We start from the raw sequence: 56,823 nt of genomic DNA, 5'->3' as shown, positions 1-56,823 counted from the left end.
TTCGCTCAACACCGCCGCCTACCAGGCCGAGATCCTGCGCGGCGCCATCGAAAGCGTTCCGCGGGGCCAGTGGGAAGGCGCGGCGTCGCTTGGCCTGCACAAGCTGCAGACGCTGCGCAAGGTGATCATGCCGCAGGCGATCATCGTGGCGCTGCGGCCTTACGGCAACGAGCTCATCCTGATGATCAAGGCTTCCGCGATCGTCGCCATCATCACCGTCTACGACCTGATGGGCAACGCGAAGCTCGCCTACGCAAAATCCTTCGACATCCAGGCCTATATCTGGGTGGCGATCGTCTACCTGGTGCTGGTCGAGATCCTGCGTCACGGCGTCGAATGGATCGAACGCCGGATCACCATTCACCTCAAACGATAGAGCGTCGTCAGCGGACGGGCCTGCACCACTCGATGCGGCTTTGCGCGCCTTGACGAAAATTTCGCATAGCCTAGACCTTCCGCCACTGAAACCTCTGTTTTGTTGGAAGGCAGGCTTATGGCATCGGTTGCATTTCTCGGTCTTGGCGTCATGGGCTATCCGATGGCCGGGCACCTCAGGAACAAGGGCGGCCACGACATCACCGTCTATAACCGCACGACCGCCAAGGCCGAACAATGGGTCGCCCAGCATGGCGGCAGACTGGCGCTGACACCGGCCGAGGCGGCCGAAGGCAAGGATTTCGTCTTCTCCTGCGTCGGCAATGACGACGACCTGCGCTCGGTGACGACAGGCGCGAGCGGCGCCTTCGCCGCCATGAAGACGGGCTCGGTCTTCATCGACAACACGACAGCCTCGGCCGAAGTCGCGCGCGAATTGGCCGAAGCCGCCGACAAGGCCGGCTTTTCCTTCCTCGATGCGCCGGTGTCGGGCGGCCAGGCGGGCGCCGAGAATGGCGTGCTGACCGTCATGGTCGGCGGCGAGCAGGCCGCCTTCGACAAGGCCAGGCCGGTCATCGATGCCTATGCCCGCATGGTCGGGCTGATGGGACCCGCGGGCGCCGGGCAGCTCACCAAGATGATCAACCAGATTGCCATTGCCGGCCTCGTCCAAGGGCTGGCCGAAGGCATCCATTTCGGCAAGAAGGCCGGGCTCGACATTGAGAAGGTCATCGAGGTGATCTCCAAGGGCGCTGCCGGCTCCTGGCAGATGGAGAACCGCCACAAGACGATGAACGCCGGAAAATATGACTTCGGCTTCGCCGTCGACTGGATGCGCAAGGATCTCGGCATCTGCCTCGCCGAAGCCAACCGCAACGGCGCCAAGCTGCCGGTGACCGCGCTGGTCGACCAGTTCTACAAGGACGTGCAGGACATGGGCGGCAGGCGCTGGGACACGTCCTCGCTGCTCGCCCGCCTGGAAAAATAGACGGCGATGGTCCTGCCCGATCCGAGCTGGAGCGCCGACGAGATCGTCGCCCATCTGCGTTCGATCGGCAGCGAGAAAAACCGCGCCGGCATGGCGCGATTCGGCATCAACACGAGAACCGCGCTCGGCGTCGGCAATTCCGATCTGCGGCCGCTGGCGCGCAAGCTGAAGAAGAACCATGAACGGTCGCTGCTCTTGTGGGACACCGACATTCGCGAAGCGCGATTGATGGCCGCTTTCACCGGCGAGCCGAAGAAGCTCGACATCGGTCAATGCCGGCGCTGGGCCGCCGATTTCGACAGTTGGGAGATTGTCGATACCGTTGCCGACCTGTTCGCCCAAACACCGTTCTGGCGTGAGCTGGTCGAGGAATTCGCCAAGGACGAGCGCGAGTTTGTCCGCCGCACCGCCTTTGCCATGCTGGCCTGGGCGGCGGTGCATCTGAAGAAGGAGCCGGACGCGAGCTTCCTCGCTGCTCTGCCGCTGATCGAGACGCATGCGGGCGATCCGCGCAACTTCGTCCGCAAGGCGGTGAACTGGGCGCTGCGGCAGATCGGCAAGCGGTCGGTGGCGCTGCACGCCCCTGCCCTTGCGCTGGCCGAGAAACTGGCGGCGTCGTCCGACAAGACGGCACGCTGGATCGGCAAGGACGCGGTGAAGGAACTTTCCGATGTCGATGTCAAACAGCTCGAACGGCTCGCGACCACACGACTGTGATCTCAGCGAAGTAAGCTCACGACGCTTTTACTCGCTTCGGAAATGGGACGGGCGGAGGATGACGACCATGAGCAGGCGTTTCAGATCAAGCGCGACGCTGGCGATCGTGCTTATGCTCGCCACCGCGAGAGCCGACGCCGCGGCCGACGTCGCGCATATCTTCTGGAAAGACTTGCGCCCGGCGACGCAGGCGGTCGCCGAGGACGCCAACCTGCCGATGATCGCGGCAAAACTGCCCGATCACGGTGAGACACTGTCGCTCAATCTGCAGGACAAGACCGTTCAATTGTCCGGCTACGCCTTGCCGGTCGATCGCGAGGGCGACCTCGTCTACCAGTTCCTGCTGGTGCCTTGGACCGGCGCCTGCAGCCACATGCCGACGCCGCCGCCGAACCAGATCGTGCTGGTAACGCCGGCGCATCCTTACAGGATGGCGGAGGCATACCAGCCGGTCTCCGTCACCGGCGTGCTGAAGCCCGGCATGGAGAAGAGCCAACTCTTCATCCTGGACGGCGTCTTGATCGTGCAGTCCGGCTATACCGTGCGCAAGGCCGAGGTGGCTGATGTCGACAGCGTGCCGGACGCCGTCACGCTCCCGGTCAACTCGCCGTGGAATTTCCTCAACAAAAAGAAGAACTAGGTCTCGCAACTTCGCGCATAGCGGGAAGCGCGAGCGCCGTGCTCAGGCCGCGTTGGCCCCCGACTCCTTGTCCAGGATCATGTAGTCGAGCGGGATCTCGGTCGTGTACTTGATCTGCTCCATGGCAAAGGAGGACGACACGTCGCGGATCTCGATCTTGGCGATCAGCCGCTTGTAGAAGGCGTCGTAGGCGGCAATGTCGGGCACCACGACGCGCAAGAGGTAGTCGACGTCGCCGCTCATGCGGTAGAACTCGACCACCTCCGGAAATTCCTGGATGACCTCGGAGAAGCGCCGCAGCCATTCATGGCTGTGCGAATTGGTGCGGATCGAAACGAAGACGGTGACGCGCACATTGACCTTCTCATGGTCGAGAATGGCCACGCGCCGCTTGATGACGCCCTCTTCCTCGAGCTTCTGGATGCGCCGCCAGCACGGCGTGGTCGACAGGCCGACTTTCTTGGCGACATCGGCGACCGCAAGCGTCGCGTCCTCCTGCAGGAGGCGAAGAATTTTTCTGTCTAGGCGGTCCATGGGAAGGCTCCAGCGGAATAGTTTGGCTATAATCCTTTTTATCAGGCCCTTTCACAAGAAAGAAATTCTGCCGACACCGGCAAAAGCGAGTGATTTCTTGCAAGATGCCTAATTGAGGCGATAGCGGATTTCCGAGCGCAGGAATGGCAGCAAATCCATTTCAAACCACGGATTCTTCTTCAGCCAGCCGGTGTTTCGCCATGACGGATGCGGCAGCGGCAGCACTTTCGGCCCGGCTGCAGCATCCCAGACAGCGCGCCAGTTTCTGACCGTTTCCGTCAGCGACGGCCCACGCGCCGTGCCCATGTGCCAGGACTGCGCATAACCGCCGATCGTCAGCACCAGATCGATCTGCGGCATCAGCGCCATCAGATCGGCGCGCCAGGCGGTGGCGCATTCGCGCCGCGGCGGCAGGTCGGCGCCCTTGGTGTCCTGGCCCGGAAAGCAGAAACCCATCGGCACGATGGCGAATTTTTCCGCGTCGTAGAACTCGTCGGGGGTGACGCCGAGCCAGTTCCTCAAGCGATCCCCGGAAGCGTCGGTGAACGGCATGCCCGAGATGTGGACTTTCGTGCCCGGCGCCTGGCCGGCAAGCAGGATGCGGGCCTTCGACGAAGGCACAAGCACCGGGCGCGGCTGATGCGGCAGGGGCCGGCCGCGCGGCTGCTCGACACAGATGCGGCAAGCCCGCACCTTGGCGGCAAGGCTCTCCAGCGCTTCGCTCATGTCCGGCGGGTTCTCCAAAAACAAGCCTCAAGCAGCAGCGCTTGGCCGGCTGGAGAGCGCTGCGTGCCAGCGCAGCACGTTCCCGCATTCCTCAGGCACCTTGATGCGTGCCGGCTTCATGAAATCGATGGCGATCAGCCCGGTGATGTCGGCGACCGAATAGGTGTCGCCGGCGGCAAATTCCCTATCCGCCAACTCCCGGTCGAGGAGATGCAGGAACTCGATGGCCTTCGGCTTGTTGGCCTCGCCCCATTCCGGGATCTGCGGCACCTCCCATTCCTTCATTGCCGGATGGATGTGCCGGAACGCGGCGGCCACGCAGCTCATCAGGTTTAGCTCCAGACGCCTTTGCCACATCTCCACCATGGCCTTGCCGAGCGCGCCTGTTCCGAACAGGGCGGGCTCGGGATGCAACTCCTCGAAATAACGGCAGATGGCGATGGATTCGGTGATGATGGTCCCGTCGTCGAGTTCGAGCACGGGCAGCCGCCGCAGCGCATTGCGCGACGCCACCGGCTCCTTGCGATGCTCCAGCGCGCCCATGTCCACGGGCACCAAAGGGACGGCTAGCCCCTTTTCAGCCAGGAAAACCCGAACCCGCCTGGGGTTGGGCGCCCGGCCGCCATCGAACAGCTTCATTCCAGTCTCCGATGTTCATGCCAATCTTAGGGCGCGCTGCAATGCATGTCGCCCAAAACTGCATAGCGGTTTGGCAAGACCACATGTTGGCAAACAGAGCATCCCCCGAAGCGGGCATCACCAGAAACGAACAAGCTCACGCAACGCATCGCCGAGCGAAGCCAGTGCGCCGTGCTTCCTTTCGACGGGTTGATTGTGATGGCTGTCGCGCCAGTCCTGCGGCTGATCGAAGGAGCCAGCCCAGATGCCCACCTTGGCAGCCCGGGCGACGGCCTCCTCGGTTTCGAAGTCGCCGAAGGCGACGGCCCATCCGGACTGTACCTGCGCGCGGTTGAGGTGCGTGTCGCCCGCCTTGCAGTCGCCGAGCAACCGGCCGTAGCGGTCGCGCTGCCAGCCGGTGCAGGAGACCGGCCTGTCGGCGATCAGCCGCACCAGCGACTGCCGCGCGAGCTTGCCGCAGGCATAGTCGGCTCCGTCCTTGCGGCACGTCTGTGTGTATTCCGGCGCGTCGATGCCGCGCATGCGGATGCGCTCGGCGCCAAGCGTGATCGAATCACCGTCCTTGACGATGGCCGTGCCTTGCTCCTGTCGCATCTCGAACCGGTCGAGCCGCGCCGCCACCAGGATGGACAGGCCAAGCAGGACCACGGCCAGCCCGTAATCCAGAAGCCTGCGCAAAAGGCTTCGCGGAGGCCGCGGAACATAGCGCCGGCGCGGTCTTCGCGACCAGGAACGGCTCATATGGCAAACAGTCTCTTAATCATTCGAACGTAGCTTAACGAACTGAAAATCGCTGCGCGCAGAAATTGAACTTGCATGCCTTTGCTACGCTCGGACACAGCGGACAAATTCATTGTGGACCGCAGGAAACCGCATCGCAACAGCGATGTGGCGCGCGCGGTGCGCAGGACGCGTGACCGTCTTTCGCAGCAGGCCGGCAGCCTCGATTTCGACCGCGAGCTGCTCAAGCTGCATGCACGCGCCATGGTGGTCAGTGCGGCGGCGATTCCTCTGCTTGTGCTTGTAGTAGCGGCCGTCGGCCGCTTCGCGGGCCTGGGCAACCAGGTCGCCGTCTGGGCTCTCTTCACGCTGCTTTGCTACGCCATCGTCACCTTCATGGCGCGACGCGTCGAGCGCACGGAGGCGGCCGAGCTCGACCCGGTGCAGACGCGCCGCGATTTCCTGATCGGCCATTCGCTTTGCGGCCTCGGCTGGGCCTGGTTCGCCTGGCTGGACTGCGCCATATGCCAGGTCGACCAGTTCCATGTTGTCAAGGCCATGGCGCTCCTGGTCGCCATGGCGACGACTGCGGTGATGGCATCGTCCCTGGGCGGCGCGCTGCTGGCGACCTTCGCAGTTCCCGTCGCGGTCTATGTCTATGCCGTCCTGCGCCTGTGGATGCCGATCGAAGGGATCATGGCGGCGCTTCTGGTCGCTGCCCTGCCCTTCTTCGGCTACGTCGCGCGCCATCTCAACCAGTCATCCTGGATGCTGCTCTCCTTCCGCTCCGAGAAGGACGCGCTGATCGCCGAGGTGGAGACTGCCAAATCCATGTCCGACGAGGCCAGGCGGCGCGCCGAGGACGCCAATCTGGCGAAGTCGCGCTTCCTCGCCTCGATGAGCCATGAGCTCCGGACGCCGCTCAACGCCATCCTCGGTTTCTCCGAAGTGATGGCCAATGAAGTGCTCGGGCCGATGAACAACCCGACCTATCGTGATTACGCGCGTGATGTGCACGAATCCGGCCAGCATCTGCTCGATCTGATCAATGAGATCCTCGACCTGTCGCGCATCGAGGCCGGCCGCTACCAGCTCAACGAGGAGCCGGTGGCGCTGGTGACGATCGTCGAAGATTGCTGCCATATGATGGAACTGAGAGCCCGCAACAAGGACATCCGCGTCATCCAGGAGTTCGAGACCGCGCTGCCGCGCCTGTTCGGCGACGAGCGTGCCATCCGGCAGATCGCGCTCAATCTGCTGTCCAATGCCATCAAGTTCACGCCGTCGGGTGGCGAAGTGCGTGTGCGCGTCGGCTGGACGGCGGGCGGCGGTCAGTACATCTCGGTCAAGGACAACGGTCCCGGCATTCCGGAAGAGGAAATCCCAGTGGTGCTTTCCGCCTTCGGCCAGGGCTCGATCGCCATCAAGAGCGCCGAACAGGGAACGGGCCTCGGACTGCCGATCGTGCAGGGTCTGCTCGACATGCATGGCGGCGAGTTCGATCTGCACTCCAAGCTGCGCGAAGGCACCGAGGCTATCGCCATCTTCCCGCTGAGCCGAGTGATGGAGGAATTGCCCGCGCTGCCGACCAAGGCTGTCGCCGCCCGCCGGCGTTAGCTCCGGGGCGCCGGTTGGACCCGAACCGCCGCCGCCATACCGGAGCTCGTGAGCGCCGCGGCCTTGACGAGACCGGCGGCAAGTCCAGCCCCAACTCCTTCGCCGTGACTGACAGCAAGATCGAGCAGTGGCTCGAGCCCAAGCCGTTCGGCGACTTTGGCTTGGCCCGGCTCCGGCGACAGGCTGGCGAGCAGGCAGTGGTCGATCGCGGAAGGATCGGCTTTGTGCAGAACCGCGGCGGCAGCCGTCGCGACGAACCCGTCGAGCAGCACAGGAATCTTCTGCATGCGGGCTGCGAGAATGGCGCCGCAGATTGCCGCGAACTCGCGCCCGCCGACGCGGCGCAAGGCTTCGAGCGGATCGCCGAGGCCGGCGCCGTGGAAAGCAAGCGCCCGGTCGACCGCTTCGGCCTTGCGCGCCATCATCGCCGTGTCCGCCCCCGATCCAGGTCCAACCCAGTCGGACCCCTTGCCGCCGAAGAGGGCAGCGCTGAGCGCGGCCGCGATGGTTGAATTGCCGACGCCCAGATCGCCAAGACAAAGAAGATCGGCGCCGCCCGCGACCGCTTCCATGCCGAAGGCCATGGTGGCGGCGCAGCCGCGCTCATCGAGGGCCGCTTCTTCCGTGATGTCCCCGGTCGGAATATCCAGCGCCAGGTCGAAGACCTTCAGGCCGAGATCGTTGGCGATGCAGATCTGATTGATCGCTGCACCTCCGGCGGCGCAGAGTTCGACGGCATTGCCGGTCGCCGAAACCGGCCGCGGCGAAATGCCATGCCGAACGGCACCGTGGTTGCCGGCAAAGATCGCCACAAGCGGACGATTGACGGCCGGCGGCGCACGCCCGCTCCAAGCGGCGAGCCATGCCGCGACATCTTCAATCCGGCCAAGCGAAGCTTTCGGCTTGTCGGCCTTGGCAAACAGGGTGCGAACGCGGGTTTCGGCGGCGGCGTCCGCCGGCGCCAGCGTTGCCAGCAGAGTGCGGAAATCGTCGAAAGGCTTTGCGGTCATATCGAATGCGGTCTCTTTGCAGGAACAGCCAGCGGCATAGCCGCCTTCACCGCCTGGCACAACCGCCCGGCAATGCCGCGAAAGCGCCGGTCGACGGCGCATCGCGAAGGGCTTGCATTGGCGTTGCGGTTGCACCATGTGGAGTGAAGGCAAGAGAACAGCATGACCGCCATCGAGTCTCCCTGCATACTCGTCTGTTCCATCGATATGAAAACCGGCTTCTGTTTCGGTTGCGGCCGCACGCGCGATGAGATCGCCGGGTGGATCGCGATGACGCCGGAAGTCCGGCGTGCAGTCATGGCCGAGTTGCCGGCGCGGCTGGAGACGGTCGAACGCCGGCCCCGCCGCGAGACGCGGCGCGCCCGCATGGCGCGCGAGCGCGGCGTGTTGTGAAAGAGCTGGCTGCAAGAAAGGGCTGGCCATGAATCGCCTGTTCTGGGTCGTCATGCTGGTGATCGGCGCCGGCTTGATCCTGCTGATGATGAATGATTCCGCCGGCCGCACCTTTGGCATCGAGAACAACGATTTCAGCAGGTTGATCTGGGTTGGAGTCCTGGTGGCGGTAATCGGCGCCAGCCTCATTCGCTCTGGCCGGCCGCTCGGTGACATGGCGCGCAACTTCGGCGTCTGGGCGGCAATCGTGCTGGCGCTGATCGCCGGCTACCAGTACCGCTACGAGCTGCAGGATGTTGTCAGCCGCGTCACCGCCGGCCTTGTTCCGGGAAGCCCCTTGGCGTTGGGCGTCGACAATGGCCGCGCCACCGTGACGCTCGACAAGGCCGGCAATGGCCATTTCGAGGCGCGAATCCTCGTCAACGGCAGGCCGGTGCGCACGGTGGTCGACACCGGCGCGACCAGCACGGTGCTTACGGCGGAGGACGCCCAGGCGGCCGGCTTCAACCCAGCGGCGCTCAGCTACACCGTGGACGTCTCGACCGCCAACGGCATGGCGCGTGCGGCAACGGTCAGGACCGACGAGATGGCGATCGGCGGCATCGTGCGCAAGGATATGCCGGTGATGGTCGCGGCGCCCGGCATGCTCGAGCAAAGCCTGCTCGGCATGAACTTCATCGGCTCGCTGTCGGGCTTCGAGGTGCGCGGTGACCGGATGATCCTGCGCGACTAGATTTCCCGATTGCGTCCAAAACAAACAGATGGAGCGGTTCGCCGGTGAAACGCTCTAGCCGCCCGATCCGCCTCAAGCGGCTTTGGTTTCCGCCGCCACGAAATCTATTGCCGCGAACGCCGTCTTCAGCACCTCTGGCCCGGCGCCGGGTCTGTTGGCGTCGGTGGACAAAATCTGCCGGTAGCGGCGCGCGCCCGGGAGACCGTGGAACAGCCCGACCATATGGCGCGTGACATGGCCGAGCCGTCCGCCCTTCTCGATGTGGCGCGCGGCGTAAGCGGCCATGGCGTCCATCAGCGCCGCGTAGTCGAAAGCGACCGGCGCCTCGCCGTAAAATGTGGCATCGATGCCGGTGAGGATGCCGGGCGTATGATAGGCCGCGCGGCCGAGCATGGCGCCGTCGACATAAGCGAGGTGCGCCTCTGCCTCGTCAAGGGATTGAATGCCGCCGTTGATGCCGATGAATTGGTTCGCCATCCTGGCCTTGAGCCGATAGACGCGCGGATAGTCGAGCGGCGGGATCTCGCGGTTTTCCTTGGGACTAAGCCCCTCCAGCCACGCCTTGCGGGCGTGCACCCAGAGCGCATCGGCGCCGGCCGTCAGCACGCCGTCTGCGAGCGTGTCGAGAGCGGGTTCGGGGTCCTGGTCATCGACGCCGATGCGGCATTTGACCGTAACGGGGATTCTCACCGCCGCCTTCATCGCCGCGATGCATTCGGCGACCAGCACCGGCGTCTTCATCAGGCAGGCGCCGAAAGTGCCCGACTGGACGCGGTCGGACGGACAGCCGACATTAAGATTGATTTCGTCGTAACCGAACGCCTCGCCGATCACCGCCGCTTCGGCAAGCTTTCGCGGATCCGAACCGCCAAGCTGAAGCGCAACCGGATGCTCGGCACCGTCGAAGCCGAGCAGGCGCTCGCGTGCGCCATGGATGACTGCGTCCGCCACCACCATTTCCGTGTAGAGCAACGTGCGACGCGTCAGCTGACGGTGAAAGAACCGGCAATGCCGGTCCGTCCAGTCCATCATTGGTGCTATGGCTATTCTGAAATCTTGATACTTCGACATTTTTTGTTGTTTCAAAAATGTTGGGCCACGTCGTGTGTGGTCTTTTCCCCACGGGACGGGCCGTTTTTCCGGTTTCCGATGCGTCCGTGCACACGGGGCGCAGACGAATTGGACACCTTCCCTAAACTAAAATCCGGCTCTTGGAGAGCCCAGGTTCGTCACGGGGCATCTCAAGAAAGGTTTTGCGCCGCAGGAACGCCGAGATCGGCGCACGATGCAGCGCCGATCTTTCGCGATCTGGTGGCGCTCCATCCGCCTGAAAAAGATGGGCATCAAAATCCTCGATCCAAGGACTTCTGTCGGTACCGGGTTAGATTTCAACCGAACGTTGCGCGCCTTTTTTGGCGAGGAACAGCGCCATTTCTTCCGCAATTAGCGCCTGCTTATGGAACTTTCTGGCCGGTGTTCCATTGCAATCCCATGCAAGAATCTGTCCAGCGGATCCGGACGCGGGCACCGTCCCTACGCTACTCATTGGTGCTGCCGATATACAATGAGGAGGAGGTGTTGCCCCGGCTGGTCGAGCGGATCAGCGCACTGACCGCAAAACTGGACGGAGACACCGAAGTCATCTTCGTCGACGACGGAAGCAGCGATCGAAGCGTGAGCTATTTGCGCGGCATGGTCGCCGCCGAACCGAGCTTCCGCCTGATCGAGCTCTCCCGCAACTTCGGCCACCAGATCGCCATCAGCGCCGGCATGGAAGCGGCCTCCGGCGAGGCCGTCATCGTCATGGACGCTGACCTGCAGGATCCCCCCGAGGTCGTTCTCGACCTGGTGGCGAAGTGGAAGGACGGCTTCGAGATCGTCTACGCAAGGCGCGTCAGCCGCAAGGGCGAAACCTGGTTCAAGCGCGTCACCGCCAGCCTGTTCTATCGGCTGCTGGAGAGGATGACACCGGTCGAGATCCCGCGCGATGTCGGCGACTTCCGCCTCGTCGGCCGGAAGGCGCTGGACACGTTCAAGCGCATGCCGGAGCACGACCGCTTCGTCAGGGGCATGTTCGGCTGGATGGGTTTCAAGCAGGCGGCGGTGCCGTTCGAGCGCCCGGCGCGGACGCTTGGTGAAACCAAATACCCGTTCTGGAAGATGATGCGGCTTGCCATCCATGGCATCATCGGCTTTTCGGAGCGGCCTCTGCAACTGGTGCTGTTGACCGGGTTGGCCATCTCCGCTCTCGCCCTGGCGTTCGGCGCATACGCCATCGCGGCCTGGATCCTCGAAACCGGCGTGATTGCCGGCTGGACATCGACGGTGGTGATCGTGTCGCTGCTAATCGGCATCAATCTTTTCATGACCGGCGTGATGGGCCTTTACGTCGGCAGCATCCATGCCGAGGTCAAACGGCGCCCGCTCTACGTTATCGAAAGGCTGAGTGGCTTCGACCGGCCGATGCGCGTCGCCTCCCGCGACAAGCGCGCTTCGTTTCGCAAGTCCAGGAACGGGGTCACGGCGGATGTCCGAACTCTTCGACAGCTATAGGTCCAGCTACAGTGAGGCAGTCGAGGGCTCGATCCGGTTCTCCGGGCTGCGCCATGATTTCTTCCTGCGTGCCAAGGCCGAGCTTCTGCGACGACTGGTCCTCGAGCAGGACCTCCGGCGGGGCGGCGCAGGCGTGCGCGCGCTCGATGTCGGTTGCGGCGTGGGCTCGCTTCATCCGCATCTCGCCGATGTCTTCGATCGACTCGACGGCTGCGACGTGTCGAAGGAATCACTCGCGCGTGCCAGCGCTGAGAACCCGCACGTCGCGTACAGCGTGTGCAACACCTCACGCCTGCCTTACGCGGATGGCATGTTCGACCTGGCCTTCGCCAGTTGCGTCGTCCACCACGTGCCGCCTGCGTCGTGGCTGGATTTCTTCCGCGAGATGCGGCGCGTCGTTCGGCGAGGCGGACTTGGCTGCATCATCGAGCACAATCCCTACAACCCGCTGACCCGTATGGCGGTGTTGAGATGTCCGTTCGACAAGGACGCCGTCCTGCTTCGCGCTGGCAAGGCGGCATCGCTGCTTGAGCAGGCGGGCTTCCGCGACGTGCACTGCGAGCATTTTCTGCTCCTGCCGTCGGCCAAGCCGCTTGCCCGGAAGCTGGAAGGCGCGCTCGCTTGGCTGCCGCTCGGAGCGCAGTATGCCTGTGTCGCCCGCGCCTGAGAATCGTCGCGTCGCCGGCACGAAGCTCCTAGGGCGCTTCGCTTCGGTCGGCCTTGTCGCCACAATCCTCTATGCCGTCCTGACTACAATCTTTGCCCGATCGAACTGGCTCGGGCTCGCGCCCGTCGAAGCCTCGCTCGCCGCTTACGCGGCCGCCGCCCTGTTTTCCTATCTGGCGCACAAATCCTTCACCTTCATGTCGGCCGGCTCGCACCGGTCGCAGGCGCCGCGTTTCGTGTTGCTGACCATTGCTGGCCTCGCTATGGCTTACGCGGCACCGTACCTGCTGACGGTGACATTCGGCCTGCCGCTTGCCGTTCCCGTTCTCCTCACTTCCTTGGCCATCCCAGCGCTTAACCTTCTTGTGCTCGATCGCTGGGTCTTTGCAGAGCGCCGCCTGCGCGATGACGGGCCGTCCTGAGGATCAAAGCGTGTCCAACCGAAAAGATCTCAGCTTGATGGCGCGGTTGTAGATGTTGCTCGCATCGGCGCTTTGCGGAATGCCGTCGGGATACTCGATGGCCATGTCCAGTGTCGCCTTGCCAGCCAGCACGGCGTGCGGAATGACGAAGGACACAGTTGTCGCCACATCGCCCGACAGCGTCCCCCGATACACCTCGGTCCCATTGGCCGACACGACGATCCTCTGCCAGGTCTGCGGCGGGCGAATAACGGCGGCCATTTCCAGCGTTGCCCGAAGCCCGTCGCGGAGCGGCGGCAGGGTAAGGCGCAGGCGAGAGCTCTCGCCCAGCGAATGGGTGCCGTCCGCTACTGGCCCCGACCAGCCGCAGACCATCATGGTGGTTGCTTCCCGGGCGCCGTCGGAGCGGAACGATACGGTCCGGCCTGGCGTGTAGCGCCCCACGGCGTCCCGGTTGAGGCATGTGGTGGTCTTGTCGATGTAATAGGCGCGGTAATCGTCGCTGACATTCGGGCTGAGGGCAAGCGCCAGGATGGCGATCTCGGCTGCCGCAAGTGCGCCCGCCAGCGCGTAGCCGGCACCCAGGATTACCGGCCTGGTCGATTCCGTCAGCTCAGACCAGCGCAAGATAGCCTCCAAGCCAGGCCACGGTCATGAAGTAGCAGGTGAAGAGGAAGACAATCAGCGCAGCGACCAATGTCGCCTTCGAGCCCGACAACAGCACCGCCGTCAGCATCGTCAGCGGCGCGAGGCCGACGACATAGCGGACCATCGAAGCCAGATTCGAGGTCAAAGGCAGGATGATGGCCATGGCGCAGAACAGGGCCGCGCCAATTTGCCTGCGCGCCGCGAGCACCGCCGCCAGCGCCAGTCCCACGATTGCCGTCGACGCGCTCCATTGCGGCGCACTGGGCCACCAACCGGCCCCGGGGTGATAGGACAGCCCCGCCCAGAGGAACAGCAGCGGGTTGCCGGCCACGCGCCCGAACGCGCGCTGGACATGCACGAAGGCAAAGCCGTCCCCGACCGTGACGTAAAGGTAGAGCATGTAGGCGAACAGGCCGGCGGGCGAGATGAGTATGGCGATGATGAGATCCGGCCGGCCGAGCAGCCAGCGTGGGAGGCCGATGGCCGACCCGCCCTTGGCGCGATGCTCCTCAAACATGCGAATGACGATCGCGAACACGGCCAGCACGCCGACGACCCGCGTTGCCGAGAGCAGCGCGCAAGACAACCCCGCGGCGAGATGGTTCGAGCGTTTGAGCGCCAGGAAGAGGCAGGACGTCAAAAGCACGAAGAGCGGCTCGGTGAGGAAGGTGGCAAAATAGAACGAGAACGGGCCGCTCAGCAGGAAGGCGCAATAAAGCACATAGGCCCGCATGTTCCTGTCCATGAGCGGCCATGCCACCAGGCACGAGACATAGCCGCACGCCAGCGATGCCGCCGTCGCAATCGCGATCGTGGAGAAGGGCAGAATCGTGCGGACCGCCGCCACCAGCATCGGATAAAGCGGAAAGAACCCCCAGCGCCCGACATTGCTGCGGCCAGGAATGGGAAAACGCTCATAGCCCTGTTCGGAAATGCCGACATACCAGGAGCAATCCCATTTGCAGAAGGCGCGGGCATAGGCCGCTAGGCTCGGATCCGGCGACACCGATGCGAATGCGGCGTAGCGGATGACAAGACCGCTCAACAAAAACAGCAGCGGCACTGCCGCCACCGCGATCACCGTGAGGCGAATGCCGCTCTTCGCACGCGCCACATCAACTGCCAAATCCGCCTCCAACCGCCCGGATGGCATCCGCGTCGTGCCGGCATCCCTCGCCAACACGCCTCTCGGTCCAACGCTGCATACCTAAAGGGGCGGTGGGATTTTTAGTTCCGCTGCACGATATCCCGGCCGTCATGCATCCGGTGGACAATCTGCCGGTAGCGGCGCGCCGGCGATAGGCCATGGAAACAGTCCGAACATGTATATGGCGTGTGGCACAACCAGCGCCCACCATTCACGATCCGAACGCGCTGCGTAGCGGCCATCGCGTCCAGCACTGCCGCGTACTTAGCCGACGCCGAGGTTTGACTTCCGTCGCAACCGAACGCGTTGTGATCACCGTCGCTTCGACAAGCTTTCGCGGCTCCGAGTTTTATTGCTGCGCAACGGGATGCTCGGAATCCTCGAATCCAAGCAGGCCCGCCTCGCCCTGGATGACGCCGTCGCGACCACACTCGGTGTAGAGCGGCGCGCGGCGCGTCAGCTGACGGTGAAAGGACCGCGCGACCGCCCCCGTCGCAAGCATTGGTTGCAAAGCCTTTTTCAGGTGTTTCCGCTCTACCTTCATCCAGATTCGGTAGATGCTGGCGACAACATTCTTCAAATAGTTGAAAAGAGCAGGGACAAAGGTCCCACACTCGGTTGGACCATTTTTGCTTCACAATTTTTCCAAAAAAGCAACAGTGCGAGTTTAAGTTTCCACAAATAAGAGTAAACTTTTCGTGCTCATGTTCTGAGCGGGAGGCGTTACAGGCAGTCAATAGCCTGTTGAAGAGGGGCGGGTTGAGTATGCCCTTATCATCGATCCTTGGTGCCCGCTGTTGGTGGGTTACCGATGCGCATAGGACGCATCCGCCCAGAATTGCCTGACGGGGCAAGGAGCGGGGAAGCGGCGGTCCCCTCAACACCCTCTACCCCGGGTTAAGCCGATAACTCCAGTTTCGTTCAACGATGACGCGCGGCACCGGCTCCGCTGGTGGATGCGCGCCCATGCGGCCGGCTGCCAGCGTTGGGGCTGATTTCGCGCCTGTCGCATTGAAGCCAGGGAGAGTTTCAATGGCACTCGACATCACTGCTCAAGACATCATCATCGACGAGACCACGGGTCTTCAGGGTGACGACATCAATCCCATCGGCAACAATGACCCCACTTTGGCCTATCTCCTAAGTCGCGACAGTTCGGGCGGACTGACCTCACCGGAGGTCGCCTTCCAATCCAATTTCGTGGTAGCCACGGCGAACGCAGGGGAAACCATCACCTCGGTCGTTCTTACCCAGAATTCCTCAGGAACGCCGTTTTCCACCACCGTTGGCGTCAACAGCGGCATTAGAACGGTGGATGGCAACTATGTTTGGCTGTTCCAGGACCCGACGCATTCAAACGTCGTGATCGGCGTCATCGGCACTTCCAGTGCGGCCACTATGCCCGCCGCGACCGGGGATCTCGCCTTCTCGTTTGGACTGGTCAGCACCAGCGCAACAAACGCAGATTTGTACCTAGTCCAGTATGTGCCGTTGCTCCATCCGGACGCGAACGACCCGAACGACCAGATCGATCTGCTCAACAAGGTGTACGCATCGGTCACCGGCACCACCGTGCTCAATTTCAGCCAGCTCGGCGACGCCCCTCCCGGACACAACAATTGGTATATCCTCGACGCCGACACGGCGAGCACACAGAAAATTCTGGTCACGGCTCACGACGGCACTACGCAGGCTGAAGTCAATGTCAGCACGCAAGGTCTGGGTGTCTCTTCTCAGGACGTGCGCTTCGGCCGTGAACTTCAGATCGACCTGATCAGTGGCGGCACCCAAAGTGCAGGCAAGAACTTTACCAACTCGCCGCTGGCGCCCAACTACACAGGCCACATCGAGAACGTCTCCGGCGCCGGTTTCTCGATTTCGCAGTCCACGCCTACTAACACAGTAGCTGACATCGAGGTCCACGCCTACAACAACGACGACAACGCAAAAGGCGCCGCGTTGCCGGGTGACGACAACGATACCGAGATCAATATCACCGGAGTAACGTTCAAGTTGAATGGCGTCGCCACGACGGCCTCTGCCCTTGGCATCACAGTTGATCTCAACGGCACCGGAATGATCCTCCACAACGTCGGCGAAGGCGTTACGGTTGATTTTACTACGGCGGGCGGCTCGGGCGGAACTTTTGACCGATTCACCATCAAGAATATTGACGGTGAGAAAGATTATTTCGACGTCAAAGAGGTGCATTTCGCTGGGAACGTTGCTAATGCCCACAACGAACAAGTCGGCTCCTTCATCAACTTCAACGACGACGGTCCAAGTATTTCAACGACAGGCACCGAACCGACACTGACTGTCGACGAGACGGTTCTTGGCACCAACGACACCAAGAGCTTCGCGGCGAACTTCAGCTCGGCCTTCGGTGCTGACGGGGCCGGCACGGTGACCTACGCACTCGGCTTTACTGCCGGTTCGACCGGACTTGTCGACACCGCGACCGGGCAAGCGGTCGTCCTCTCGCTGAATGGCGGCGTCATCCAAGGTCGAACCGCCACGAGCAACGACCTCGTGTTCACGGTCTCTGTCGATGCCTCGGGCAACGTCACCCTCGATCAGATCCGCGCGGTGGTCCATCCTACCAGCGACCCGGACGAGAGCACGACTCTGGCCGCCGACAATTTGATCAAACTGACCGCGACGGTTACCGACAAGGACGGCGACCACGCACCGGCCACCCTCGACATCGGCCAGAACCTCAACTTCAAGGACGACGGCCCGAGCATCTCGACGACCGGCACCGAGCCTACGCTCACTGTCGACGACACGGTTCTTACGACTAACGACACGAAGAGCTTTGCGGCGAACTTCAGCACGGCCTTCGGTGCCGACGGCGCAGGCACGGTCACCTACGCACTCGGCTTTACTGCTGGTTCGACCGGCCTTACCGACACCTTAACCGGTCAGGCCGTCGTCCTCTCGCTCAATGGCACTGTGATCGAAGGTCGCACCGCCACGAGCAATGACCTTGTCTTCACGGTCTCTGTTAGCGGCACCGGCAGCGTCACCCTGGATCAACTCCGGGCAGTGGTCCATCCGACCAGCGACCCGGACGAAAGCAAGACACTGGACGCGGATAACCTAGTTACGCTCACCGCGACCATCACCGACAAGGACGGTGATCATACATCGACCACACTCAACATCGGCCAAAACCTCACCTTCAAGGACGACGGCCCGACGATCACGGTGCCGTTCGACGGTGACGCATCCGGGGGTGGAAGCAATGGTACTCACGAGACCTTGGGCAACGCAGTCGGTCAAACGGCATCTGGTGCTTTTGGCTACGACATCGGTTCGGACGGCCGCCCGGCTTCCTACTACGACGCCACGCACTCGGACTTCGTCGACCAGGATGGCGTGCTTCCCGGCATCCAGCTCAGCCTTGATGGCAATCTCACCGGTCTTGTCCCTGGCACGCCGACCCCATTCATCAGCTCGTTCGCGACGCTACAGTCGGAAAGCGCCACCGAAGCTTCGTTCAATTGGCAAATCTCCTACGATAGCGACCCGAACACGGCCGGCAATCAGATGGCCACGGCGGGCGGTACCCTTGTCTTCAACAAGGACAGTGACACCTACACCATCACCTTGAACGACGCGGTGGAGGGCTTCACCAGGGACATCCTGCACACCAGTGAGCTTCTCTCCAAGCAGCCCACGAGCAATACCGGTCACCCGTTGATCGTGGTGGAGAAGCTCTTCGAGGCGGACAGCACACCCGAAACGACCGATCGGGACTTCTTCGTGCAGTTCACGGCGAACTCGGCAACTTCGAGCATCCCCTTAGGTCTCGGCGATGACGACGGCGCGCCGGTTGCTGGTGACAAGGTGTGGAACCCCGGCCAGTTCGTCACCAACAACAACGAAGACTGGGTTTCTGCAACCCAGACCACGAACGGGGTCGCTGGCGACACTATCCAGAAGGGCGAGGCACTGACGCTTCGGTTCTTCGACACCTCACCGGGTATCTCGACCGACAACGGTGCCAATCACGTCCCGACCCAGACGGCTAACGACATGGCCATCAAGTTTGACGGTATCGGCAACGAGGACCTGATGGTCATCGTTAATCTCGTGTCTACTGCCAACCCGGCGCTTACGACGACAAAGGCGATCTACATCTCGAACGCCGACATCTACAAGACGGGTCAGGTACCTTCCGCATACGCCGCCGACTTCCAGCTTGATAACAACGACGGCCTAGTGATCATAGAGCGAAACGACTACAACGGTGCCGGTGAGAACTGGGTGCTCCAAGGCGTCCAGATCATGCAGTCCGGCAACGGTCTGGTCGGGGCCGGTAGTGCGCCGGCCGGTACCAACGCCGCTCTCGGCGGTGCTACCGCGATCGACCTGAATAGCGCGGTCGGCGCGAATGGTGGCAGCCTTTCCGCCCCGTTGGTGATTTGGGACAACGACGTGGCCAAGGTGAACGGTGTGGATACAGCCGTCGCCGACAACGACGTCATCAAAATCGTGGACATCGGCTTCACCACGACGCAGACCACGACGCCGGACGCGCACCTCGACTTCGGCGTCCAAATCGCGGACGCGGACGGCGATATGACCACCGTCCAGCACATACTCGTCGACATCGCCTGACACAGAAGCAGCGGGGGCGGCCAAGTGCTGCCCCCGTTGGAACTCGGCAGTAAGGCATCGAAACGGGGGGTTCCGTGATGCAGCCAAGGCCGCAATTCCAGGAAGTGATGCGTCTGGCGCGCCGCCAGGCGCCGGCCCTTTTCCTCTTCAGCTTGCTAACCAATCTTCTTCTGCTTGCCAGCACCATCTACATGCTGCAGATCTATGACAGGGTGCTGTCGAGCGGCTCGATCGACACGCTGCTGTGGCTCACCCTTGCCGTCATCGGCGCCATTGCCGTCTATGGCCTCTTGGAACATGCCCGCCGGATGATGCTGGGGCATATCAGCCAATGGCTGGACGACCAGCTCAGCGTCCCGGTGATCGAACGCGCCATGGCGGCGCGCCTGGCCGGCAGCAACGTCGAAGCCGGCCTGAAGGACGTTAGCGATCTTCGCAGCTTCATTGCCGGCGACGGCATTCTGACCTTTCTCGACGCGCCATGGACGCCGGTATTCATGGCGTTCATGTGGTTTCTGCATCCGGCATTGGGGGTGCTCGGCCTTGCCGGCGCGGTGCTTCTGTTCTGCTGCGCTCTAGCCAACGATTTCCTCACTCGCCGCAAAAACCAGGAAGCAGCCGCAGGGTTGCGCCGCAGCCAGGCCGCCGTCGGTCAATTTGTCGATGGCGCCGAAACATTGCGCTCGCTCGGCATGTCCGAGCCGGCGCTGTTGCGCTGGGAGCAAAACCAGCAAGCTCTCACAGCTCTGCAGTCCCGCATTTTCCAGCGCACCACCGTCATCGGCAGCCTGTCGCGCTCCCTGCGCCTCGCCCTCCAGGTGGCCGTGCTGGGGCTCGGCGCCTATTTCGTCCTGCACCGCGAACTCACGGGCGGGTCGATGATTGCGGCTTCCATCCTGCTCAGCCGCGCGCTGGCGCCGATCGAACGCTCCATCGGCGCCTGGCGCAGCCTGGTCAACGCTCGGGCCGCGCGCCAGAACCTGATCAAGCTCTTTGCCGCCACCGGGTCGTCGCAGAACGTCGGCGTCACCTTGCCGCGCCCGCAAGGCCGGCTGAAGTTAGAGAACCTGCACTATTACGCGCCGGGAACCCCGCAGGCCCTGCTGAACGCGATAAGCTTCGGTGTCGAGCCCGGCCAGAACTGCGGCGTGATCGGCTCGTCCGGCTCCGGCAAGACCACGCTCTGCCGTCTCATCGTCGGCACGATGCGACCCTCGCTGGGCCATGTCAGGCTGGATGGTGCGGAGGTCTGGAATTGGCCGTCGAACGAGCTCGGCCAGCATATCGGCTACCTGCCGCAACAGGTCCAATTGTTCCCGGGAACAATCGCCGAGAACATCGCGCGCCTGCGCGACGTCGACAGCGAAGCCGTCATCGCCGCGGCCCAGCTCGCCGGCATTCACGAGATGATCTTGCGGCTGCCGAACGGCTATCGGACCGAGGTCGGACCGCACGGCGTCCGGATCTCGCGCGGTCAGCGGCAGCGCATCGCGCTGGCTCGGGCACTGTTCGGCGACCCGCCGCTGATCGTACTCGACGAGCCGAACACCGGCCTCGACGGCGAAGGAGAGGCGGCGCTGTTCAACGTGCTTCAGCAGTTGAAGGAGCGCGGCCGCACGGTCGTTATCGTCAGCCATCAGACCAGTCTTCTGCGCACGGCTGACAACATCGTCCTCCTCCGCGACGGATCGGTCATGATGCTCGGCACGCGCGACGAGGTGCTCGGCGCGCTGGCAGGCCAGCCCAGGCGCATTCCGATGCCGGGGGCCATGCGGGACAAGATTGCCGCCTTCGCGCCGGCAAACCTGAAAGCGGTGGAGTGAGCCATGGACTTCTCGACGCTTCTGAACGGGCTGGCGGACAGCCTGCGTGAGCTGACCGGCACGCTGAGCATCTTGGCCGAGGATCTGACCGCCGCGGCCTCGATTTGGTATGACGGATTGGGTTGGCCGACGCGTATCGCTCTGACTGTGGCCGCCGGCGCGCTCGTCCTGCTCCTGATTTCCCGATTCTTCCGGCGGCGGTCACATGCATTCCAGGCAATCAGTGGCGACCTCAATCAACGGACCCGGCCGGCGCGTATGCTGGGCTATGTTTCATCGATCGTCTTCGTCGGCGGCGTCGCCGTGTGGTCCAGCGTCGCGCTTCTGGCAAGTGCCGTCGTCGCCGATGGCGTCGTCAGCCCCGAAGGCTATCGCAAGACGGTCCAGCACCTTGAAGGCGGCATTATCGGCGCGATTCATGTCAAGGAGGGCGATAAGGTCGGCGTCGGAGAGGTCCTCATCAGCTTGAAGACTACGGAGGCGCAGGGCCGCTACGACGAGTTGCAGGGGCGCTATATCCGCCTGCTGGCAACCGAGGCGCGCCTTGTCGCGGAGCTTGCCGGCCAGAATCGGGTCGCCTTCCCCAAGGAGCTGACCTCGATCGACAGCGAGCTGGGGCGAAACGTGGTCGCCGAAGAGCAGGCGCTGCTCGACAGCCGCCTCGCGACCCGCGACGGGCGCACGCAGATCCTCAACAAGCGCATCGCGCAGATTGAGGAGCAAAGTGCGGGATCAAGAGACGTGATCGCCGCAGAGACCGAGCAACTCAGGCTGATCGACCAGGAGATCGCTTCCGCCCAAGAGCTTTACAAAAAGGGGCTGGAGCGCTTGCCGCGGATATTGGCGCTGCTGCGCTCCCAGGCCGATATCCGCGCCAACCAAGCGTCAAACCGGGCTCAAGTGGCCCGCAACGATCAGCAGATCGGCGAAACCCAGTTCCAACTCCTCAACCTGCGCCAGCAGGACAGTGAGAGCGCCAACGAGGATCTCGCCAAGGTGCGCACCGACCTGGCCGAATTGCGCAGCCAATTGCCCTCGCGCCAGGATGTGCTGGCCAGGACCGACATCGTCGCGCCGATTGCGGGAACGGTGATGAATTTTCGCGTAACGACCGAATCCGGCGTGATCGCCAGCGGCCAGCCGCTTCTCGATATCGTGCCCAACGAGCCCAATCTGGTCATCGATTCACGCATCAAGACCACGGATATCGATGTGGTGCATCCAGACATGCCCGCCCGCGTGGTGTTGACGGCCTATCCGAGCAGGCATCTGCCGCAGATCCACGGTCTGCTCACCTCGGTGTCGGCCGATCGGCTGACGGATGAGAAGACCGGCGAGCCCTATTTCCTCGCCAAGGTCAAGGTCGACGCGGCCGATCTCGAAGAACTGCACGACGTCCGTCTATCGCCCGGCATGCCGGCGGAAGTGATGATTCTGACCGGGGAGCACACTTTGCTCGACTACATGCTGGCCCCGGTGGAAGCCTCCCTCACGCGCTCTTTCAGGGAGAATTGAAACGACGCAACTCGTGCCAGTAAGGACACAACACCACCGGGACGTCGACCTCAGGCCGACGTCTGATGCTGCCGAAGGATTCGAACGTGCTAGCGCCTTAGAGCGTAGACATTGTCCATCGACACGCCGCCCAAAGGCAGCGCCATCTCGTCGTCGAGAATCCGAGTGATGCGGGCAAAGCCGACAAAAGCTTTTCTCGCCTCCTCAGCCGACATCTTGCCAGCCATAGCTGCCGAACAGCAATTCACGGCGCATTGATAAACGGGGCCGCGTCTCCCCGTTGGCCACTTCCGCAGGAACACCATCGCTTCAGAGACGCTGTCGACTTCCTCCAAGGGGTATCCCTGCCCACGCGCGATCCGCACTGGGGTAAAGAAATGCAAGCGATCCATCACTATCCTCCCGGTCGACCGCAAAGCGGCCGAACCCGCATAAACGCATGTCCAGGGGTTTGGTTCCACACAATTTTGGTTGCTGGTCGAAAAAGTTCGGAACCGGACAGGGCGCGATTGGCAAGCCGACTCAAGTAAAGGCGATTCCTGATTTGGCGCGACGAGAAGCGCGATTCTCATTGAATGACTTTAAGGCCAAAGCCGGCAAATGGATTGCTTGTAGGTTCCCCAGCGTCAGGCTTACCCTCACCAGTTAACGCGGGGACGCCGCGTTTTGCAAAAGGGGACAGTTGCAATGACTATACAAGGCGCTTCGCCGGACCTCTACAACGAGGATCTGGCTCCGGCAACAGTCAGGAACTGGGGGCCGTTTTCAATCTTCAACGTCTGGACTTCCGACGTCCACAGCCTCTGGGGCTATTATCTCGCCGCGAGCCTTTTTCTGTTCTGCGGCGGCTTCGTGAACTTCATCATCGCCATCGGCATCGGCTCGCTGATCATCTACTTCCTGATGAACCTTGTCGGCTATGCCGGCGTGAAGACTGGCGTTCCCTACCCCGTGCTTGCGCGCGCCTCCTTCGGCATCTGGGGTGCCAACATTCCGGCGCTGGTGCGCGCCGTCGTCGCCTGCTTCTGGTATGGCGCCCAGACGGCCGCCGCGTCGGGCGCAATCGTCGCGCTGCTGACGCGGCTGCAGTGGTTCGACGAATTCAACCGGACCTCGCATCTGCTCGGCCATTCCACCCTGGAGGTGATCTGCTTCGTCGTCATATGGGCGCTGCAGCTTTTGATCATCCAGAAGGGTATGGAAACGGTGCGGCGCTTCCAGGACTGGGCCGGACCCGCCGTTTGGGTGATGATGCTGATCCTGGCGATCTATCTCTGCGTCAAGTCGGGCACCTTCGCCTTCACCAGCGATATTCCGATGGACGTGCTGCTCGACAAGACCAAGGGTGCCGGCGTGCCAGGCGAGCCGGGTTCGTGGACCGCGCTGTTCGCGGTGGCGGCAATCTGGGTAACCTACTTTTCGGCGCTCTACCTCAACTTCTGCGACTTCGCCCGCTACGCGCCCAACAACGCGGCGCTGCGCAAGGGCAACATCTGGGGCCTGCCGGTCAACCTGATCCTGTTCTCGCTGGTCGCCGGCGTCACCACGATCGCCGCCTACGACGTCTATCACGAGGTGCTGCTCCACCCCGACCAGATCTCGGCCAAATTCGACAGCTGGTTCCTGGCGGCGCTTGCCGCGCTGACCTTCGCGGTGGCGACCCTGGGCATCAACGTCGTGGCGAACTTCGTCTCGCCGGCCTTCGACTTCTCCAACGTCTTCCCGCGTCAGATCGACTTCAAGAAGGGCGGCTATATCGCGGCGCTGATCGCGCTGGTGCTCTATCCGTTTGCGCCGTGGGAAGGCAGCGCTGCCTCCTTCGTCAACATCATCGGCGCGACGATGGGGCCGATCTTCGGCGTGATGATGGTCGACTATTATCTGATCCGTAAGGGCGAGGTCGACGTCAACGCGCTCTACCGCGAAGATGGCGAGTTTCGCTTCCAGGGCGGCTGGCACGTCAACGCCTTCATCGCCGCCGGCATCGGCGCGATCTTCTCCTCGATCCTGCCCAACTTCACCAACTGGCTGCCGTCCTGGTGGGGCGTCTATGGCTGGTTCTTCGGGGTCGCGATCGCGGGCGCCGTCTACTATGTGCTGCGCACAATGGCGCTCGGCGCCGGCGCACGCATGGCCAAGGCTTGACACAGTCGGGGCGGCGAAAGCCGCCCCATTTGCTTCGTCTCACTTGCCCACCATCTCGGGCCAGCCAATGCGGGGTCCTTGCGCTCGAAAAAGTTGCAGGGCAGTTCGAGCTCGGGCTCAATGATGTAGATGGTAGGATCCATTTCTTCAGGAGACACGACGACCACGTCCTGGCCTGTTGCGTCTATATAGCCGTCCGTAACAGCAAAGCCCGCCATAAGCTGGTCGTCCGTGAGAGGATACCAGGAACCGAATTCGTGAGAGTAAGACGCGATAGCCATCCTTGCCAAAATCGCGCTGTTATATAGATCGACCTCGTAGTCCCCAGTGCGGGCCAAACAGTCCATCAACATCGGAAGAGTAAAATCCTTTGTCCTCGAGCACGCATTGAAGGAGCGCGACCCTGCGATCAGGAACCTGGCTTTTGGTCAATTGAAACACCGGATCCTGCGATTCGCCGGCTGCCCGCCGAACACCGGCAAAGGCGACGAGAAACGGCAGGGTTGAGCTTGCGAGCACGTGCCTTCGTGTCACCGGAAAGGTGGAAGTCTCCGATACTTTCGCAAGAATTCCCGCTTGTCGCTTCTGACCAAGATTTTCGAAGTCGAACATCGCCATTCTCCAAGCCGCCGAGCACCATTTGCTGGCACTAACGCCGTGCTTAGCTAGGCGAGTTCTGCCAAAGCGCTCCACGCCCAGCGATACACCTTGGCTCCAGACCTCATCTTATCGTATCTTTGCCTCGGAACGTAGCTTATGCGGAGGGGCGCAAGTTGGAGAGGCGAGTTCCCGTCCGGGTTGAGAATGTTCGTTTAGACGAACTTGCGCTCGCCAACCAACGCCGGCGCTGTGCGCTTCCCCGCCAAGAGCTCCAAAACGCCCTGCGCCCGACTTTTCGATCCTTAATTGCTCACCATGATGTTCGTCCGACCTTTTTCTAAATGTGGAGAATGGCAATGGAAGAGAATGGGGTTCGTCTGATCGTCCGCTGCATCGGTTCCGTCGCCCTGTTTGCTTTTTCCTCCCAAAACGCATTCGCAACCGATAGCGCACGATGCGTTGCGAACATCGAAAAAGTGATTGCCGATGGGTCGGTTCCGGCGAAGGCAACGCCGCTGCCCTCGGAGCTCAGCGCGAAGCTTGACGCTGCGGTTCGATCCGCGCTGCCCAAGACGGCGGCACCAGGTGTCATCGTCGGCGTGGTGACACCTTCCGGAACATGGAAGGCGGCGTATGGCAAGGCCGACCCTTCCGCCGGCACACCCATGGCTGTGGGGATGCACACGCGCATAGGTTCAGTTACCAAGACATTCACCGGCACGGCGATCATGCAGCTGGCCGAAGCTGGGAAGCTGTCGCTTGACGACGAGATCCAGAAATACGTGCCCGGCATCCCCAATGGCGATCGGATCACGCTCCGCCAGCTCGCCGATATGACCAGCGGCATTGCGAGCTATACCCAAAGTGCAAAATTCCAAGATGTCTTGTTCTACAAGCCTCAAACGATCTTCACGCCCAAGGAGCTGGTTGCCATCGGCGTGGCAGAATCGCCCCTCTTCGAGCCCGGAGCCTCGTTCAACTATTCGAACACCAACACTATCCTGCTCGGCATGGTCATGGAGCAGGTTACTGGAAAGACCGTCGGCGAGGTTTTCAAGGAGCAGATCTTTGATCCGCTGAAGCTCAAGAATACGTCCTGGCCGGGCGACTCGGTGGATTTGCCGGTGCCCTATGCTCAGGGCTTTACCCTGCAGGGGGATTTTGCCAAGCCGGATGCACCAAGCAACGCGACGAACTGGAACCCATCCTGGGGATGGACTGCAGGGGAACTGATTTCCAATATCGACGATTTGCTGGTTTATGCTCGGGCACTGGGCACCGGGAACGGCTTGCTGGGGGCAGCTGCGCAGAAGGAGCGGCTGACCTTCCCGGGCGCGGCCGGCTACGGGATCGGCGTCGGTTGCATCGGCGGCTGGGTGGGCCATACGGGCGAACTGCCAGGCTACAACACGACCTTGTTTTACAAGGCAGGTGCGGACATCGCCGCCGTGGTCCAGACCAACAGCGACATTGCTTCCGGCGATTGCAAGGCGGAGCCGACGCTGACCGACGATCCACGCGACACGGTCTGCTCTTCGCCTGCAACGCGTGTATTTGTTGCGGTTTCAGAGGCTCTTGGCCAGCCGTATACGCCGCCCAACCCCCACTGAATGCCCGATGAGAGCCGAGACGGCTCGACAATTTTGCAGCGGCTCACCCGTTGTGAGCCGCTCCGTCTCCTCGTTTGAAGCACGGCGGAACTCTGTGTCGGGCTTTCCCGGCATCGCTCTAATATGAACCGATGAGTTGGAACAGGAATCGCGTGCCGGTATCGGCCAGCTCTTGGCTGTGTTGGAACGGTATTGCGACTATCGCCCTTGCATTGAGGTGTTGTCCGAAAGAAGCTGCCATCCCTACCCCGGCCGAGCCCAGTTCTTCTTCGGTGTAGTCCACGCCCGTGTCGTGCTAGGCGCTTGTAAGCCTGGCTGAGATTTACTTACAAACTCACGATGCCCCCTGACATGTAGACTTGAGCAAACCTTATCAAATCTCCCGTTTTGCCAGGTTCTCGAAACGAAAATCATCTCCAGATTGCGTGCAGGTGTTTCTCAGCGGCCTTTCATCGGAACGGTCGCCTGCCTCAGATTTCGGTGAACGATCGAGGAATCGGATTCGCCCTGCTCCGGCGCGGAGGGTTGAGACTTGAGTAGTCGGGGCGGCGAAAGCCACCCTTATTTCAACCTATTTGGCGACCATCTCGGACAGTCTGCGCACCGTGTTCCAGTTGCGCGATGTGCCGATCCCCATGCGCTTGTGGTTTGCTGCGGCGAGCAGCCGCGAGCTTGGCCGCTCGCGCGAAAAGACGACCCAAATATCGCCGTCGACCGACAGCACCTTCTCGTCCGCGGCGGCATAGGCTGTAAGAGCCGCTGCGGCTTCTTCAGGCGCCGGCCGGCGCATCACCCGCACCGCGACCTGATCGCCGGCTTTTGCCGATTCGTCCGGGAACGGATTGGCGGCAGCAAGCTTCAGCCAGTCTTCTGCGCCGCGCACGATGATATCGACATGGCGGCCGAAAGTCTCTTCGAAGGCCTTTTCCAGCCGCCGTTCGAGACCGGAAACGCTGGCCGTCCGCGCCTCGAAGACCAGATTACCCGTGGCGACCAGCGTGCGGACGTTTTTCAGCCCGATGGCTTCGGCCATCGCCTTGAGCTCGGACATGACAACGCGCCGCCCCTCGCCCAGGATGATGCTGTAGAGCAGCGCGACGAAAGTTCGCATGGTCGCCGGCCGATCGTTCAGACCAGCCGCGACTGCTCCACCGCCGCTTCGATGAAGCTTGCGAACAGCGGGTGCGGCTCGAGCGGGCGGCTCTTCAGTTCAGGGTGGTACTGCACGCCGATGAACCAGGGATGGTCGGGATATTCCACCGTCTCCGGCAGCACCCCGTCTGGCGACATGCCGGCAAAGACCAGGCCACAATCCTCAAGCCGCTGCTTGTAGTCGATGTTCACCTCGTAGCGGTGCCGGTGGCGCTCGGAGATCTGCGTGTCGCCGTAGATCTCGGCGATCTTCGACCCCTTGGCGAGGTCGGCTTGATAAGCGCCGAGGCGCATGGTGCCGCCGAGATCGCCGGTAGCCCTGCGCTTCTCCAGCATGTTGCCCTTCAGCCATTCCGTCATCAGGCCGACGACCGGCTCCTCGGTCGGGCCGAATTCGGTGGAAGAGGCATGCTCGACGCCGGCGAGCGACCGCGCAGCCTCGATGCAGGCCATCTGCATGCCGAAGCAGATGCCGAAGTAAGGCACCTTGCGCTCGCGCGCGAACTTCGCGGCCAGGATCTTGCCCTCGGAGCCGCGCTCGCCGAAACCGCCGGGAACGAGAATGCCGTGCACCTTCTCCAACCACGGCGTCGGGTCTTCCTTCTCGAAGATCTCGCTCTCGATCCAGTCGAGCTTGACCTTGACGCGGTTGGCAAGCCCGCCATGCGACAGCGCCTCGATCAGCGATTTGTAGGCGTCCTTGAGGCCGGTGTATTTGCCGACGACGGCAATCGTCACCTCGCCTTCCGGATTGTGGATGCGGCTGGAGAGCGCCTGCCACGGCTCCATCCGCGGCTTCGGCGCCGGATCGATGCCGAAGGCTGCAAGCACCTCGGAATCCAGCCCTTCCTTGTGATACGCCATCGGCACGTCGTAGATGTGCGGCACGTCGAGCGCCTGGATGACGGCGCTCTCGCGCACATTGCAGAACAGCGAAAGCTTGCGGCGCTCTTCCTTGGGGATCGGCCGGTCGGCGCGCACCAGAAGGATGTCGGGCGCGATGCCGATGCCGCGCAATTCCTTGACAGAATGCTGCGTCGGCTTGGTCTTCAATTCGCCGGCGGTAGGGATGTACGGCATCAGGGTGAGATGCACATAGACCGCGTTGTTGCGCGGCAGGTCGTTGCCGAGCTGGCGAATCGCCTCTAGGAACGGCATCGCCTCGATGTCGCCGACAGTGCCGCCGATCTCGCACAGCACAAAGTCGTAATCGTCATTGCCTTCAAGGACGAAATGCTTGATCTCGTCGGTGACGTGCGGGATCACCTGCACGGTCGCGCCGAGATAGTCGCCACGCCGCTCGCGCTCGATGATGTTCTTGTAGATGCGGCCGGTGGTGATGTTGTCCTGCTGGTTGGCCGAGCGGCCGGTAAAACGCTCATAATGGCCGAGATCGAGATCGGTCTCGGCGCCGTCGTCGGTCACGAACACTTCGCCATGCTGATACGGCGACATCGTTCCGGGGTCGACATTGAGGTAGGGATCGAGCTTCTTGATCCGCGCGCGATAGCCACGCGCCTGCAGAAGAGCCCCAAGAGCTGCTGCAGCGATGCCTTTTCCGAGTGAGGAAACCACGCCGCCTGTGATGAATACATATCGCGCCATGGGAGTCATCGCTTAACGCGGCCTGATTGATTCCGCCAGAGAAAAAACCGCCGCGAAGGCTTTTTCCCAGATGGCGCTGTGTCCGGACGGGCATTTCTCTGAAGCATGCCGCCCAAAACTGTGCAGTGGTTTTGGGAGAACGGCAGGCATCAGAACAGAAACTCGAAAGCGCGGCACCAGCGTCTTTCAACGCGACGCGCTTTGATCAAAGAAAAAGGGCCGGTGGTGCCGGCCCTTTCGGCAGTTTGCTTCAACGCGTTAGATAATAACGACCTTGGTGCCGATCTTGACGCGGCTGTAGAGATCCATGACGTGCTCGTTGATCATGCGGAAGCAGCCGTTGGAAGCGCTGGTTCCTATCGACTGCGGTGCAATGGTGCCGTGGATGCGCAGATGCGTGTCCTTCTTGCCGTCATAGAGGTAGATGGCGCGCGCGCCGAGCGGGTTTTCTCCGCCACCGGGCATGCCGTCCTTGTACTGGCCATAGTGCTTCGGCTCGCGCTTCTGCATGTCGAGCGTCGGGATCCAGCGCGGCCATTCCTGCTTGTCGCCGACGGCCACCGTCCCCTTGAACTGAAGTCCTTCACGGCCGACTGCGATGGCGTAGCGGCGCGCGGTGGAAAACGATTCGACGAGGTAGAGACGGCGAGCAGTCGTGTCGATGACGATCGTCCCGGGCTCATAGCCGGTGAAGGCGACGTCCTGCGGCACGAACTCCGGCTTCACCTTGAACGGCCTCTTGGCATCCTTCTTGGCGAGCGCCGAATCAAGCGCGCGGGTCTCCGGCAGATAGTTGATCGAGGTCACCGAGGAACCGCCGAACAGGCCGGCGAACAGGCCGCCGCTGCTCGCCCGCTTCTGGCCGGGTTGTTCGCTTCGCAACTCACCGTTGTTGCCGGTGGCCGTGATGTTCATCGCCTCGGCCGGGATCGGCTCCTCGGCCTGGAGCGAGGCGATCGGCGCCACGGGCGTGAGCGGTTCGATGATCTTGACGGTCTTCTTCCCGGGCTTCGCATCAGCCACTTCGGCCGGCGCGGCCGAACCCTTCTTGGAGAGCCATTCCTGACGCGCCGCATCCGCCTTGGCCTTGGCCGCCTCACGCATCGCCAGCTTGCGGGCTTCGAGCGCCTTTTGCTTGGCCGCTTCCTTGTCGGCAGCGATCTTGGCCTCGAGCTTTTCTATCTGCGCGAGGTCGTCCGGAGTCGGGTTTTTCTTCTTCTTGAGAAGCCTCAGCTGCGATGCGTCGCTCTTGGCGGCGACGGGAATTGCGTCGGTCTTCTCTACCGACGGCGAAGCGGCCAGATTTGCCGGTGAGGCAAAGGCCGCGGAGCCCATGCCGAATACGGCACAGAATCCCAAAAGGATGAAGCTGCGAAGCTGCATGGCGAAGATCCGATTTTCTATGCTAGTTGCCCAACGGCGTCGCCCGGCGCCCCCCAAGGACGCCGAAAAGTGCCGCGCGCAATCTATAATCGATTAGCCAGCGCGCCCTCAAGCTGAGCGACGCGCTACATTTGGTTGAATCTTCGTGATCGAGCGGCATTTGCCGCGACTGTGTTCAAAGAACAACAGATCGCGGCAGCAATGCTTGTCCGGCTACTGGTTCGGAACCTGCGGGGTGACAGGCAAGGTAACGCCGTTCGCGGCCGGCGGCGTGGTCGGATTCGCGGGCGCCGGTGTTGCGGGAGCAGTGGCCGGGGCCGTGGTGGTGCCGCCATTCGACAGCGGCGTCGTGGTTGTCGTTCCGCCCGACGGGGCGGCCGGCGCGGTGCCGCCAGCCGGCGCCGCCGGCTGCGAGCTGCCCACCGGACCGGTGGCGCCCGGCAATTGGTTGAGCACACCCTTGCCGGCATTGCCCGAGGTCGAAGCCGGTGCCCTGTCGAGGATGTCGATCGGCTTCTCGCCGTAGCGGGCAAGGATGGAGAGCGCGAGCGAGGTCACGAAGAAAGCCGCGGCCAGGATCGCAGTCGCGCGGGTAAGCGCGTTGGCTGCGCCCCGCGCCGTCATGAAACCGGAACCGCCACCAATGCCGAGACCGCCGCCTTCGGAGCGCTGCAGCAGCACCACGCCGACAAGGGCGAGCACGACCATAAGATGAACGACGATCAGTACCGTTTCCATAATTTATCCTGGCGAGGCCTTGCGCGGCCGCGCATACGACCGGTGATTTGGAGGCGGCTCCTTACAATGCTTTGGCGGCATTTCCAAGCCCGTGGCCGGGAATATGGGGAGCAATGCGGCCATTGCAACGATTTGGGCCGCGCCCCTGCCGCCGTCTGCGGCTATGACATGTGCATATAGGCTTCGGCAATGGCGAGGAAGTCGGCCGCCTTCAGGCTTGCGCCGCCGACCAGGGCGCCATCGACATTCTCGACGCCAAGCAGCTCCACCGCATTGGACGGCTTGACCGAACCGCCATAGAGGATGCGCATCCTGGCCGCGGCATCGCCGAGCAGCGCCGTCAGCTTGCCACGGATATGGGCATGCGCCTCGGCGACGTCGGCGGCCGTCGGCGTCAGGCCGGTGCCGATGGCCCAGACCGGCTCGTATGCGATGATGGTGTTGGCGGCGGTGGCGCTCGCCGGCACCGAACCGTCGAGCTGGCGCGACAGGACATCGAGCGTCGCGCCGGATTCACGCTCGGCGCGCGTCTCGCCGATGCAGATGAGGGCCACCAGCCCTGCCCGCCAGGCGGCCGAAGCCTTGGCGTTGACGATCGCATCATCGTCGCCGCATTGCTCGCGCCGCTCGGAGTGGCCGACGATGACATGGCTTGCGCCGGCATCCTTCAGCATCTCGGCCGAAATCTCACCCGTATAGGCGCCGCTCTCCTTGGGATGGCAATCCTCGCCGCCGGCGCGAACCGGTGTCCGCGAAAGGATCTCTGCGGCCTGGTGAAGCAAGGTGGCCGGAACGCAGACCAGGGCTTCCGTCTCCGCATCAAGGCCGCTCATGAAGCCGTTGCCGATCATCCTCAACTCGTTGAGCGAGGCCCTGGTGCCGTTCATTTTCCAGTTGCCGGCAACGAGCGGACGGATTCCAGGGGTCATGGCGTCGAGTTCTCCAGGCAACATAAGGCAGCGCCCTCACTACCAAAATCGGGCCACAAAGCAATCGACAGTGGGCCGGAAGGACGCTATTGCGCTTGTTTCAGAGTCGGCGCATGCGAAAATGCGCAAAGATCGGAAGTGGGCATGCTTGGTATTTTGAGAAGCGCGGCGGGCACCTGGGTCGCGAAAGCTTTGCTGTCCTTGCTGGTGGTGAGCTTTGCCGTCTGGGGTATTTCCGGGCGCCTGTCGGGAAGCTTGGCTGGCCATCATTCGGTGATTACCGCCGGCGGCACCACGGTTTCGATCAACGAATACCGCCTCGCCTACGATCGCCAGATCAACCTGCTGTCGCAGCAATATGGCCAGCGCATCACGCATGAACAGGCTAAGCTGCTCGGCCTCGACAACCAGGTCCTGGCGCAGCTCGTCTCCGGCGCCGTTCTCGACGAGCAGGCTCGCAAGCTCGGGCTTGGCCTTTCCAAGGACCGGCTGGCCGAGCTGACGCGCGAGGATCCGGCCTTCAAGGGTCCAGGCGGCCAGTTCGACCGCAGGACCTTCGAATATCTGCTGAGCCAGATCGGCATGCGACCCGAGGACTATTTGAAGAACCGCTCGCAGGTGGCGGTCCGCCAACAGATCGTCGAGGCGATTTCCGACGGCCTCAAGGCGCCGCAGACCTTCCTGAAGGCGGTCGCGCTCTATCGCGGAGAGGACCGCACGATCGACTATCTCGTCCTGCCGAAGACACTCGTCCAGCTGATCGAGGCGCCGTCCGACAGCGCGCTGAAAACCTATTTCGAAGCCAACAAGAAGAACTACGCCGCGCCGGAATACCGCAAATTCTCCTATATCCGGCTTGAGCCGCAGGACATCATGGACCCGACGGCGGTCACCGATCAGCAGGTCGCTGACGACTACAACAAGAACAAGGCGCGCTATACGACGCCCGAAATGCGCACCATCGAACAGCTGGTGTTCAAGACGCCGGACGCGGCCAAGGCGGCATTTGACTCCCTGAAGGCCGGCGCCACCTTCGACAAGATCGTCACCGCAGAGGGCAAGACGCAGGCCGACACCGTGCTCGGCACGCTGGCAAAGGACAAGATCGCCGACAAGGCGGTGGCCGACGCAGCCTTCTCGCTCAACGTCAACGAGGTCAGCCCGGTGGTTCAGGGCGCCTTCGGCCCGGTGCTCTTGCGCGTCACCGAGATCAAGCCGCAGGTGGTGAAGCCGCTTTCGGAAGTGTCCGACCAGATCCGCAAGGATCTTGCGCTCGGCGAGGCAAGCCGCGTCCTGCTCGACGTCCACGACAGCTACGAGGACACCCGCGCTTCCGGTGCCTCGCTTGCCCAGGCGGCCGACAAGCTAAAGCTCAAGGTCGTCACCATCGACGCCATCGACCGCACCGGCCAGCGGCCGGACGGCACGATCGTCAACGACCTGCCGCAATCGGCGGACCTCATCAAGGCCGTCTTCGAGGCCGAGCCGAACACCGAGAATGAAGGCCTGACCACTGCCGCCAACGGCTTCGTTTTCTATGAAGTCCAGTCGATCACGCCGGCGCGCGACCGCACGCTGGACGAGGTTCGCCAGAAGGTGGTGGCCGACTGGACCGCGGCCGAGACCGACAAGCGGCTCACCGCCAAGGCCGGGGAGTTGGAAAAGCGCCTCAAGGCCGGTGCGACGCTCGACGTGATCGCGGGCGAGCTTAAGCTCGAGAAGCAGACCAAGCGCGGCCTGAAGCGCGAAGCCGACGATGCCGATTTCGGCAAGGAGGGCGCGGCGGCCATGTTCGGCGTCGGCGAAGGCAGCACGGGCCTGATCCCCTCGCCCACCGGCGACGGTCAGATCCTGTTCAAGGTTGCCGAAGTCTTCGAACCTGCCGGTGCCGATGGCAGCTCTGTCCCGGAAGACGCGCAGAAATCTTTCAGCGCCGGCATATCCGACGACCTGCTCGATCAGCTGGTGGCGCAGCTGCAGTCGCAATATGACGTTCGTATCGATCCGGCCGCCGTTTCCCAAGCACAGACACGATGAGCGCGCTTAAGACATATATCGCCAAGGTCGCGACCGGCACCGCGCTCTCCTTCGAGGAAGCGCGCGAGGCCTTCGACATCATCATGTCGGGCGACGCGACGCCGGGGCAGATCGGTGGCTTCCTGATGGCGTTGCGCGTGCGCGGCGAAGCCGTGAGCGAGATCTCCGGCGCGGTCGCCACGATGCGCGCCAAGATGCTCCGCGTCGAAGCCCCGCGCGGCGCCATCGACATCGTCGGCACCGGCGGCGACAATTCGCACTCGGTGAACATTTCGACCGGATCGGCATTCGTCATCGCCGCCGCGGGTGTTCCGGTGGCCAAGCACGGCAATCGCGGCCTGTCCTCGCTGACCGGCGCGGCGGATGTGCTGATGGCCCTCGGCGTCAAGGTCGACATCGCACCGGAGACGATCGGCCGCTGCATCCAGGAGGCCGGCGTCGGCTTCATGTTCGCGCCAGCGCATCATCCGGCGATGAAGCATGTCGGTCCTGTCCGGGGCGAGCTCGGCACGCGCACCATCTTCAATCTGCTCGGGCCGCTGTCGAATCCAGCCGGCGTCGGCCGGCAGATGGTTGGCGTCTTCCTGCCCGAATGGATCATGCCGGTGGCTGAGACGCTGAAGGCGCTGGGTACCGATCATGCCTGGATCGTGCACGGCGACGGTTATGACGAGATCACCACCACGGGCGAGACGCAGGTCGCAGAGCTCGCCGGCGGCGAGATCCGCACCTTTACCCTCACTCCGGAAGCGGTCGGACTGAAGCGGCATAACAAAGAGGATCTGCGCGGCGGCGAAGCGGCCTACAATGCCAAGGCATTGCGCGATATGCTGGGCGGCGCTGCCGGCGCTTATCGCGACACCGTGCTGATGAATGCCGGCGCCGGGCTGGTGGTGGCCGGCAAGGCGACGACGCTCGGCGATGGCATCGAGGCAGCAGCGCAGGCCATCGACAGCGGCCGGGCGCTCGCGGTGCTCGACAAGCTCATCGAGATTTCGAACGGTTAGAATTTTGTCCGATATCCTGCGCAAGATAGAAGCCTACAAGCGCGATGAGATCGCCGCCGCAAAGCTCAGCGCGCCGCTTGCCGAGGTCAAGGCGAAGGCCAAGGATGCGGAACCCCCGCGCAGCTTCCTTGCGGCGCTTGAGGCCAAGCGGAAGGCCGGCGGCTTCGCGCTGATTGCGGAGATCAAGAAGGCCAGCCCTTCCAGGGGCTTGATCCGCGCCGACTTCGACCCGCCGGCGCTCGCCAGGGCCTATCAGCAAGGCGGTGCTGCCTGTCTTTCGGTGCTGACCGACGCACCGTCCTTCCAGGGCGCGCCCGGCTTTCTGACCGCAGCGCGCGCCGCCGTTGGCCTGCCCGCCCTGCGCAAGGATTTCCTCTTCGACCCGTATCAGGTTCATGAAGCCCGCGCCTGGGGCGCGGACGCGATCCTCATCATCATGGCGAGCGTCGACGACGCCTTGGCCAGTGAATTGGAAGTCACGGCCTTCGATCTCGGCATGGACGCGCTGGTCGAGGTGCATGACGAACAGGAGATGGAACGCGCGCTTCGCCTCTCGTCGCGGCTGATCGGCATCAACAACCGCGATTTGAGAACCTTCGAAACCAGCCTCCACGTTTCCGAGAGGCTTGCCGCCATGGTCCCGGACGACCGGCTGCTGGTCAGCGAGAGCGGCATCTTCACCCATCAGGACTGCCGCCGGCTGGAAAAGAGCAAGATCGGCACCTTCCTCGTTGGCGAAAGCCTGATGCGGCAGGCCGACGTGGCCGCCGCGACCGCCCTTCTGCTGACGGGCAAGGCGCCGGCCGAGGCCGTTTGAGGATGCCCGCGCTTACGCATCTCGGCGCCAAGGGCGAAGCCAACATGGTCGATGTCGGCGGCAAGGCCGAGACGACGCGCACGGCCATCGCCGAAGGGTATGTCACCATGCAGCCGGAAACGCTGGAGATGATCCTGGCCGGCGACGCCAAGAAAGGCGACGTGCTTGGCACGGCGCGCCTCGCCGGCATCATGGCGGCCAAGAAGACGCATGAGCTCATCCCGCTTTGCCATCCCCTCCTTCTCACCAAGGTTGCCGTCGAGATCGAGCCCGATCGCGCGCTTCCCGGCCTGAGGGTCACCGCGCTTGCCAGGGTTACCGGCAAGACCGGGGTCGAAATGGAGGCGCTGACCGCGGCGTCGGTTGCCTGCCTCACCATCTACGACATGGCCAAGGCAGCGGACCGCGCCATGGCGATTTCCGGCATCAGGCTGGTCGAGAAAACCGGCGGCAAGTCGGGCGACTACAAGGTAGGTCCTTAGCATGGCTTTGCTTCCGGTCGCCGAGGCGCTCCAACGCCTGTTGGACGGCGCGACCGCGCTGCCAGGCGAAAGCGTGCCGCTGGCCGACGCGTCCGGCCGGGTGCTGGCCGACCCCGTGGTGGCTCTGCGCACCCAGCCGCCCTTCAATGCGTCGGCGATGGACGGCTATGCCGTGCGGGCCGCCGACGTAGCCTCGGCGCCGGCGCGGCTCTCCGTGATCGGCATGGCGCCCGCCGGGCGTGGCTTCACCGGCTCTGTCGGCAAGGGCGAGGCCGTGCGCATCTTCACCGGCGCGCCGCTCCCCGAAGGCGCCGATACCATCGTTATCCAGGAGAATGTCCGCGATCTCGGCGGCGGCGGCATCGAAGTGACCGAGCCGACCGTGGAGGGACGAAACGTCCGTCGCCGCGGCCTCGACTTCTGCGCGGGCGACCTGCTCCTCGAAAAAGGCCGCCAGCTCGATCCGGCGGCGCTTTCGCTGGCGGCATCGGCCAACCATCCGAGTCTCAACGTGGTGCGGCAGCCGCTGCTCGCCATCATCGCCACCGGCGATGAATTGCTGCCGCCGGGCAGCGCGCTCGGCCCCGACCAGATCATCTCGTCGAATGCCTGTGGCGTCACAGCTACGGCCCAGTCGGTCGGCGCGCGCGCGCTCGACCTCGGCATTGCCGCCGACCGCAAGGACGCGATCGCGGCCCTGGTCAAGAAGGCGGTCAAGGCCGGCGCCGACGTCATCGTCACGCTTGGCGGCGCCTCCGTCGGCGACCACGACTTGATCCATGACGTGCTGACCGGCGAAGGCATGCAGCTCGACTTCTGGAAGATCGCCATGCGTCCCGGCAAGCCGCTGATGTTTGGCCGGCTCGGCGACATTCGCTGCATCGGCCTGCCCGGCAATCCGGTCGCAAGCCTGGTCTGCTCGCAGCTGTTCCTGAAGCCGCTTCTGGCGCGGCTGGGCGGCCGGTCCTGCCGTCAGGAAATCCGCACGGCCCGGTTAGGCGTCGCAATGCACGCCAACGATCTCAGGCAGGACTATGTGCGCGCCGTGGTCCGCGAAGATGCGGGGGGGTTGATCGCAACACCGTTCGGCACCCAGGATTCCTCGATGTTGAGGATGCTCGCCGATGCCAATGGCCTGATCGTGCGCCAACCCTTCGCACCGGCGGCTGAAGCCGGCGAGGAATGCACCGTTCTGATGTTACGCTGAACAAAACGTCAACACATTCACTAAACTTTAAACGGTTGCGGAACACAACTGGAACAGATAGTGTTTGTTCTGGGTTTGTTTTTCTGATTCTGGTTTCAGAACCCATGGGGGCCGCCATGCTGACGCGCAAACAACATGAACTGCTGATGTTCATCCATGAACGGCTCAAGGAAAGCGGCATTCCGCCGTCTTTCGATGAGATGAAGGAAGCGCTCGACCTTGCCTCGAAATCGGGCATCCACCGCCTGATCACGGCGCTGGAGGAGCGCGGTTTCATTCGCCGGCTTCCGAACCGGGCGCGTGCCCTTGAAGTGCTGCGCCTACCTGACTCGATCGCGCCCGGCCTCAATGCGGCGAAGAAGTTCTCGCCGAGCGTCATCCAGGGCGGCCAAGGCAATCTCGGCCGCCAGATCAAACCCGCGGCGCCCGCCCGCACGCCGACGCCCAGCAATGACGACGACGCCGTTTCAGCCGTCTCCATCCCGGTGATGGGTCGCATTGCCGCCGGCGTGCCGATCGACGCCATCCAGCACCAGACGCATTCGATCACAGTGCCGCCGGACATGATCGCGGGCGGCGAGCACTACGCGCTCGAGGTCAAAGGCGATTCGATGATCGAGGCCGGCATCTTCGACGGCGACACGGTCATCATCCGCAACGCCAGCACTGCGAGCCCCGGGGAGATCGTCGTGGCGCTGGTCGATGACGAGGAGGCGACGCTGAAGCGCTTCCGCCGCAAGGGCGCCTCCATCGCGCTCGAGGCTGCCAATCCGGCCTATGAGACGCGCATCTTCGGTCCCGATCGCGTCAAGGTTCAGGGCAAGCTCGTCGGGCTCATCCGCCGCTACTGAGGGGGCTGTGGCTTGGCCTCCGGCTTCTCGGGCTTCTTGTAAGGCGCCAACCCCCTCGCCTCACGCGAGTAGCGCCGCTGTTCGTGCCAAGGGCGGTACGGTTTTTCGACGGCGTATTGAATGGTTGCTCGCGCCGTCGCCGATTGCGGATCGAAGAAGACGGCGGCACTGCCGTCGCGCGCGAGCTGCCGCTTGGTGACGACGAGGATACGTGGATCGTGGCAGGGATTGTAGGCCGTGGCGTCGTTGATGACGATGAGGTCTGCGAAGTCGCAGGCAGGCCGGGCAGCTTCGCGGTTCTCGGCGAGCGCGACGATCGCGCCTGATGGATGCCGGCCAATGCAGAGATCGCCCGTGCAGTAAAAGGGCGATCCAGGCGGCAGGTCGACCGGATCGGCCAAGTCCAGCGTGCCCTTGGCGAATGTCTCCGGCGGCACGATCGTTTCGGCCTTGAGCGCACGTTTCCAGTTATCGGTGGTGAACTCGTTGGAGCGGGCGCGATTGATGGCGAGTTCGCCGCCGCCGATCGGAATCGCCACCAGATGCGCGTCCTCCGAGATCAGCAGGTCCGGCGTGCGCACCTGCGGGATGATCATCACGGCCGCGGCAGCGAAAGGAATTGCGGCCAGCCTGAGCCAGGTAGTCGCCATCGTGGCGATGACGAGCGCGATCGTCGCCAGCAGCACCGAATGGATCGAGATCAGGCCCACGGCATCGACCGGCGACCACTCCGAAATCCACGCCGAGATCGCGATCATCGCCGCCAGGCCCTTGCCCATCAAATAGAGGAAGGGCCCGTCGAAGCCGAACGGCATCATGACCGCGCTGGCGACGGCGAGAAACATCACGATCGTGACGATCGGCATGATCGCGAGATTGGCCAGCAGGCTGAGCGGCGAGACGCGCTGGAAATGCCAGATGGCAAACAGCGCCGTGGCACTTCCGGCAATGATCGACGTCATTGCGGCGCCACCTGCTCCGACTGCCAGTTTGTGCGACATGAACCGCAGGAACGAACGCTTGTCCGGCGGCGCTCTCACCGTGCCGGCGCGGTAGTCGGACCAGCCGGCATAGGCGCCGACAAGGGCGGCGGTTGCCGCGAACGACATCTGAAAGCTCGGGCCAACCACTTCATGCGGCGACACCAGGATGACGGCGATGGCCGAGATCGCCAAGTTGCGCATCGTCAGCGCGGCGCGGTCGAAAAGCACGGCGATCAGCATGACGGCCAGCATGATGAAGCTTCGCTCGGCGGCGACCACCACGCCGGAGATGACGAGATAGGCGGCGATCGACATAAGCGCGATTGTCGCGGCATATTTCTTCACCGGCCGGCGTGACGAAAAATCCGGGAACAGCGCAAAGGCGCCGCGCAGCAGAAGCATGACCGTGCCGGCGACCAGCGCCATGTGCAGGCCCGAAATCGAGATGATGTGATAGATGCCGGTCCGCCGCATCGCCTCGTTGATGTCCTCGGGAATGCCGGCGCGCACGCCGACGATCAGTGCGGCGGCAATCTCGCCTTCGGGTCCGCCGACGGTGCTTCTGATGTGGTCGGCAATATTTTCGCGCGCGTTCTCGATGGCCGAGGCGATGCTCGTCTGAGCGATCGGGTCGGTTGGCGGAATGACTTTCGGGTCGCCGAGGAAAAATCCGCTGCCGCCGATGCCGGAAAAATAGCTGTCGAAGGAAAAATCATAGCTTTCGGGACGGACCGGCCCGGTCGGCGGCAGAAGCCGCGCGTAACCCATCACCAGCGATCCGGCCTTCATGCCGGCCGGGATCCTGCGTGCCGAAAGCCTGACGCGATCCGGCGCGTAGCGCAGCTTTGGATGCGCGGTCGAGAGGAGATCGATGGTCAGCCTGACGCGGCCATTGGCCATTTCCTCGGCGATGACGACGCGGCCTGTCAGCCGCGTCTGGATTTCGGAGCCGAGCATCGGTGTAGCGGCGCGCCAGGTCTCGACCTTCGCGGCGACGAAGCCCAGCGCGCAAAACAGCGCCGCCATAAAGACCAGGTGTGTCTTCAGCCAGGGACGCGAAACCGCCGCGCATAGAGCCATCAGCGCCACCGCCGCCAGCGGTCTGTAAAGATCCGGCTCGGCGCTCAAGGAATAATAGAGTATCACGCCGGCGGCCAGGAACACCGGCACCAGGAGGAAGCCGATGCCGCGGTCGAGCTCGGTGGAGGCTGCCTCGGCCACACCCCGGCGAATCGCGGAAAACGAGGCACGGCGGAACCGCCTGCGGATCAAGTCGATCGCTGCCGGCGGAGGCGGCTTCACGACGGCGTCGCCGTCCGAAATCTCGGTGGCCGGACGCGGCACGGGAACCCAAACCGGTACTGCCTCAGCAGGCACGGTGTCGGCAAACAGCAGGCGCTCGCTCACGCCAGCCGTCGTCTTCTCGCCATCCTCCGCACCCCGGCCACGTCCAGCCATCGGGTCTGCCCCTTGCGCCCCAGACCTCCTATGCTACATGAACGCCCACCGCGCGAAAGTCCGCGCAATCATGCCCGCTTCAGAGCTTCTTCCGAGAGTTCCATGTCCGACAAGGTCGTCACCCGCTTTGCCCCCTCGCCCACCGGCTATCTGCACATCGGCGGGGCGCGCACGGCGCTGTTCAACTGGCTCTACGCCAGGCACACGGACGGCACGATGCTGCTGCGCATCGAGGACACTGACCGCGAGCGCTCCACCGAAGCGGCGACAGCCGCTATCCTGGACGGGCTGACCTGGCTCGGCCTCTCATGGGACGGCGAGGCCGTGTCGCAGTTCGAGCGAGCGCCGCGCCACCGTGAGGTGGCAGAGGAGCTCGTACGGCTGGGCAAGGCCTATTACAGCTATGAGACGCCTGCCGAGCTGGAGGCGATGCGCGAGGCGGCGCGGGCCAAGGGGCTGCCGCCGCGCTACAATGGCCAGTGGCGCGACCGCGACCCCTCCGAGGCGCCTCCCGGCGTCAAGGGCGCCATCCGCATCAAGGCGCCGACCGAAGGAGAGACCGTCGTGCACGACCGCGTACAGGGCGAGGTGCGATTCCCGAACAAGGACCTCGACGACTTCATCATCCTGCGCTCGGACGGCAACCCGACCTACATGCATGCCGTCGTCGTCGACGATCACGATATGGGCGTCACCCACATCATCCGCGGCGACGATCACCTGACCAACGCCGCGCGCCAGACCGTAATCTACAACGCCATGGGCTGGACCGTGCCGTCGATGTCGCACATCCCGCTGATCCATGGTGCCGACGGCGCCAAGCTGTCGAAGCGCCACGGCGCGCTCGGCGTCGAGGCTTATCGCGCCATGGGCTATCTGCCGGAGGCCCTGCTCAACTATCTGGCCAGGCTCGGCTGGAGCCACGGCGACGACGAGGTGATGTCGATCAAGGATATGATCTCCTGGTTCGACATCGCCGACGTCAACAAGGGCGCCGCCCGGTTCGACTTCGCCAAGCTCGAGGCGCTGAACGGCGTCCATATGCGCAAGATGGACGACAAGGCGCTATTTGATATTCTCGTAGCCACCCTGCCCTATCTCGAGGGTGGCCCGGCGCTTGCGGCCAAGCTCGACGACAGGCGCCAGGCACAGCTGCTTGCTGCCATGCCGGGCCTCAAGGAGCGGGCAAAGACGTTGGTCGAGCTCGTCGATGGAGCCGGCTTCCTGTTCGCCGAGCGGCCCTTGCAGCTCGACGAAAGGGCTGCGGGGTTGCTTGGCAGCGACGCCCGCGCCATTTTGCGCGGTACCCATGCCGCGCTCGCCGCGATCTCCAGCGAATGGAGCGCCGCAACCGCGGAAGCCGCTATTCGCGACTTTGCGCAGGCCGGCGGCCATAAGCTCGGCGCCGTGGCCCAACCGCTGAGAGCCGCGCTCACCGGCCGCAGCACCTCGCCCGGCGTGTTCGATGTACTCGCCGTGCTCGGCCGTGAGGAGAGCCTGGCGCGGGTTGCGGATCAAATCGATTAGGAGCGAACTGGCCCAAGAAGATTGGCATTGAAAGGTGTGTTTCGCAGTGCAACATTAGGCCTTGGCCCAATCTGGCACGCACCTCCTAAAATGCGGTGGCAAGTTCGCGCATTCCGGTGATTTCGACGTGTCGTTTGCAGGAATTGCCTTGCCGGCATGAGAAAACATAAAGGAGTTTGCAATGAGCGAAGCTGCGACAAAACTGGAATCGGGCGGCAAGGCGCGCGAGTCGACCGCAAGGCTCGAGCTCGCCGGCAAGACGCATGAATTCAAGGTGCGAAGCGGCTCGACCGGGCCCGACGTCATCGACATCGGCGCGCTGTACAGCACCACCGGGGCCTTCACCTACGATCCCGGTTTCACCTCGACGGCAAGCTGCGAGTCGGCGATCACCTTCATCGACGGCGACGCCGGCATCCTACTGCATCGCGGGTACCCGATCGACCAGCTCGCCGAGCACGGCGACTTCCTCGAGGTCTGTTATCTCCTGCTCTACGGCGAATTGCCGACCAAGGCGCAGAAGGACGACTTCGACTATCGCGTGACGCGCCACACCATGGTGCATGAGCAGATGTCGCGCTTCTTCACCGGCTTCCGCCGCGACGCCCATCCGATGGCCGTCATGTGCGGCGTGGTCGGCGCGCTGTCGGCCTTCTACCACGACTCGACCGACATCTCGGACCCATATCAGCGCATGGTCGCCTCCATGCGACTGATCGCCAAGATGCCGACGATCGCGGCAATGGCCTACAAATACCACATCGGCCAGCCCTTCATTTACCCGAAGAACGAGCTGAATTTCGCCGCCAACTTCCTGCACATGTGCTTTGCCGTGCCGTGTGAGGAGTACAAGATCAATCCGGTGCTGGCGCGCGCCATGGAGCGCATCTTCATCCTGCACGCCGATCACGAGCAGAACGCGTCGACTTCGACGGTTCGTCTCGCCGGCTCTTCGGGCGCCAATCCGTTCGCCTGCATCGCGGCCGGCATTGCTTGCCTCTGGGGCCCCGCGCATGGCGGCGCCAACGAGGCGGCCCTCAACATGCTGGGCGAGATCGGCCATGTCGATCACATCCCGGAATTCATCGCCCGCGCCAAGGACAAGAACGACCCGTTCCGCCTGATGGGCTTCGGCCATCGCGTCTACAAGAACTACGATCCGCGCGCCAAGATCATGCAGAAGACGGCGCATGAGGTGTTGGGCGAGCTCGGCATCAAGGATGATCCGCTGCTCGACATCGCGATGGAGCTGGAGAAGATCGCGCTGACCGACGAGTATTTCATCGAGAAGAAGCTCTATCCGAACGTCGACTTCTATTCGGGTATCACGCTGAAGGCGCTGGGCTTCCCCACCACCATGTTCACCGTGCTGTTCGCGGTCGCCCGCACCGTCGGCTGGATCGCGCAGTGGAAGGAAATGATCGAAGACCCGCACCAGAAGATCGGCCGCCCGCGCCAGCTCTACACCGGCGCCACGGAGCGCGACTACGTGCCGATTGCGAAGCGGTGATTGAGCGAATAGCGAAACAGCGAGTAGCGAACAGTGAAAGAAACCCGTCGGCGCTCGCGCCTAGCCTGCTCGCTATTCGCTACTCCCTATTCGCTTTCTTGATGCACCCCAGCACCACCTCGGCAGCAATCTCGCCCGACGGCCTGTCGGTCGCCATGCGCCTGGCGATTTCGGCGAAACCTGCCCGCTGCCAGGCGCGCATGCCGGTATCGGCAAAAAGGGCTTCCAGCTGACGCGCCAGGTTCTCCGGCCTGACATACTGATCGTAGAACTCCGGCACCAGCGCGCGATCGGCGATCAAATTGGGCAGCAGCGCCGACCAGGTCGTCACCAGATGCTGCAGCAGCTGCCTCGCGATCGGATCGAGCTTGTAGCTGGAGACCATTGGAACACCGCAAAGCGCAAGCTCGAGCGAAACGGTTCCGGAGGCGATCAGAGCCGCATCGGCCTTGCCGAAAGCCAACCATTTGCGCTCCGGATCGGTGATGATTTCTGGCTTCTCGTCCCAACGCGTGACGGATGTTTTCACCAGGTCGGCGACATGCGGCACCGTCGGCAGCATCAGCCGCAAGCGGTGACCGCGCTGATGCAAGACCGATATCGCCTTGCCGAACGGCTCGATCAGCCGGCGCACCTCGCCGCGGCGCGAGCCGGGCAGCACGAGCAGCGTCTTCACGCGATCCTCCGACAGGTCCCGCGGCAAGCTCTGCGCCTTGGCGGCGCCAAGCACGCCGGGATCCTGGGTCAGCCGGTGGCCGACATAGGTGCCGGGGGGGCCACCAAGCCGGGTGAGCGCCTTCACTTCGAAGGGCAGGATGCAGAGGATGTGATCGACATAGGGCCTCATCGCCGCCGCCCTGCCCGGCCGCCATGCCCACACGCTCGGGCAGACATAATGGACGATCGGGATAGCGGGCGCGGCGGCGCGGACCCTTTTGGCGACGCGCAGCGAAAAATCAGGGCTGTCGATGGTGATCAGGCAATCCGGCCGCCCCGCCGCGATGGCGCCGGCTGTTTGGCTGATCCGGCGCATCAGCCGCGGCAGGTCGCGCAAGACGGCGCTGAAGCCCATCAGCGCGATCTCGCTGCCGTCGAAGAGCGGTGTCAGCCCTAGTTCCTGCAGATGCCGGCCGCCGATGCCGACGAGCCGGATCTTACGGCCGGTGGTCTTTTCGAGCGCACGCACGATGTCGGCGCCCAGCAGGTCGCCCGATTCCTCGCCCGCGACGATGGCGATCTTGAGCGGCCTCTCACTGGCCATCGGTCGGCTCCGTCGCGGGAAATCCGACGATGAACAAGCCAAGCGCATTGGCCCGCGCGAGAGTCGCCGGGCCTTCGAGAATGAGCGAGCGGCCGGCTTCGACGGCGATGCCGGCAAGGCCGGCCGCGTGTGCGGCCTCGACCGTCTGCGGGCCTATCGAGGGCAAGTCGGCGCGCAGCTCCTGCCCTGGCTTGGCGCATTTGACCAGGACGCCGCGCGTCTTGCCGGCGAGCCTGCCGTGCCCGCGCAATTCGCGCGTCCTCTCGAGCAGGCCCTTAGTGCCTTCGATGCCTTCCAACGCGATAACCCGCCCTCCGACCGCAATCGCCGCCTGGCCGACGTCAAGCTCGCCGATTACCTTGGCCGCCGCGCGGCCCGCCTCGATATCGCGCCAGTCCGATTGCTTTGGTCCTGCCTTGGTCAGCGTGCCCTCGCCGGCAGCGAGATCTGGAACGATCTCATGCGCTCCGACCACCGTGATACCGCGCCTTTCCAGCCCGCGCGTCAGAACCTTCAGAAGCCCGTCGTCGCCGCGGGCCAGCGCCATTGCCACGGAGGGGATTATCGTCAGCAGACTGAGCGTTGGACGTATCTTCGCAAGCCGCGGCCTGCGCTTGATCTCGCCGGCAAGAACCAGGTGGCTAATGCCTTCGCGCTTCAGCAAGGGAAGCAGGAAGCCGATGTCTTCGAGCGCAAGCGTCGCCTGCTCGTAGGCGGCAAAGTCCGCTTCGCGATCCACCTCGCCCTCGGCCAGGATGATGAAAGGCGAATGTCCCTGTCTGACCAGACCTTCCACCACTTCGACCGGCAGGCTGCCGCCACCGGCGATGATGCCGACCCTGGAGCCCGGCGCGAGTGCAAGCCCTGACCCGGCGGGCTCAGCCCTCGTCATCGCCATCGTCATCGCCGCCACCGCCCTTCAGCGGCGGGACGGCATAATGCCGCTTGCCGCGACTGGTGATGAAGTCGATCATCTTCATGGCCGTCGGTGACGAGGCGAACTCCGCCTTGGCGATCTCGACATTCTCCCCGACCGTGCGGGAGTGGTCGAAAATCGCCCTGTAAGCCCTTCGCAGCATGTAGATTTCGGCGCGCGGCAGGCCGGAGCGCTTCAGGCCGATGACGTTGAGACCGCGCAGCTTGGCGCGATTGCCGACGGCGATCGCATAGGGAATGACGTCGCCGACGACCGCCGAGCAGCCGCCGATAAAGGCGTTGTCGCCGACGCGGACAAACTGATGCACGGCGGTCAGGCCGCCGATATAGACATTGTCGCCGATCTCGCAATGCCCGCCGAGCGTCGCCCCATTGGCGAAGGTGGCATTCTTGCCGACGACGCAGTCATGGGCAATGTGGGCATAGGCCAGGAAATTGCCATTGTCGCCGATCGCCGTCTCGCCGCGGCTGGAATCGGTGCCGACATGCATGGTGACGCCTTCGCGGATGGTGCAATTTCCGCCGATGACCAGCGTCGTGCGCCCGCCCTTGTGCTTGGTGTTCTGCGGCGGCGCCCCGAGCGTCGACATTGGATAGACCTTGGTCGAGCCGCCGACGGTGGTCGCGCCCATCACCGAGACATGGCTGACCAGCTCGACGCGATCGCCGATGACGGCATCGGCGCCGACATGGCAGAAGGGTCCGATACGCACACCTTCGCCGAGCTGGGCGCCTTCTTCGACGACCGAGGAAGGATGGATTGATGTCTGAACTTTCATGAGCATTAGAAACCGTCAGCCGGTGACCATCATAGCCGAAACTTCGGCTTCGGCGGCCTTTGCGCCATCCACCATCGCCTCGCAGGCAAATTTCAGCAGGTTGCCGCGCTTCTTGATCTTCTTGACGTGGATCCTGAGCTGATCGCCGGGGACGACCGGCTTGCGGAACTTCGCGTTGTCGATGGTCATGAAATAAACCAGCGACGGCTTTTCCGCATTGAGGCTGCGAATGCAGATCGCGCCGGCGGTCTGGGCCATGGCCTCGATGATGAGCACGCCCGGCATGACCGGCTGCTGCGGGAAATGGCCCTGGAAATGCGGTTCGTTGATAGTCACGTTCTTGATGCCGACCGCGGAGTCGTCGCCGTCGATTTCGACGATGCGGTCGATCAGCAGAAACGGATAACGGTGCGGCAGGAGCTTCATCAGCCCCATTATGTCGACCGCCTCAAGTGTCGTCGCAACCGTGTCAGCCATTTCCGTCGCCCTGCTTGCGCGTCCTGGCCAGCCTGCGCAGCATCGCGATCTCACGCATGGCTTCCGCCATTGGCTGCGCCGGATAGCCTCCCCAGACCTCGCCCGCCGGCACGTTGCTCATGAATCCACTTCTCGCAGCAAGCTTGGCCCCGGGACCGATGGTCAAATGATCGGCGAGGCCGACGCCGCCACCCATGGTGACGTTGTCGCCGACGACGACGGAACCGGAAATACCCGAAAGCCCGGCTATAATGCAATTGCGGCCGATACGAACATTGTGGGCGATCTGCACCAGATTGTCGATCTTGGTACCTTGTCCGATGATCGTGTCGGACATCGCACCGCGATCGACGGTCGAGTTGGAGCCGATCTCGACGTCGTCCTGGATGATGACGCGGCCGATCTGCGGCACGCGCTCAGGTCCCTTCGCGCCGGCCACGAAGCCGAACCCGTCCTGACCGATCCTTGCACCGCCATGAATGATGACGCGGTTGCCGATCAGCGCATATTGGATGCTGGCACCCGGACCGACATAGCCATCACGACCTATCTTGCAGGAGCGGCCAATGACCGCATGGGGCGCAATGACCGTGCCGCTCCCGATAGAAACGTCGGGACCGATCACGGCGCCCGCCTCCACGATCGCACCCGCCTCGACATGCGCGGACGGATCGATGTGCGCTTGCGGCGAAATGCCGGTTTCGCCGGTCATCGGCCCGGGCGTGGCGGCCTGCGGAAAGAGCAGCCGCCCCACCATGGCGAAGGCCTGCTGCGGGCGCGGATGCGCCAGCACCGCAATCCCCTGGGGCGCCCTGTTGGCGAAGTCGGCGGGACAGAGAACGGCAGCCGCCTTGAGCGAATGCATCAAGGCGAAATTGCGCTTGCCGTCGACAAAGACGAGCGCACCGTCGCCACCCTCATTGGCGGGCGCCAGCGCGTCGATGGCGATGTCGGCCTGCGAGGAATCAATAAGATTGGCGCCGGTCAGATTCGCGACCTCGCCAGCCGTATACCGGCGTGAAGGCGCGAAGAACACCGGATCGGTCATTCCACAAACATTATCCAGCTAGGTCGGATCAGTCGATTCCGGGTCATCACACGACCCGGAAACATCGTAACCCGCGGATTAGAAACGGGTCGCTATGCCGAAGTTGAATTCCTGCACGTCGTCGCCCGGCTGCTTCTCGACCGGAATCGCATAATCGATGCGGATCGGACCGAACGGCGAAGCCCACATTAGGCCGACACCGACCGAAGCGCGCAGATGCATGTCAGCCGACCCCGGCTTGATCAAAGCAGGATCGAGCTTGCTGCCGTAAAGCGTTGCCGCATCGGCAAACACAGCGCCACGCAAGCCGAAGCTTTCCGGAATAACCGGCATCGGGAATTGGGCTTCCGCCGAGGCATTGAAATAGGTCGTGCCGCCGAGATGGTCTCCACTGGTGTCGCTGGCAATCGGGCCAATGCCGCCATAGGCGAAACCGCGGATCATGCGGTCATTGCTCTGGAAGTGGTCGAAGATGCGCAGATCGCCATTGCCATAGCCCGCGATATAGCCAGCGCCACCCGACACCAGGCCGACTAGGTCCAACTGCTCGGACAAGGTCTGGTAGACGCTTGCTCGCCCGGTCAACTTCACCCACTTGGCGTCACCGCCGAGACCGGCGACTTCCGTTGTGCCTGTGATGTAAAGACCCTCGTGCGGATTCTTCATGTCGTCGATGGTATTGTAGACCAGGCCGAGGCTGACAGACGACTTGGTCCATGGGCTTTCGGCGACGCCGTCCCGGATGGCCTGGGAGATCGTGCACTTGGACGGATCGTAGACGCCGCTGGTCAAGCAGCCATCGGCGATCGAATACTTCTCCTGCGAGATATTATACGCCAGCTGCGTCGAAATGCTGTCGGTGATCGGCAGGCCGAAGCGAATGGTCGCGCCGGTGACGTCCGTATCGTAATGGTTGTACTCACGGGTCGACTTGTAGATATCGAAGCCCGCGGCGATGCGCCGGCCGAGGAAATACGGCTCGGTGAAGGAGATCGCGTAGTCGCGCGAGTTCTTGCCGCCGCCGGCCGACAGCTTGATGTACTGGCCGCGGCCGAGGAAGTTGCGCTCGGTGATCGAGCCTTCGACGGACGGGCCCGGCGTGTCGCCGCCGGTCGAATAGCCGGCGCCGACCGAGAACTCACCGGTCGACTTCTCGACCACGTCAACCACCAGGACGACCTGGTCCGGAGCAGACCCAGGGACCGTCGAGATGTCGACTTTTTCAAAATAATCCAGGGCTTCCAGCCGCTTCTTCGCGCGCTGGATAAGAACCTGGTTGAAGGCGTCGCCTTCGCTGACGTCGAATTCGCGCCGGATGACATAGTCACGCGTGCGGTCGTTGCCGCGGATTTCGATGCGCTCGATATAGGCCTTGGTGCCCTGGTCGATTGTGTAGACGACCGAGATCGTGTGATTCTCGAAATTGCGGTCGCCGCGCGGCGTTACCTGGGCAAACGCATAGCCTGAGCCGGCGACCTTTTCGGTGAGCGCAACGATCGTGTCCTCGACGTCCTTGGCGTTATACACATCGCCCTTGTGCGTCTGGACCACCGATTCCAGCGACTTTGAGTCGACCTCGGGAATCGTGCTCTCGACGCTGATGTCGCCGAAGTTGTAGCGCTCGCCTTCCTGCACGGTGATGGTGACCGTGTATTTGTTGGTGGCTTCGTCCAACTCACCGACGGCCGAAACGACCTGGAAATCGGCGTAACCGTGATTGTAGTAGAAGCGGCGCAGCAACTCCTGATCGGCGCGCAGCTTGTCCTCGTCATAGACGTCGTCGCGCAGCACGAACGAAAGCCAGGACGAACGCTTGGTGTTGATGACGTCCGACAGGCGTCGGCTGGAAAAAGCGCTGTTGCCGACGAAATTGACCGCCGCGATCTGCGTGCGCGCGCCTTCGTTAATGTTGAAGACCACGTTCACGCGATTGTCGCCGAGGTCCATGATCTGAGTGGTCACGGCGGCGTCGTCGCGGCCGATACGCCGATAGGCAGCCTTGACCGCCTCGACGTCGGCGTCGAGCGCCTGCTGCGAGAAGGTCGCGCGCGGCTTCAGCTGGACAGCGGCCTGGAGCGCGTTGTCCTTGAGCTTCTTGTTGCCCTGGAACAGGACCTGGTTGACGACCTTGTATTCGGAAACCTTGACGACCAGGGTCGAGCCGACCTGATTGATCTGGACGTCCGAGAACAGCCCGGTGCCGAACAGCGCCTTCACGGCGCTATCGATATCGGCACTTGAAAACGCCTTGCCGGGCTTGATCGCGATGTAATTGCGGATGGTTTCGGCATCGACACGCTGGTTGCCGCTGACCTCGACCCTCCTGACCACTGCTGCTTCGGCTACCGATGTGGCAACGAACTGCACTGCGAGCGCGCCTGGCAAAACCAGGGCGGCGGACAAAGCCGCCGCGGACGCGGCGCTCAGAAACTTGGATGCTGCCTTCATCGGGCTTTTGTACCTTTTTCTCGTAGTCCCCACGGCGAGAAAACCGGACGTGCGGTATTTTCCCTTACCGTATTAACCGGATTTCCCCTACACGCAAGGCTCCCGGTTAATTTGTATTTACTTAACCCTGTTGCGTGGCTTTCGTGTCACGCATATCCCCACGCATGGTAAACGGCGTCTCAATACGGATGGGGCCGAAGCCAAATTCCTTCATGATTTCAGCACCCAAACAGATCATTCCAAAAAACGAAACCCATAAATCCGAGCACCAGAAGGAGACCGGTCCGGTAGGCCATCTCCATCATCCGCTCCGACACGGGCCGCCTTATGACGGCCTCCACGCCGTAGAACAAGAGGTGGCCGCCGTCGAGAGGGGGAATCGGTAGCAGATTGAGAATCCCTATCCCGACTGACAGGAATGCAACAAGCTGCACCAGCCATTCGAAACCGAGTTTGGCCGCCTGACCCGACATTTTCGCGATCTTGATCGGGCCGCCGAGTTGGCATTTGTCCTCGCGCCCGACGACGAAACGTTGCAGAAATTGCCCGGTGCGCTCGATCACATGCCCGGTTTCCTCGACAGCCGCCGCCAGCGCGCCCGCGGGCGTGTAGGAGACCAGTCGCGGCTGCCCGAGCTCCGCATTGTTGGCCACGCCGATGATCGCGACCTTGACCTTGTTGCCCAGCGCATCCTGCTGCTCCATCGGTTCCGGCGTCGCGGTGACGGTGATTTCCTTGCCGTCGCGCAACATGGTGAAGGTGATGGCGTCGCCGGCGCGGCCCGAAACCAGGCGTTGAACGTCGGCGAAGGTCTCCACCTTGTTGCCGTCGACTCTGACGAATCGATCGCCGGGCTGAATGCCCGCCCGCGCCGCCGGGCTGCCGGCGCTGACTTCGGCCACCATCGGCTCCATCACCGGGCGGCCATAGAGCGAAAACAGCACCGCGAACACGGCGATCGTCAGCAGGAAATTGAACAGCGGCCCGGCGACGACGGTCGCCGCGCGTTTCCAGATCGGCTGGGTGTGGAAGGCGACCTCGCGCTCGGCCTCGCTCAGCGATTCGAGCTCTTCGGTGCTCGGCTGACTCGATGTCGCGTTCATGTCGCCAACGAATTTGACGTAGCCGCCAAGCGGAATGGCGCAAAGCTTCCAGCGCGTGCCGTGGCGGTCGTTGAAACCGAAGAGCTCCGGGCCGAAGCCGATGGCAAAAGCCTTGACGCCTATGCCGCACCAGCGGCCGATGAGGTAGTGGCCCATCTCATGCACGAACACCACGACGGTGAGCACGAACAGGAACGGCACAAGGGTGCCGAGGACAAAGCCTTGCGTGCTGAAGAGCGCGTGAAGAATCTCGTTCAAGTCATGCCCTCAAAATTCGCCCAGCGCGACAGTCCGCCGCGACTGTGGCATCAATCCGGGCGAATCCCTGGCACGCGTCGTTTTCGCCCATTGGCGACGCCAGTCAGTTCGGAAACAGCCCCATTGCCGGATGGTCGGCGCCCGCCGCAATCCAACCGATGACGTACAGGGCGAACGCAGCCGCGACAAGCCCGTCCACCCTGTCCATGACGCCGCCATGGCCGGGAATGAGATTGCTCGAATCCTTGCAGCCGTGCCGGCGCTTGACCCAGGATTCGAACAGATCGCCGATCTGCGAGACGATCGAGAGCGCCAAGGCGACGAGGCCAAGCATAGTGAGATTGCCGGCCCCGGCCGCGATTGCCAGCACCAATCCGGCAGCGATGCCGCCGACAGCGCCGCCAAGCGCGCCGCTCTGCGTCTTGCCGGGCGAGATTGACGGCGCAAGCTTCGGGCCGCCGACCGCGCGGCCGACGAAATAGGCCGCTATGTCGGTCGCCCAGACGACCGCGAACAGGAAGAGGATGGCGATCAATCCTGAGTGGCTGTCCCCGCGCAGATAGGCAAGCGACAAGCCGGACAACGACGCGTATGCCAGCCCCGAGGCCTCCCACTGCGCTGCTCCCCGCAGCCGCGCGGCAACAGCGACGATAGCAGTGATGGCTGCGACCAGAAGCAGCAGCCAAAGTGCCGGCAGGCCGGCGATCAGCGCGCCGATGAAGACCAGAATCAGCGCTTCCGGCAGAAAGCCGAGCGTCGCACCGTTCTCAGGGCGCGACATGCGCGTCCATTCGTAGAAGATCAACGCCGCGATCGCCGCACAGAACAGGCGGAACGGCAGCCCGCCGAGCCAGGTGAGCGCAAGTGTGACGGCTGCCATCACGATGGCCGAGATGACACGCTGCTGGAGATTGCTCATCGATTCCGCGCTACAAGGCGACGTCGCGGGCGGCGAGCCCGCCGAAACGGCGTTCGCGGCCGGCAAAGTCGCGCAGGGCGTCGGCCAGGTGCTCCCGGCTGAAGTCCGGCCAGTAGCAAGGCAGGAAGACGAGCTCGCTGTAGGCGGCCTGCCACAAGAGGAAGTTCGACAGCCTGAGCTCGCCGCTGGTGCGGATCACGAGGTCCGGATCGGGAATGCCCTCGGTGTCGAGCGCGCCGGCAAAGCTCTCCATCGTGATGGCGTCGGTTGTCATTTCGCCGCGAGCCACGGCATCGGCGAGCTTGCGCGCGGTGCGCACGATCTCGTCGCGCCCGCCATAGTTGAAGGCGATGACCAGGGTCAGCGCCTCATTGCCCGCGGTCAGCGATTCGGCCTCCTGCAGCAGGCCTCTGATGTCCGGCTGCAGCCCTTCCCTGTCGCCGATCACCCTCACCCGCACGCCGTTTTGGTGCAGCTCGGCGAGATCCCGGCGGATGAAGAGCTTCAGGAGGCCCATCAGGTCGCTGACCTCGGACTTCGGCCGCGACCAGTTTTCAGAGGAGAAGGCGTAGACCGTCAGATAGGAGATGCCGAGCTCTGGCGCGGCGCGCACCGTCTTGCGCAAGGCTTCGACGCCGGCGCGGTGGCCGGCGAGCCTCGGCATGCCGCGCGCCTTTGCCCAGCGTCCGTTTCCGTCCATGATGATCGCGACATGCGCGGGGGTTGTCATGGTCTCGCTTTCGAGCCGGTGAGAAACCGACCCTAAATCTGCATGATTTCAGCTTCCTTATCGGAAAGCAGGTGATCGATGGTGCTGATCATCTCATCGGTCAGCTTCTGAACCTGGTCGGAGCGCTTGCGATGATCGTCTTCGCTGATCGTGCCGTCCTTTTCCGCCTTTTTGAGGAAATCCATGCCGTCGCGACGGACATGGCGAACCGCGACGCGGGCGTTCTCCGCATAGCCGTGCGAGATCTTGACCAGTTCCTTGCGGCGCTGCTCGTTGAGTTCGGGCAAAGGAATCCTCAGATTGGTGCCGTCGACGATCGGATTGAAGCCAAGATTGGCCTCGCGGATAGCGCGGTCGACGGCGCTCACCATCGATTTGTCCCAAACCGATACCGAAATCATCCGCGGCTCCGGAACCGTGACGTTGGCCACCTGATTGATGGGCATCGTCGTGCCATAGGCATGGACCTGCACGGCGTCGAGCAGGTTGCTGGAAGCGCGGCCGGTGCGCAGCGAAGCGAGATCGTGCTTGAAGGCCGCGATCGCCCCGTCCATGCGCCGCTTGAGATCGTCGTACTCGCCACTCATGATCATCTCCTCGACCCGTTCGCCGGGTTCAATGCTTGTCTTCTAGTCTCGACCGGACCGGCGATCATTCAGCCGTCTTCGGCCCCAGTCAATTGTCCGCGACGATCGTGCAACGGCCGCCGCCTCTTAGAATTTCGCCGAAACCACCTTTTTCGTGGATCGAATAGACGATTATCGGAATGTTGTTTTCACGCGCAAGTGCAATCGCGGCCGTATCCATAATCGTAAGCCCGCGTTTGATGACTTCGGCATGACTTATGCGGTCGAAGCGCACCGCATCCGGATCCTTCTTCGGGTCGGCCGAATAGACGCCGTCGACCTGCGTGCCCTTGAACAGCGCGTCGGCGCCGATCTCGGCGGCGCGCAGCGCTGCGGCCGAATCGGTGGTGAAGAACGGATTGCCGGTGCCGCCGGCAAAGATCACCACCTTGCCTTGATTCATATAGGCGGTCGCCTGGCGCTGTGAAAAACTTTCGCAGAGTTCCGGCATGGCAATGGCCGAAAGCACCACGGCGTCGACGCCGATTTTGTTCAGCGAGGTGCGCAGCGCCAGCGAGTTGATGACGGTGGCGAGCATGCCCATGTGATCGCCGGTGACGCGGTCGCCGCCCTTGGAGGCGACGGCCACGCCGCGGAAGATGTTGCCGCCGCCGATCACGACTCCGACTTCGACGCCAAGCGCCCGCGCCTCGGCAATGTCGGCTGCGATACGGTCGACGACCGAGACGTCGATGCCGAAATGCTGTTCCCCCATCAAGGCTTCGCCCGAAGCTTTCAGCAAGACACGTCGATAGAGGGGCTTCACCGTCATCTGGTTCCTCGAAAAATCTCGGCGCGGGCAAATCTGGAGGCGAAGGCGCCCCGCTTCGCCTGGCGGCGCTGGCACGATGGTTCGACCCGATACACGAAGGGCGCGGCGATGTCACGCCGCGCCCTCGCTCAAAATTCCAGGCTTTTCCGATCAGTTGCTGCTGATGCTGACCGCCTCGCCTTCGATCAGGACCGGCAGCGAATAGCCGGACGGCTTGTCGCCGGTCACGACACCGCCGGCCACCCTGACCTGAATCTCGGGTCCAAAAAAGGAATGCGGGAACGGCGCGGGCGCAAGGCTCACCGAATCGAGCCGCTTGCGAAGTTCGGCAGGGATTGAAAAGTCGAGCGCCCGCAGATTGTCCTGCAACTGGGCAAGTTTCGTCGCGCCGAGGATGACGGTGGCCACACCCGGCTGCGCCGCAACCCAGTTCAGCGCCACCTGCGCCATGCTTCGGTCGAGTTCGGAAGCCACCTTCTCGAGTTCCGTAACGATCGCCCAATTGCGTTCGCTGAATTTCTGGAAACCCGGATGCGTGGTGTTGCGGAACCCGTCGAGCCGGCCGGCATTGCCGGCTTGCGCCGGGCGGTATTTGCCGCTTAGCAGGCCGCTGGCCAGCGGGCTCCACGCCATGATGCCGGCGCCGTGACGCGAGGCGAAAGGCGCGAATTCATGTTCGATCGAGCGCTCGACGAGCGAATATTCGAGCTGCAGGGCCGAGACCGGCTCATAGCCGCGCAGTTCGGCGATCGCCTGCGCCCGCCCGGCATACCAGGCCGGCACGTCAGAAAGACCGATATGGCGTACTTTGCCGGCACGCACCAAATCGTCCAGCGTGCGCAACACCTCCTCGGCCGGCGTGAGCCTGTCCCAGACATGCATGAGGTAAAGATCGATATAGTCGGTTCCGAGCCGCTTCAGCGAAGCGTCCAC

General features: G+C 63.2%; 51 protein-coding genes and 2 pseudogenes (2 of these 53 running past the window's edge). 24 read left to right on the top strand and 29 right to left on the bottom strand.

Features of this window, described 5'->3' with window-relative positions:
- From P9217_RS22350 to P9217_RS22335, 4 genes are all read left to right on the top strand, one after another.
- Positions 1-376, top strand: the 3' end of a protein-coding gene (locus tag P9217_RS22350) for an ABC transporter permease (RefSeq protein WP_066992749.1). The gene continues 449 nt to the left of window position 1, outside the view; only the last 376 of its 825 coding nucleotides appear in the window; its start codon lies off the left edge, out of view; it ends in the stop codon at positions 374-376.
- Between the two features lie 117 nt (positions 377-493).
- Positions 494-1,363 (top strand): NAD(P)-dependent oxidoreductase, encoded by an 870-nt coding sequence (locus P9217_RS22345; RefSeq protein WP_127325069.1) that lies wholly within the window; start codon positions 494-496, stop codon positions 1,361-1,363.
- Between the two features lie 6 nt (positions 1,364-1,369).
- Positions 1,370-2,080: a DNA alkylation repair protein gene (locus P9217_RS22340; protein WP_278087534.1), complete on the top strand. Its 711-nt coding sequence runs from the start codon at positions 1,370-1,372 to the stop codon at positions 2,078-2,080.
- A 67-nt stretch (positions 2,081-2,147) separates the two neighbouring features.
- Entirely contained in the window at positions 2,148-2,720 is a 573-nt protein-coding gene (locus P9217_RS22335; protein ID WP_066992741.1) for a DUF3299 domain-containing protein, read from the top strand.
- 42 nt (positions 2,721-2,762) lie between these two features.
- Here the strand turns inward: P9217_RS22335 and P9217_RS22330 are convergent, their stop codons facing one another.
- The 4 genes and pseudogenes from P9217_RS22330 to P9217_RS22315 all read right to left on the bottom strand — a co-directional run bounded on the left by P9217_RS22330 (position 2,763) and on the right by P9217_RS22315 (position 5,360).
- Positions 2,763-3,254 (bottom strand): Lrp/AsnC family transcriptional regulator, encoded by a 492-nt coding sequence (locus P9217_RS22330; RefSeq protein ID WP_066992738.1) that lies wholly within the window; start codon positions 3,252-3,254, stop codon positions 2,763-2,765.
- A gap of 108 nt (positions 3,255-3,362) precedes the next feature.
- Positions 3,363-4,068: pseudogene (locus tag P9217_RS22325) on the bottom strand (uracil-DNA glycosylase family protein).
- The gene (locus tag P9217_RS22320; RefSeq protein ID WP_095780510.1) at positions 4,008-4,619 is read right to left on the bottom strand and encodes a glutathione S-transferase; all 612 of its coding nucleotides are present in this window, start codon (positions 4,617-4,619) and stop codon (positions 4,008-4,010) included. Before P9217_RS22320 ends, P9217_RS22325 begins: the two are co-directional and overlap by 61 nt.
- A gap of 117 nt (positions 4,620-4,736) precedes the next feature.
- Positions 4,737-5,360 (bottom strand): thermonuclease family protein, encoded by a 624-nt coding sequence (locus P9217_RS22315; protein ID WP_127248258.1) that lies wholly within the window; start codon positions 5,358-5,360, stop codon positions 4,737-4,739.
- A gap of 75 nt (positions 5,361-5,435) precedes the next feature.
- On the opposite strand from P9217_RS22315, the gene P9217_RS22310 reads away from it, so the two are divergent.
- A complete protein-coding gene (locus P9217_RS22310; RefSeq protein WP_278087533.1) occupies positions 5,436-6,956 on the top strand; it encodes a HAMP domain-containing sensor histidine kinase in 1,521 nt (506 codons plus the stop codon).
- Here P9217_RS22310 and P9217_RS22305 read toward each other — a convergent pair.
- Complete coding sequence (locus P9217_RS22305) at positions 6,953-7,966, bottom strand: nicotinate-nucleotide--dimethylbenzimidazole phosphoribosyltransferase (protein WP_278087532.1); 1,014 nt, start codon at positions 7,964-7,966, stop codon at positions 6,953-6,955. The genes P9217_RS22310 and P9217_RS22305 overlap by 4 nt on opposite strands.
- 162 nt (positions 7,967-8,128) lie before the next feature.
- On the opposite strand from P9217_RS22305, the gene P9217_RS22300 reads away from it, so the two are divergent.
- The gene (locus P9217_RS22300; protein WP_066992723.1) at positions 8,129-8,359 is read left to right on the top strand and encodes a DUF1289 domain-containing protein; all 231 of its coding nucleotides are present in this window, start codon (positions 8,129-8,131) and stop codon (positions 8,357-8,359) included.
- 28 nt (positions 8,360-8,387) lie between these two features.
- Complete coding sequence (locus P9217_RS22295) at positions 8,388-9,092, top strand: TIGR02281 family clan AA aspartic protease (protein ID WP_127248261.1); 705 nt, start codon at positions 8,388-8,390, stop codon at positions 9,090-9,092.
- 72 nt (positions 9,093-9,164) lie between these two features.
- Here the strand turns inward: P9217_RS22295 and dusA are convergent, their stop codons facing one another.
- Positions 9,165-10,163: a tRNA dihydrouridine(20/20a) synthase DusA gene (dusA, locus tag P9217_RS22290; RefSeq protein WP_278087531.1), complete on the bottom strand. Its 999-nt coding sequence runs from the start codon at positions 10,161-10,163 to the stop codon at positions 9,165-9,167.
- A gap of 420 nt (positions 10,164-10,583) precedes the next feature.
- Between dusA and P9217_RS22285 the strand changes: the two genes are divergently transcribed.
- From P9217_RS22285 to P9217_RS22275, 3 genes are read left to right on the top strand one after another with little or no spacing between them, the layout of a single operon-like run.
- Positions 10,584-11,645 (top strand): glycosyltransferase family 2 protein, encoded by a 1,062-nt coding sequence (locus P9217_RS22285; RefSeq protein WP_095800741.1) that lies wholly within the window; start codon positions 10,584-10,586, stop codon positions 11,643-11,645.
- Entirely contained in the window at positions 11,620-12,312 is a 693-nt protein-coding gene (locus P9217_RS22280) for a class I SAM-dependent methyltransferase (protein WP_278054382.1), read from the top strand. Before P9217_RS22285 ends, P9217_RS22280 begins: the two co-directional genes overlap by 26 nt.
- The gene (locus P9217_RS22275; protein WP_127241036.1) at positions 12,290-12,733 is read left to right on the top strand and encodes a GtrA family protein; all 444 of its coding nucleotides are present in this window, start codon (positions 12,290-12,292) and stop codon (positions 12,731-12,733) included. Before P9217_RS22280 ends, P9217_RS22275 begins: the two co-directional genes overlap by 23 nt.
- 3 nt (positions 12,734-12,736) lie before the next feature.
- Here P9217_RS22275 and P9217_RS22270 read toward each other — a convergent pair whose 3' ends face one another.
- Complete coding sequence (locus P9217_RS22270; RefSeq protein WP_245322431.1) at positions 12,737-13,360, bottom strand: hypothetical protein; 624 nt, start codon at positions 13,358-13,360, stop codon at positions 12,737-12,739.
- On the bottom strand, positions 13,347-14,507 hold the full coding sequence (locus P9217_RS22265) for a hypothetical protein (RefSeq protein ID WP_245466622.1): 1,161 nt from the start codon (positions 14,505-14,507) through the stop codon (positions 13,347-13,349). The genes P9217_RS22270 and P9217_RS22265 overlap by 14 nt, the downstream gene beginning before the upstream one ends.
- A gap of 373 nt (positions 14,508-14,880) precedes the next feature.
- Between P9217_RS22265 and P9217_RS22260 the strand changes: the two genes are divergently transcribed.
- The 4 genes from P9217_RS22260 to P9217_RS22245 all read left to right on the top strand — a co-directional run bounded on the left by P9217_RS22260 (position 14,881) and on the right by P9217_RS22245 (position 22,492).
- Positions 14,881-15,213, top strand: a complete 333-nt coding sequence (locus tag P9217_RS22260) for a hypothetical protein (protein WP_278088309.1) — start codon at positions 14,881-14,883, stop codon at positions 15,211-15,213.
- A gap of 347 nt (positions 15,214-15,560) precedes the next feature.
- A complete protein-coding gene (locus P9217_RS22255; protein WP_278087529.1) occupies positions 15,561-19,154 on the top strand; it encodes a DUF5801 repeats-in-toxin domain-containing protein in 3,594 nt (1,197 codons plus the stop codon).
- 77 nt (positions 19,155-19,231) lie between these two features.
- On the top strand, positions 19,232-20,977 hold the full coding sequence (locus P9217_RS22250) for a type I secretion system permease/ATPase (RefSeq protein ID WP_278087617.1): 1,746 nt from the start codon (positions 19,232-19,234) through the stop codon (positions 20,975-20,977).
- Positions 20,978-21,124: 147 nt separating this feature from the next.
- Positions 21,125-22,492 carry an HlyD family type I secretion periplasmic adaptor subunit gene (locus P9217_RS22245; protein WP_245322429.1) on the top strand — a complete coding sequence of 456 codons (1,368 nt, stop codon included), beginning with the start codon at positions 21,125-21,127 and terminating at the stop codon, positions 22,490-22,492.
- An 89-nt stretch (positions 22,493-22,581) separates the two neighbouring features.
- Here the strand turns inward: P9217_RS22245 and P9217_RS22240 are convergent, their stop codons facing one another.
- The gene (locus P9217_RS22240; RefSeq protein WP_067319945.1) at positions 22,582-22,884 is read right to left on the bottom strand and encodes a DUF982 domain-containing protein; all 303 of its coding nucleotides are present in this window, start codon (positions 22,882-22,884) and stop codon (positions 22,582-22,584) included.
- A gap of 295 nt (positions 22,885-23,179) precedes the next feature.
- On the opposite strand from P9217_RS22240, the gene P9217_RS22235 reads away from it, so the two are divergent.
- Entirely contained in the window at positions 23,180-24,637 is a 1,458-nt protein-coding gene (locus P9217_RS22235) for an NCS1 family nucleobase:cation symporter-1 (RefSeq protein ID WP_278087528.1), read from the top strand.
- Positions 24,638-24,937: 300 nt separating this feature from the next.
- Here P9217_RS22235 and P9217_RS22230 read toward each other — a convergent pair whose 3' ends face one another.
- The gene (locus P9217_RS22230; RefSeq protein ID WP_278087527.1) at positions 24,938-25,249 is read right to left on the bottom strand and encodes a hypothetical protein; all 312 of its coding nucleotides are present in this window, start codon (positions 25,247-25,249) and stop codon (positions 24,938-24,940) included.
- A gap of 344 nt (positions 25,250-25,593) precedes the next feature.
- Between P9217_RS22230 and P9217_RS22225 the strand changes: the two genes are divergently transcribed.
- The gene (locus P9217_RS22225) at positions 25,594-26,847 is read left to right on the top strand and encodes a serine hydrolase domain-containing protein (protein ID WP_278087526.1); all 1,254 of its coding nucleotides are present in this window, start codon (positions 25,594-25,596) and stop codon (positions 26,845-26,847) included.
- A gap of 118 nt (positions 26,848-26,965) precedes the next feature.
- On the opposite strand, the gene P9217_RS22220 is transcribed toward P9217_RS22225, so the two are convergent.
- The 6 genes from P9217_RS22220 to tpiA all read right to left on the bottom strand — a co-directional run bounded on the left by P9217_RS22220 (position 26,966) and on the right by tpiA (position 32,654).
- Positions 26,966-27,130 carry a hypothetical protein gene (locus P9217_RS22220; RefSeq protein WP_278087525.1) on the bottom strand — a complete coding sequence of 55 codons (165 nt, stop codon included), beginning with the start codon at positions 27,128-27,130 and terminating at the stop codon, positions 26,966-26,968.
- A 288-nt stretch (positions 27,131-27,418) separates the two neighbouring features.
- Positions 27,419-27,958: a DUF1697 domain-containing protein gene (locus tag P9217_RS22215; RefSeq protein ID WP_278087524.1), complete on the bottom strand. Its 540-nt coding sequence runs from the start codon at positions 27,956-27,958 to the stop codon at positions 27,419-27,421.
- Positions 27,959-27,975: 17 nt separating this feature from the next.
- Positions 27,976-29,613: a CTP synthase gene (locus P9217_RS22210; RefSeq protein WP_082953678.1), complete on the bottom strand. Its 1,638-nt coding sequence runs from the start codon at positions 29,611-29,613 to the stop codon at positions 27,976-27,978.
- 249 nt (positions 29,614-29,862) lie between these two features.
- Positions 29,863-30,987, bottom strand: coding sequence for a L,D-transpeptidase (locus P9217_RS22205; protein WP_095800751.1), 1,125 nt, complete (start codon positions 30,985-30,987; stop codon positions 29,863-29,865).
- 213 nt (positions 30,988-31,200) lie between these two features.
- The gene (gene secG / locus P9217_RS22200; protein ID WP_095825378.1) at positions 31,201-31,725 is read right to left on the bottom strand and encodes a preprotein translocase subunit SecG; all 525 of its coding nucleotides are present in this window, start codon (positions 31,723-31,725) and stop codon (positions 31,201-31,203) included.
- Between the two features lie 161 nt (positions 31,726-31,886).
- Positions 31,887-32,654 carry a triose-phosphate isomerase gene (gene tpiA / locus P9217_RS22195; RefSeq protein ID WP_095825458.1) on the bottom strand — a complete coding sequence of 256 codons (768 nt, stop codon included), beginning with the start codon at positions 32,652-32,654 and terminating at the stop codon, positions 31,887-31,889.
- Between the two features lie 144 nt (positions 32,655-32,798).
- On the opposite strand from tpiA, the gene P9217_RS22190 reads away from it, so the two are divergent.
- From P9217_RS22190 to lexA, 6 genes are all read left to right on the top strand, one after another.
- On the top strand, positions 32,799-34,691 hold the full coding sequence (locus P9217_RS22190) for a peptidyl-prolyl cis-trans isomerase (RefSeq protein ID WP_278087523.1): 1,893 nt from the start codon (positions 32,799-32,801) through the stop codon (positions 34,689-34,691).
- On the top strand, positions 34,688-35,698 hold the full coding sequence (gene trpD, locus P9217_RS22185; RefSeq protein ID WP_067319924.1) for an anthranilate phosphoribosyltransferase: 1,011 nt from the start codon (positions 34,688-34,690) through the stop codon (positions 35,696-35,698). Before P9217_RS22190 ends, trpD begins: the two co-directional genes overlap by 4 nt.
- 1 nt (position 35,699) lies before the next feature.
- Entirely contained in the window at positions 35,700-36,515 is an 816-nt protein-coding gene (trpC, locus tag P9217_RS22180; RefSeq protein ID WP_278087616.1) for an indole-3-glycerol phosphate synthase TrpC, read from the top strand.
- 2 nt (positions 36,516-36,517) lie between these two features.
- Positions 36,518-36,997 carry a cyclic pyranopterin monophosphate synthase MoaC gene (moaC, locus tag P9217_RS22175; protein ID WP_095825377.1) on the top strand — a complete coding sequence of 160 codons (480 nt, stop codon included), beginning with the start codon at positions 36,518-36,520 and terminating at the stop codon, positions 36,995-36,997.
- Between the two features lies 1 nt (position 36,998).
- Positions 36,999-38,204: a gephyrin-like molybdotransferase Glp gene (gene glp, locus P9217_RS22170; protein ID WP_278087522.1), complete on the top strand. Its 1,206-nt coding sequence runs from the start codon at positions 36,999-37,001 to the stop codon at positions 38,202-38,204.
- Between the two features lie 116 nt (positions 38,205-38,320).
- The gene (gene lexA, locus P9217_RS22165) at positions 38,321-39,055 is read left to right on the top strand and encodes a transcriptional repressor LexA (protein ID WP_066992799.1); all 735 of its coding nucleotides are present in this window, start codon (positions 38,321-38,323) and stop codon (positions 39,053-39,055) included.
- Here lexA and P9217_RS22160 read toward each other — a convergent pair.
- Positions 39,049-41,496: a ComEC/Rec2 family competence protein gene (locus P9217_RS22160; protein ID WP_278087521.1), complete on the bottom strand. Its 2,448-nt coding sequence runs from the start codon at positions 41,494-41,496 to the stop codon at positions 39,049-39,051. The two genes, lexA and P9217_RS22160, sit on opposite strands and share 7 nt — an antisense overlap.
- 102 nt (positions 41,497-41,598) lie before the next feature.
- Between P9217_RS22160 and gltX the strand changes: the two genes are divergently transcribed.
- The gene (gene gltX, locus P9217_RS22155) at positions 41,599-43,023 is read left to right on the top strand and encodes a glutamate--tRNA ligase (protein WP_278087520.1); all 1,425 of its coding nucleotides are present in this window, start codon (positions 41,599-41,601) and stop codon (positions 43,021-43,023) included.
- Between the two features lie 181 nt (positions 43,024-43,204).
- Positions 43,205-44,533, top strand: coding sequence for a citrate synthase (gene gltA, locus P9217_RS22150; RefSeq protein WP_095777720.1), 1,329 nt, complete (start codon positions 43,205-43,207; stop codon positions 44,531-44,533).
- A gap of 79 nt (positions 44,534-44,612) precedes the next feature.
- On the opposite strand, the gene lpxB is transcribed toward gltA, so the two are convergent.
- The 12 genes and pseudogenes from lpxB to P9217_RS22090 form a co-directional block, all read right to left on the bottom strand.
- Positions 44,613-45,794 carry a lipid-A-disaccharide synthase gene (gene lpxB / locus P9217_RS22145; protein WP_127239886.1) on the bottom strand — a complete coding sequence of 394 codons (1,182 nt, stop codon included), beginning with the start codon at positions 45,792-45,794 and terminating at the stop codon, positions 44,613-44,615.
- Complete coding sequence (gene lpxI, locus P9217_RS22140; RefSeq protein WP_278087615.1) at positions 45,784-46,686, bottom strand: UDP-2,3-diacylglucosamine diphosphatase LpxI; 903 nt, start codon at positions 46,684-46,686, stop codon at positions 45,784-45,786. Before lpxI ends, lpxB begins: the two co-directional genes overlap by 11 nt.
- Positions 46,673-47,509, bottom strand: coding sequence for an acyl-ACP--UDP-N-acetylglucosamine O-acyltransferase (gene lpxA / locus P9217_RS22135; protein ID WP_067320155.1), 837 nt, complete (start codon positions 47,507-47,509; stop codon positions 46,673-46,675). The genes lpxI and lpxA overlap by 14 nt, the downstream gene beginning before the upstream one ends.
- A 15-nt stretch (positions 47,510-47,524) precedes the next feature.
- Positions 47,525-47,986, bottom strand: a complete 462-nt coding sequence (gene fabZ / locus P9217_RS22130) for a 3-hydroxyacyl-ACP dehydratase FabZ (RefSeq protein WP_066992658.1) — start codon at positions 47,984-47,986, stop codon at positions 47,525-47,527.
- Positions 47,979-49,034, bottom strand: coding sequence for a UDP-3-O-(3-hydroxymyristoyl)glucosamine N-acyltransferase (gene lpxD / locus P9217_RS22125; RefSeq protein ID WP_067319901.1), 1,056 nt, complete (start codon positions 49,032-49,034; stop codon positions 47,979-47,981). Before lpxD ends, fabZ begins: the two co-directional genes overlap by 8 nt.
- Before the next feature lie 78 nt (positions 49,035-49,112).
- Positions 49,113-51,482: an outer membrane protein assembly factor BamA gene (gene bamA / locus P9217_RS22120; protein ID WP_278087519.1), complete on the bottom strand. Its 2,370-nt coding sequence runs from the start codon at positions 51,480-51,482 to the stop codon at positions 49,113-49,115.
- Positions 51,483-51,700: 218 nt separating this feature from the next.
- The gene (gene rseP, locus P9217_RS22115) at positions 51,701-52,843 is read right to left on the bottom strand and encodes an RIP metalloprotease RseP (protein ID WP_278087518.1); all 1,143 of its coding nucleotides are present in this window, start codon (positions 52,841-52,843) and stop codon (positions 51,701-51,703) included.
- A 103-nt stretch (positions 52,844-52,946) separates the two neighbouring features.
- Positions 52,947-53,762, bottom strand: coding sequence for a phosphatidate cytidylyltransferase (locus P9217_RS22110; RefSeq protein WP_278087517.1), 816 nt, complete (start codon positions 53,760-53,762; stop codon positions 52,947-52,949).
- A gap of 10 nt (positions 53,763-53,772) precedes the next feature.
- A pseudogene (locus tag P9217_RS22105) lies at positions 53,773-54,504 on the bottom strand (isoprenyl transferase); the annotation flags it as partial.
- A gap of 20 nt (positions 54,505-54,524) precedes the next feature.
- Positions 54,525-55,079, bottom strand: a complete 555-nt coding sequence (gene frr / locus P9217_RS22100) for a ribosome recycling factor (RefSeq protein WP_278087516.1) — start codon at positions 55,077-55,079, stop codon at positions 54,525-54,527.
- A gap of 88 nt (positions 55,080-55,167) precedes the next feature.
- Entirely contained in the window at positions 55,168-55,890 is a 723-nt protein-coding gene (pyrH, locus tag P9217_RS22095) for a UMP kinase (RefSeq protein ID WP_067319888.1), read from the bottom strand.
- Between the two features lie 150 nt (positions 55,891-56,040).
- On the bottom strand, positions 56,041-56,823 hold the 3' portion of the coding sequence (locus tag P9217_RS22090; protein WP_067319885.1) for an aldo/keto reductase. It continues 327 nt past the right edge of the window; 783 of the gene's 1,110 nt are visible here — the last part of the coding sequence; the start codon falls outside the window, past its right edge; its stop codon occupies positions 56,041-56,043.

The organism is Mesorhizobium sp. WSM4989, from assembly GCF_029625795.1.
In the GTDB taxonomy this organism is placed as follows: Bacteria; Pseudomonadota; Alphaproteobacteria; order Rhizobiales; family Rhizobiaceae; genus Mesorhizobium.
This window is presented reverse-complemented; position numbering and strand designations above follow the sequence as displayed.

Coding starts and splice junctions, on each gene's coding strand:
- P9217_RS22345 (WP_127325069.1), top strand. CDS start 494: ATGGCATCGGTTGCATTTCTCGGTCTTGGCGTCATGGGCTATCCGATG.
- P9217_RS22340 (WP_278087534.1), top strand. CDS start 1,370: ATGGTCCTGCCCGATCCGAGCTGGAGCGCCGACGAGATCGTCGCCCAT.
- P9217_RS22335 (WP_066992741.1), top strand. CDS start 2,148: ATGAGCAGGCGTTTCAGATCAAGCGCGACGCTGGCGATCGTGCTTATG.
- P9217_RS22330 (WP_066992738.1), bottom strand. CDS start 3,254: ATGGACCGCCTAGACAGAAAAATTCTTCGCCTCCTGCAGGAGGACGCG.
- P9217_RS22320 (WP_095780510.1), bottom strand. CDS start 4,619: ATGAAGCTGTTCGATGGCGGCCGGGCGCCCAACCCCAGGCGGGTTCGG.
- P9217_RS22315 (WP_127248258.1), bottom strand. CDS start 5,360: ATGAGCCGTTCCTGGTCGCGAAGACCGCGCCGGCGCTATGTTCCGCGG.
- P9217_RS22310 (WP_278087533.1), top strand. CDS start 5,436: ATGCCTTTGCTACGCTCGGACACAGCGGACAAATTCATTGTGGACCGC.
- P9217_RS22305 (WP_278087532.1), bottom strand. CDS start 7,966: ATGACCGCAAAGCCTTTCGACGATTTCCGCACTCTGCTGGCAACGCTG.
- P9217_RS22300 (WP_066992723.1), top strand. CDS start 8,129: ATGACCGCCATCGAGTCTCCCTGCATACTCGTCTGTTCCATCGATATG.
- P9217_RS22295 (WP_127248261.1), top strand. CDS start 8,388: ATGAATCGCCTGTTCTGGGTCGTCATGCTGGTGATCGGCGCCGGCTTG.
- dusA (WP_278087531.1), bottom strand. CDS start 10,163: ATGTCGAAGTATCAAGATTTCAGAATAGCCATAGCACCAATGATGGAC.
- P9217_RS22285 (WP_095800741.1), top strand. CDS start 10,584: ATGCAAGAATCTGTCCAGCGGATCCGGACGCGGGCACCGTCCCTACGC.
- P9217_RS22280 (WP_278054382.1), top strand. CDS start 11,620: ATGTCCGAACTCTTCGACAGCTATAGGTCCAGCTACAGTGAGGCAGTC.
- P9217_RS22275 (WP_127241036.1), top strand. CDS start 12,290: ATGCCTGTGTCGCCCGCGCCTGAGAATCGTCGCGTCGCCGGCACGAAG.
- P9217_RS22255 (WP_278087529.1), top strand. CDS start 15,561: ATGGCACTCGACATCACTGCTCAAGACATCATCATCGACGAGACCACG.
- P9217_RS22250 (WP_278087617.1), top strand. CDS start 19,232: ATGCAGCCAAGGCCGCAATTCCAGGAAGTGATGCGTCTGGCGCGCCGC.
- P9217_RS22240 (WP_067319945.1), bottom strand. CDS start 22,884: ATGGATCGCTTGCATTTCTTTACCCCAGTGCGGATCGCGCGTGGGCAG.
- P9217_RS22235 (WP_278087528.1), top strand. CDS start 23,180: ATGACTATACAAGGCGCTTCGCCGGACCTCTACAACGAGGATCTGGCT.
- P9217_RS22230 (WP_278087527.1), bottom strand. CDS start 25,249: ATGTTCGACTTCGAAAATCTTGGTCAGAAGCGACAAGCGGGAATTCTT.
- P9217_RS22225 (WP_278087526.1), top strand. CDS start 25,594: ATGGAAGAGAATGGGGTTCGTCTGATCGTCCGCTGCATCGGTTCCGTC.
- P9217_RS22215 (WP_278087524.1), bottom strand. CDS start 27,958: ATGCGAACTTTCGTCGCGCTGCTCTACAGCATCATCCTGGGCGAGGGG.
- P9217_RS22210 (WP_082953678.1), bottom strand. CDS start 29,613: ATGACTCCCATGGCGCGATATGTATTCATCACAGGCGGCGTGGTTTCC.
- P9217_RS22205 (WP_095800751.1), bottom strand. CDS start 30,987: ATGCAGCTTCGCAGCTTCATCCTTTTGGGATTCTGTGCCGTATTCGGC.
- secG (WP_095825378.1), bottom strand. CDS start 31,725: ATGGAAACGGTACTGATCGTCGTTCATCTTATGGTCGTGCTCGCCCTT.
- tpiA (WP_095825458.1), bottom strand. CDS start 32,654: ATGACCCCTGGAATCCGTCCGCTCGTTGCCGGCAACTGGAAAATGAAC.
- P9217_RS22190 (WP_278087523.1), top strand. CDS start 32,799: ATGCTTGGTATTTTGAGAAGCGCGGCGGGCACCTGGGTCGCGAAAGCT.
- trpD (WP_067319924.1), top strand. CDS start 34,688: ATGAGCGCGCTTAAGACATATATCGCCAAGGTCGCGACCGGCACCGCG.
- moaC (WP_095825377.1), top strand. CDS start 36,518: ATGCCCGCGCTTACGCATCTCGGCGCCAAGGGCGAAGCCAACATGGTC.
- glp (WP_278087522.1), top strand. CDS start 36,999: ATGGCTTTGCTTCCGGTCGCCGAGGCGCTCCAACGCCTGTTGGACGGC.
- lexA (WP_066992799.1), top strand. CDS start 38,321: ATGCTGACGCGCAAACAACATGAACTGCTGATGTTCATCCATGAACGG.
- P9217_RS22160 (WP_278087521.1), bottom strand. CDS start 41,496: ATGGCTGGACGTGGCCGGGGTGCGGAGGATGGCGAGAAGACGACGGCT.
- gltX (WP_278087520.1), top strand. CDS start 41,599: ATGTCCGACAAGGTCGTCACCCGCTTTGCCCCCTCGCCCACCGGCTAT.
- gltA (WP_095777720.1), top strand. CDS start 43,205: ATGAGCGAAGCTGCGACAAAACTGGAATCGGGCGGCAAGGCGCGCGAG.
- lpxB (WP_127239886.1), bottom strand. CDS start 45,794: ATGGCCAGTGAGAGGCCGCTCAAGATCGCCATCGTCGCGGGCGAGGAA.
- lpxI (WP_278087615.1), bottom strand. CDS start 46,686: ATGACGAGGGCTGAGCCCGCCGGGTCAGGGCTTGCACTCGCGCCGGGC.
- lpxA (WP_067320155.1), bottom strand. CDS start 47,509: ATGAAAGTTCAGACATCAATCCATCCTTCCTCGGTCGTCGAAGAAGGC.
- fabZ (WP_066992658.1), bottom strand. CDS start 47,986: ATGGCTGACACGGTTGCGACGACACTTGAGGCGGTCGACATAATGGGG.
- lpxD (WP_067319901.1), bottom strand. CDS start 49,034: ATGACCGATCCGGTGTTCTTCGCGCCTTCACGCCGGTATACGGCTGGC.
- bamA (WP_278087519.1), bottom strand. CDS start 51,482: ATGAAGGCAGCATCCAAGTTTCTGAGCGCCGCGTCCGCGGCGGCTTTG.
- P9217_RS22110 (WP_278087517.1), bottom strand. CDS start 53,762: ATGAGCAATCTCCAGCAGCGTGTCATCTCGGCCATCGTGATGGCAGCC.
- frr (WP_278087516.1), bottom strand. CDS start 55,079: ATGAGTGGCGAGTACGACGATCTCAAGCGGCGCATGGACGGGGCGATC.
- pyrH (WP_067319888.1), bottom strand. CDS start 55,890: ATGACGGTGAAGCCCCTCTATCGACGTGTCTTGCTGAAAGCTTCGGGC.